Origin of the sequence: Nocardioides sp. NPDC101246 (assembly GCF_044767415.1) — a bacterium.
GTDB lineage: Bacteria > Actinomycetota > Actinomycetes > Propionibacteriales > Nocardioidaceae > Nocardioides.
The window spans coordinates 76,566-119,399 of record NZ_JBIWNX010000019.1 but is presented as its reverse complement, the minus strand read 5'-3'; the positions used below and the strand labels follow the sequence as shown (position 1 = coordinate 119,399).

The following is a 42,834-nucleotide window of genomic DNA, read 5'->3' as shown; positions in this document are numbered from 1 at the left end:
GCCCGCGCGCGCCCCCCCCCCCCCCCCCCGCGGGGGGGGCGCCCCCCCCCCCGCCCCCCCCCCCCCGCCCCGGCGGGCCCCCGCCCCCCCCCCCCCCCCCCCCCCCCCCCACAACTGCATTCTCGGCCCGCCGTTTCTGCCGACTCGGCGGGGCTTGTCAGGCCCGGCAGAGGCAGAAGGTGTGGCCGGCGGGGTCGAGGAAGACGCGGAAGGACTCGCCGGGCTGGACCTCGTGCTTGGTGGCGCCGATCGCGAGGACCTCGGCCTCGGCCTTGTCGAGGTCGTCGACGGTGACGTCGAGATGCGTCTGCTGAGGTACGTCCTGGCCGGGCCACTTCGGAGCCTGGTAGTTGTCGACGCGCTGGAAGTCCAGCGATCCGCCGTCGCCCCAGGCGCTGGCCCAGCCGCCGTCGTCGTCGACCTTGGACTCCCATCCGAGGAGCTGTGCGTAGAAGGTGGCCAGGGCTGCCGTGTCGGGACAGTCGATGACCCACTGAGGAGTGCGTGCGATAGCCATGGGACCGACGTTACGAGCGGTTCCGGACGTTCCGCTTCCGCCTGTCGCGGCGTCGTCTCAGAAATATACAGTCAGGGTTGACTGTTTGTTTCTGGCGCGGCAGAGTGCGTGCCTGTGAGCCAGGCCACCCGCGTTCCTCAGGAGCAGCGCACCCGCGCGATGCGGGCCCGCCTCCTCGACGCCACCGTCGAGCTGCTGGCCGAGCGTGGCTTCGCCGGCACCTCGACCACGCTCGTCTCCCAGCGTGCCGGGGTCTCCCGCGGAGCGCAGCTGCACCACTTCCCGGCCAAGAACGACCTGGTCGTGGCGGCGGTCGAGCACATCACCGAGGCCCGCGGCGAGGCGCTGAAGGAGGCTGCCGGGGCGCTTCCCGGGGGCGGGCAGCGTACGCGCCACGTGCTCGCCATGCTCGCCGAGCAGGTCACCTCCCCGGTCTTCGCCGCTGCCCTGGAGCTGTGGGTGGCGGCCCGCACCGACGAGCAGCTGGCCGCGGCGGTGGGTCCGCTCGAGCAGCGCATCGGCCGCGAGCTCCACCGGGCCACGGTCGAGCTGCTCGACGTGGACGAGTCGAAGCCTGGGGTGCGCGAGCTCGTGCAGGCCACGCTCGATCTCGTCCGCGGACTGGCTCTGGCTGACACGATTACCGACGACGCTGCCCGACGAGAGCGGATCCTCGATCACTGGGCCGAGGTCATGGAAAGAGAGCTGCGATGAGCCTGCTGGACGACCTGTTGAAGGACCTCTCCGCGGAGGGGTTCGAGCTACGCCAGGTGGTGGCGGGCCTGAGCGAGTCGGGCTGGCGGGAGGCGACGCCGGCCGCGGGCTGGGACGTCGCCGCCCAGATCGCCCATCTGGCCTGGACCGACGAGGCCGCGCTCGCCGCGACCGAGTGGGTGGCGGGTGACGCGACCGCGTGGGACGAGCTGGTCACCGAGGCGCTCAAGAATCCCGAGGGCTACGTCGACGAGGCCGCGCTGGCGCTGGCCACGATGCCGGCGACGGACCTGTTGGAGCACTGGGACGGCGTACGCGGTGAGCTCGCCGGAGCGCTGGCGAACGTCCCGGCCGGGCAGAAGCTGCCCTGGTTCGGGCCGCCGATGTCGCCGGCCTCGATGGCGACCGCGCGGTTCATGGAGACCTGGGCCCACGGGCTGGACGTGCGCGAAGCGCTCGGTCTGACCTACGAGCCCAGCGACCGCATCAAGCACGTCTGCCACCTCGGCACCCGCACCCGTGACTTCTCCTACGGGGTGCACGGCCTGACCCCGCCGAGCGACCTCTTCCGGGTGTCGCTCACCGCACCGTCCGGTGAGGTCTGGGAGTGGGGGCCCGAGGATGCGGCGCAGAGCGTCCGTGGCCCGGCGTACGACTTCGCACGCCTCGTCACCCAGCGCATCCACCGCGACGACACCGCGCTCGAGACCACCGGCGACGACGCCGAGAAGTGGCTGACGATCGCCCAGGCGTTCGCCGGTCCCACCGGGGACGGGAGGCCCAAGAAGTGATCAACATCGGCAACTGCTCCGGTTTCTACGGCGACCGGTTCTCGGCGATGCGGGACATGCTCGAGGGCGGCCGGCTCGACGTGCTCACCGGCGACTATCTCGCCGAGCTGACCATGCTCATCCTCGGCAAGGACGCCCTCAAGGACCCGACGACGGGCTACGCCAAGACGTTCCTGCGCCAGGTCGCGGACAGCATCGACCTGGCCCTGCAGCGCGAGGTCAAGATCGTCTCCAACGCCGGCGGTCTCAACCCCGCCGGGCTCGCCGCCGCCATCGAGGCGCTCGGGACCCGCGCCAAGGTGGCGTACGTCGACGGCGACGACCTCCGCGGTCGGCTCGACTCCCACCCCGACGCCCTGACCGCCAACGCCTACCTCGGGGCCTTCGGGATCGCGCACGCGCTCGAGGCCGGCGCCGACATCGTCGTCACCGGTCGCGTCACCGACGCGAGCGTCGTCGTCGGGCCGGCGATCGCCCACCACGGCTGGAAGCGCGACTCCTACGACGAGCTCGCCGGTGCCGTGGTCGCCGGCCACGTGATCGAGTGCGGCACCCAGGCCACCGGCGGCAACTTCTCCGGGTTCCTGACCATGTCGCCCCAGGCCCGGGCGCGTCCGCTGGGCTTCCCGGTCGCCGAGATCGCCGTCGACGGCTCCTCGATCATCACCAAGCAGGACGAGACCGGCGGTACGGTCACGGTCGACACGGTCACCGCGCAGCTCCTCTACGAGATCCAGGGTCCGCTCTACCTCGGTCCCGACGTCACCACCGACCTGACCTCGATCCGGCTCGAGGAGGTCGGGATCGACCGGGTGGCGATCACAGGCGTGACGGGCACCCCGCCGCCGGCGACGCTCAAGGTCGCCGTCAACTCGCTCGGGGGCTACCGCAACTCCGCCGAGTTCGTACTCACCGGCCCCGACATCGACGCCAAGGCCACCTGGCTGCGCGACCAGCTCGACGCCGAGCTCCCGATCGGGCCCGACTACACCTGGTCGACCTACCGCATCCCCGCGCCCGACTCCCCGACCGAGGAAGGGGCCGCCTGCATCCTGCGGCTCTCCGCACGCGCCGCGGACGCCGACGCCGTTGGGCGCGCGCTGACCGCCCCGGCCATCGAGCTGGCGCTCGCCTCCTACCCGGGCTTCCACGTCACCGCGCCTCCGGGACGGCCGTCTCCGTTCGGGATATACAAGGCTGCGTACGTCCGGCGCGACCGCGCCACCGAGACCGTCCACCTCCCTGACGGTTCGACCTACGAGGTCCCGTCCCCCCTCGCCTACGCCGAGGCGTCACGTACGTCGGCCGAAGCGTCACGCGCGTCGGCCGAAGCGTCACCCCCGGCGGACGAGGTGACCACTCGGCCGACCGGAGCGACGTCTCGGCGAGCGCTGGGGGATGTGGTCTATGCCCGGTCCGGGGACAAGGGCGGCGACGCCAACCTCGGGCTCTGGGTGCCGCAGGGGCGGCCGGAGGCGGCCGTCGAGTGGTTGCTGGACACCGTCACCCCGGAGTGGGTACGGGAGCTGCTGCCCGAGTCCGAGGACCTGGCCATCGACATCACGCCGCTGCCGCACCTGCGGGGCGTGAACATCGTCATCCATGACCTGCTCGGGGACGGCGTGGCCGCCTCGACGCGGTTCGACCCGCAGGCGAAGGGGCTGGGCGAGTGGGCCCGGAGCCGCTACGTAGACATTCCGGAGGGGCTTCTGTGAGCAACGACCTTTTCGAGCTCGGCGCCGAGTTCGCCCGCCGCGAGGTCTTCCCCGACCTGCAGGAGTGGGAGGACAACCAGGAGATCCCGCGCGAGCTCCACCAGGCCGCCGCCAAGCAGGGTCTGCTCGGGATCGGTTTCCCCGAGGAGGCCGGCGGTGAGGGCGGTGGGCTCGCCGACACCGTCGCGGTGACCGAGGGGCTGATGTCCGAGGGCGCCTCCTCGGGTCTGCTCGCGGGCCTGTTCACCCACGGGATCGCGCTGCCGCACATCGCCAAGCACGGCTCGCCCCACCTCATCGACACCTACGTGAGGCCGACCCTGGCCGGCGAGAAGATCGGCAGCCTCGCGATCACCGAGCCCGACGGCGGCTCCGACGTCTCCCACCTCCGCACGACGGCAACACGCGACGGCGACGAGTTCGTCGTCAACGGCGCCAAGACGTTCATCACCAGCGGCGTCCGCGCCGACTTCGTCACCACCGCCGTCCGCACGGGCGGGAAGGGCGCCGGCGGCATCAGCCTGCTGGTGATCGACAAGGACACCCCCGGCTTCACGGTCACCCGCAAGCTCGCCAAGATGGGCTGGCACTGCTCCGACACCGCCGAGCTCGCCTTCGAGGACGTACGCGTCCCCGCGGCCAACCTCGTCGGCGACGAGAACGCCGGGTTCATCTACATCGCCGAGGCGTTCGTGACCGAGCGGATCGCGCTGGCCGTGCAGGGCTACGGCACCGCCGCCCGCTGCCTGGCGCTCACCATCGACTACTGCCGCCAACGCGAGACCTTCGGCGAGCCCCTGATCAAGCGTCAGGTCGTACGCCACAAGCTCGTCGAGATGCACCGGCAGGTCGAGGTGGCCAAGGCCTACACCCACGCCGTGGTCGCGAGATACGACCGCGAGGGGTCGACCCAGGCCACGATCGCCGAGGCGGCGCTGGCCAAGCAGACAGCGGTCGAGGCCTGCACCTGGGTCGTCGACCAGGCCGTCCAGCTCCACGGCGGGACGGGATACATGCACGGGACCGAGGTCGAGCGGCACTACCGCGACGCCCGGATCCTGCCGATCGGAGGAGGAGCCACCGAAGTGATGACGGACCTGGCCGCCAAGCTGTTGGGACTGGACCGATGAGCGGACACAGAGAGGCGCTCCTCGAGAAGATCGACGCCCTGGACGCCGAGCACGCCAAGGCAGCGGCAGGCGGCGGCGAGAAGTACGTCGCCCGCCACAAGGCCCGCGGCAAGCTCCTCGCCCGCGAGCGGATCGAGCTGCTCCTGGACGAGGGCAGCCCGTTCCTGGAGACCCAGCCGCTGATCGGCTGGGGCAGCGACTTCCCGGTCGGTGGCTCGATCATCACCGGCATCGGTGTGGTCGAGGGTATCGAGTGCATGATCGTCGCCAACGACCCGACGGTGAAGGGCGGGGCGCTCAACCCCTACTCCCTCAAGCGCTCCTTCCGGGCCGCCGAGATCGCCGAGAAGAACGGTCTTCCGACGATCAACCTGACCGAGTCCGGCGGCGCCGACCTGCCCACCCAGAAGGACATCTTCATCCCGGGCGGCAAGGGGTTCCGCGACCTGACCCGGGCCTCCGCCCGCAAGCAGCCGACCATCTCGGTGGTCTTCGGCAACTCCACGGCCGGAGGTGCGTACGTCCCCGGCATGAGCGACTACGTGATCATGGTCAAGGAGGGGGCGAAGGTCTTCCTGGCCGGCCCGCCGCTGGTGAAGATGGCCACCGGCGAGGACACCGACGACGAGTCGCTGGGCGGCGCCGAGATGCACTCGCGCATCTCCGGCTCCTCCGACTTCCTCGCCGTCGACGAGCACGACGCGATCCGGCAGGCGAGGCGCGTCGTGGCCCGGCTCAACTGGCGCAAGCGCGGTCCCGAGCCGAAGGCGAGCTACGAGCCCGAGCTCGACCCCGACGGCCTGCTCGACCTGATCCCGACCGACCTCAAGGAGCCCTTCGACCCGCGCGAGGCGATCCTGCGGATCGTCGACGGGACCGGGCCCGACAACGAGGTGCCCTTCGACGAGTTCAAGCCGCTCTACGGCTCGAGCCTCTGCGTCGGCTGGGCGCGGCTGCACGGCTACGAGATCGGCATCCTCGCCAACGCCCGCGGCGTGCTGATGAGCGAGGAGGCCCAGAAGGCGGCGCAGTTCATCCAGCTCGCCAACCAGAAGGACACCCCGCTGCTCTTCCTGCACAACACCACCGGCTACATGGTCGGCACGGAGTACGAGCAGGGCGGCATCATCAAGCACGGTGCCCTGATGATCAACGCGGTCTCCAACTCCACCGTCCCGCACCTGACCGTGATCATGGGCGCGTCCTACGGCGCGGGGAACTACGGCATGAACGGCCGTGCGTACGACCCCCGCTTCCTCTTCACCTGGCCCTCCGCGAAGTCCGCGGTGATGGGGCCGGCCCAGCTCGCCGGCGTGATGGAGATCGTCGCCCGCGAGTCGGCCGAGAAGAAGGGCGAGGTCTTCGACGCCGAGGGTTTCAAGGGCGTCAAGGAGATGGTCGAGGGGATGGTCGAGGAGCAGTCGCTGCCGATGTTCCTCTCCGGCCTCGGCTACGACGACGGGGTCATCGACCCGCGCGACACCCGCACCGTCCTCGGCCTCTGCCTCTCCGCCATCGCCACCCGACCGATCGAGGGCGCCATGAACTTCGGCGTCTTCAGGATGTGATTGCCGTGCCCATCGAAAACAGCATCTCTCGTCTGCTCGTCGCCAACCGCGCCGAGATCGCCTCGCGCGTCTTCCGTACCGCCCGCAAGCTCGGGATCGAGACCGTCGCGGTGCACTCCGACGCCGACGCGGCCCTGCCGTTCGTGGCGGAGGCGGACCATGCCGTACGTCTCCCTGGCAACGCCCCCGCCGAGACCTATCTCCGCGCCGACCTCATCATCGAGGCGGCGAAGGTGGCCGGTGCCGACGCGATCCACCCGGGCTACGGGTTCCTGTCGGAGAACGCCGACTTCGCCCGTGCCGTCGAGGCAGCCGGCCTGGTCTGGATCGGACCCGCGCCCGAGTCGATCGAGCAGATGGGCTCCAAGATCGAGGCCAAGAAGATCATGGCCGCTGCCGGGGTCCCGGTCCTGGAGGCACCGGCTTCGCCCGTCGAGTCCGACCTTCCGCTGCTGGTCAAGGCCTCCGCGGGCGGCGGCGGGCGCGGGATGCGGATCGTCCGCTCGCTCGACGCTCTCGGCACCGAGATCGCCAAGGCCGAGGCCGAGGCCGCGTCCGCCTTCGGGGACGGAACTGTCTTCGTCGAGCCGTACGTCGAGGCCGGCCGCCACGTCGAGGTCCAGGTCGTCGGCGACGGTGCCGGGAACGTCGCCGTCTTCGGCGAGCGTGACTGCTCGGTGCAGCGTCGCCACCAGAAGGTCGTCGAGGAGTCCCCGGCCCCGCTGCTGCCGGACGCTGTCCGGTCGGCGCTGCACGAGGCCGCCCGGAACGCTGCCGCGGCGATCGACTACCGCGGTGCCGGGACCGTCGAGTTCCTCTACGACGCCGCCTCGGAGCGGTTCTGGTTCCTGGAGATGAACACCCGCCTGCAGGTCGAGCACCCGGTGACCGAGCTGGTGCACGGGGTCGATCTGGTGGAGCTGCAGATCGCGGTGGCCGAAGGTGGAGGTGTTGGTTTCGACACGCCTTCGCCTAGCGGCTCCGGCGGCTCAACCAGCGGGGTCGTCGGGCATGCGGTGGAGGTGCGGCTCTATGCCGAGGACCCGACCGCCGACTATCAGCCGCAGTCGGGCGTCCTGACGAAGCTGGAGTTCGCCGGCGACGCCAGGGTGGATGCCGGCTACACCTCGGGCTCCGAGGTCAGCACCTTCTACGACGCGATGCTGGCGAAGGTGATCGTGCACGCGCCCACGCGGGACGCGGCGATCCGCCGACTGGTCTCGGTGCTGCGTACGGCCAAGATCCACGGGCTGGTGACCAACCGGGAGCAGCTGGTCGGGATCCTCGGGTCGGAGGCCTTCCGGTCCGGTGAGGTCAGCACGGCTCTTCTCGCGGAAGAAAAATTCCTTCCGCACACGGAGGACCCCGGCGCTCCGGTCGCCGCGGCGGTCGCGCTGGCGGAGGCGACCAGGCGGCCGGGTATCCCGGTGGCTTGGCGCAACGTCACCAACCAGCCGCAGCGGACGGTCTTCGAGGACGGCACTGAGGACGGCCTCGTCGTCGAGTGGTACGGCACCCGCGACGGCTATCGCATCGACGGCTTCGAGGTCATCGACGCAGGTCAGACCCGGGTTGTGCTCGAGAAGGACGGCCTGCGCGCGACGTACGAGATCTCGGTCGACGGTGACCGTATCGACGTCGACGCGCCGTTCGGTCACACCGCACTGCGGAAGCGCTCGCGGTTCACCGACCCGGCCACCCAGACCCAGCCGGGAAGCCTGCTGGCGCCGATGCCGGGATCGGTCGTCAGCGTGCTCGCCGAGGCCGGCAGCAGCGTCGCCGAGGGCCAGCCGCTGCTGGTCCTGGAGGCGATGAAGATGCAGCACACGGTGACCGCGCCCACCGACGGCGTACTCGCTCAGATCAACGTCAAACCAGGAAGCCAGGTCGCCGCCGGCGAGGTGCTGGCCGTCGTAGAGGAGGCAGAATGACCACCGCGTTCACAGAGCCCGAGGAGCGGACCGCGCTGCGCGAGGCGGTGGCGAAGCTGGCCGGGAAGTACGGTCACGACTTCGTCGCCAAGCAGGCCCGTGAGGGCGGCAAGATGACCGAGATGTGGCTCGAGATGGGCCGCCACGGGTTCCTCGGCGTCAACATCGCCGAGGAGTACGGCGGCGGTGGCGGTGGCATGAGCGACCTGGCCGCCGTGCTCGAGGAGGCCGCGACCGCCGGCGCCCCGCTGCTGATGATGGTCGTCAGCCCCGCGATCTGCGGCTCGATCATCGGTCGCTGCGGCACCGAGGAGCAGAAGAAGCGCTGGCTTCCCGCCATCGCCGACGGGAGCCTGCTGATGGCCTTCGGGATCACCGAGGCCGACGCCGGCTCCAACTCCCACAAGATCACCACCACGGCCAAGCGTGACGGCGACAGCTGGGTGCTGAACGGCCAGAAGACCTTCATCTCCGGCGTCGACGAGGCCGACTCGGTCCTCATCGTCGCCCGGACCGAGGATGCCAAGACGGGCAAGCTCAAGCCGGCCCTCTTCGTGGTCCCGACCGACTCCGAGGGCTTCACCAAGCAGGTCATCCCGATGGCCTGGGAGGCGCCGGAGAAGCAGTTCACGCTCTTCATCGACGACGTACGCCTCCCCGCCGACGCCCTCGTCGGCGACGAGGACGGCGGCATCTGGCAGCTCTTCGCCGGCCTCAACCCCGAGCGGATCATGGGCGCCGCCCTCTCCTGCGGGATGGCGCGCTACGCACTGGGGAAGGCAGTGGCGTACGCGGCGGACCGCTCGGTCTGGAAGGACGCCCCGATCGGCTCCCACCAGGGCATCGCGCACCCGCTCGCGAAGGTCAAGATCGAGCTGGAGCAGGCTCGCCTGCTGTGGCAGAAGGCCGCCGCGCTCTACGACGCCGGTGACGACGCCGGCGCCGGGGAGTACGCCAACATGGCCAAGTACGCCGCCGGCGAGGTCGCCTGCAACGCCACCGATGCCGCGGTCCACACCCACGGCGGCAACGGCCTCACGGTCGAGTACGGCCTGGCCAACCAGCTCGTCGCCGCCCGCCTCGGCCGGATCGCCCCGGTCAGCCGGGAGATGATCCTCAACTACATCGCCATGCACACCCTGGGGCTCCCGAAGTCCTACTAGACGTCGGTCGAGCCGCGAGCGCCAGCGAGCGTGTCGAGACCAACACGGTCGCCTATCGCGCACGATGGGACTGTGTTGGTCTCGACACGCCTCCGCCTAGCGGCTCCGGCGGCTCGACCGACGGGTGTTACTTCTTCGGCTCGATGATCACGATCGTGCTGAGGATCTTGTCGGCGAAGGTCTGGCGCTTGTCGTCCCACAGCGGCCACAGGTAGCCGATGTAGCAGGCGAGCTGGTCGAGGTAGTGGACGAAGAAGCGCCCGATCGAGAACCAGGTGCCGAGGACCTGGCCGTCGGCCTCCTTGACGACCTTGATGCCGAGGACGCCCTTGCCGATCGAGTAGCCCGTCTTGCCCTGCTTCAGGCCGTAGTTCCAGAACAGGAAGGCGAGACTCACCAGGAAGCCGATGAACATGAGGAGCCCGCCGATGGCCATGAGGGCCCCGTTGGGCTCGCCGGCCGGCGTGTACATGCCGGTGTTCGGGTCATACTCCGAGGAGCCACCCGCGGCGGCTCCGCCGATGAGCAGGCCGTAGCCGATCCAGAACGGGATCATGGCCACCGCGCCGACGAGTCCGTCGATGATGAAGGCACCCGCGCGTGCACCCCAGGAGGCGTACGGCGGGGTCGGGGCGCCATAGCCGTAGCCGGCCGGGGCGGCGCCGTAGCCGGTCGGAGCGGCGGGAGCGGCGCCGTAACCCGGCACGGGCGGAGGCGGCGGAGCGCTGGGCTGACCGTAGGCCGGCGCCGGCGGCGGAGTCGGCGGCAGGGGCTGGCCGGAGGGGTCCTGCGGGGCGCCAGGAGGCGGGCCGTAGTTAGACATGGGGCCGAGTATGGCCACATCGGAACCCAAATGTCAGCGCACACGCCTGGGCCACCTGCCGTTAGGAACGCGGCTCCCCGACGACCAGCGTCCCGACGAGCTTGTCGGCGAGCGTCTGCCTCCGCCTGTCCCACAGGGGCCACAGGTAGTTGACGAGGCAGACGACGGAGCCGAAGAACAGGAAGGCGAAGCCTCCGTAGTACGTGAGGAAGATCAGCACCCAGCCGATCGCGTTCAGAGCCTGCCGGAACAGCGTCAGCGGAACGCCGGCTGCCGACCCGGGGTCCTTCCCGACGAGCTTGATGCGCAGCAGGCGCTTGCCGATCGTGTGCCCGGTGCGGCCCTGCCGGATCACCTGGTTCCAGATCGCGAAGGCGAGAAAGCCGAACCATCCGGCCACGATGGCCAGGACTCCGAGCCCGGTGACGATGAAGCCGGACTCACGAGCCAGGCCGCCGCCCACGCTGGCGACGAGATAGAACGGCACCAGCAGCACGGCGTCCGCGAGACCACTGGCCATGCGCTGAAACCAGGCCGCCAGCGGCGGGCCGGAGGGGACGTACGCCTGCTGTGCCCAGGGCGGGGCCTGCGGCTGCGGTCCACGAGCGGGGTCCTGCGGTGCGCCTGGCGGCGGCCCCGGCGGCGGGCCGAAGTTGGACATCTGGTGGGTCATCTCCTCGAGTGTGCTGGCCTGCTGACCTGACCGAGGTTCAATCTATCGGGTTGCACAGGGGTTAGCCTGACCCTTATGGCTGGAGCGGCGACGGCAATGGATCGGGCTCAGCGCCGGTTCCCGCCGGTCGCGTTCCCGCTGGCTGTGCTGTACAAGTTCTGGGACGACCAGGGCAACAACCTCGCCGCGATCATCACCTACTACGCGTTCGTTGCCGTCTTCCCGATCCTGCTGCTCGCCTCCTCGATCCTCGGTTTCGTGCTGGAGGGCAACCCGGACCTACAGGAGGCGGTCCTCGACACCGCGCTGGCGCAGTTCCCGATCATCGGCGACCAGCTCGGCCGCAAGGAGCTCACCGGATCGACCGGCGCGATCATCATCGGTGGCATCACGGCCCTCTACGGTGCGCTCGGCCTCGGCCTCTCGTTGCAGAACGCGGTCAACACAGCCTGGTCCGTGCCGCGCAACAGCCGTCCCAACCCGATCCTGCTGAGGGTCCGGTCGCTGCTCATGCTCGCCGCAGGCGGTCTGGCCATCATCTCGGTGACCGCGCTGTCACTGGTGCTGAGCCGCACCGACTTCCTCGGGTTCAAGGCGGTCGACGTCGGCTACTGGCTGGTGATCCTCGGCACCGTCGTGATCGTCACCGGCATGCTCTGCGTCGTCTTCCGGATGGCCACCACGCGCGACCATGCCCTCGGCCACGCCCTTCCGGGGGCGCTCACGTTCGCGCTGCTGTGGCAGGTACTGCAGTACTTCGGTGCGGAGTTCGTCCAGCACGTTCTCGCCGCCACCCGTGGCATGAACCAGACCTTCGCGCTGGTCCTCGGTCTGGTCGCCTTCCTCTACATCGCGGCGCTGATGGTGGTGATCTCGATCGAGGTCAACGTCGTCTACTCCCGTCACCTGTGGCCGCGCGCGCTGCTGACCCTCTTCACCGACGACGTCGAGCTGACCGAGGCCGACCGCCGCGCCTACGCGAGCTATGCCCTCATGCAGCGCCACAAGGGTTTCGAGACCGTCGCGGTCACCTTCGACGGGCCCGACGGCAACAGCCACGAGATCGTCATGGACCCCTCCTGGCTCCGCAAGACCGCTCGGCAGATCCGTCGCCGCGACGAGTTCAGCCAACCCCTGCCGCCGACCAAGCCGCCGCCCCCGGTGCCGCCGGGCCAGCTCCGCGCGCTGCCGCATCCCGACGATGGCGAGCCGGAGCGGCGTACGCCTTAGAGGTGCCTGCGCAGCGGCACGAAGCGATACCAGCCGTGGCCGCTGAGCCGCGCCGTGCCGGTCTCGTTGCGTTCGACCAGCATCATCAGGCCGGCGACCGGGACCACCATCCGACCGGGCGCGGCCAGCTGGTCCATCAGCTCGTTCGGCAGCGCGTCGGCCTCGGCGGAGACGAGGATGCGGTCGTACGCAGCCTGCCGGGGCCACCCGAGGACCCCGGGCTTCGCCTTCTCGATGCGGGCCCACGGCTGGGCGGTCGCGGCCAGGTTCCGGCGGCCGAACCTGACCAGGGACGGCTCCAGCTCGACCCCGATGACGCTGCCCTGGGGGGTGGTCAGGTAGGCGAGCAGGGCGGTGGTCCAGCCCGACCCGGAGCCGACGTCGAGCACCTTGTCGCCCGGTTCCACCTGGAGGAGTCGCAGCATGTCGGCCACGGTTCGCGGCTGCGAGTTGGTCTGCCCGTGGCCGATCGGAAGCGGCTCGTCGAAGCCCGCGAAGCCACGCTCCTCGGGTGGGAGGAAGCCCTCCCGGGGGATGGCGGCGAACGCATCGAGGACCGGGTCCACAGGTCCAGTCAATCACCGTAAGGTCTGCCCCATGACTGAGTCGCCAGAAACCAACGCAGAGCTCGTCCACCTCGAGGTCGTCGACGGTGTCGCCACCATCACCCTCGACTCGCCGGCCAACCGCAACGCGCTCTCCCGCCAGCTCGTCACCGAGCTGTTCGAGGCGCTGCACGCGTCCGACAAGGACACCTCGGTCAAGGCGGTCGTGCTCCAGGCAACCGGCACCGTCTTCTGCTCGGGCGCCGACCTCTCCGAGGCCGCGACGGTGCCGATGGAGGAAGGAACCCGCGGGATCGTACGTCTCCAGCGCACCATCGTCGCCCTGACCAAGCCGGTCGTGGCGAAGGTCCAGGGCCCCGTGCGCGCCGGCGGCCTCGGGCTCGTGGCCGCCGCCGACATCGCGATCGCCGCCGACACCGTCTCGTTCGCGCTCACCGAGGTCCGGCTGGGGCTGGCCCCCGCCGCGATCTCCCTCTCGATCCTGCCCCGGATCGACGCCCGCGCCGCCTCCCGCTACTTCCTCACCGGCGACAAGTTCGACGCCGCCGAGGCCGCCCGCATCGGCATCCTGACCGCCGCCGTCCCGGCCGAGTCGCTCGACGACGAGGTCTCCGCCATCACCTCCTCGCTCCTCGAAGGCTCCCCCCAGGGCCTACGCGAGACCAAGCGCCTCATGGTCCGCGGCCTGGTCGAGCACATCGACGCCGGCGGCGAGGAGATGGCCGCCCTCTCCGCCCGCCTCTTCGGCTCCGACGAGGCCCGCGAGGCGATGACCGCGTTCCTGTCTCGTAAGCGGTAGCCGATTGGCGGCACCCGTGCCCGCATAACACCACGTCGGGGGTAGAGTTACCTCCTTGCCGTGCGCCATGGGGGGCGCACGGCGGGTGTGGATCTTTGTGACGGGGGAACATCCAGTTGAACGACAAGCTGGCTGAGCGCGAGATCGCTCAGGAGCAGGGGTTCGTAGATCGTGTCTACCTCCAGCTGGGGGAGTCGGCGCGCGCTGCGCAGGAGCTGGCCGCAGAGGGCCGCGACCGTGGACGCCTGGGGCATGAGGGCGGACTGGTCGAGCGCGACGCGTTCGCCTTCCAGGCGGCGCGACGCATCGCGCAGCTCGATGCTGCTCACGAGGGGCTGGTCTTCGGCCGCCTCGACCTCGATCCGTCGGTCGACCCGGAGCCGCGCTACGTCGGCCGCATCGGTCTGCGCGACGCCGAGCGTGACTCGCTGCTGATCGACTGGCGGGCGCCGGCGGCAGCGGTGTTCTACCAGGCCACCGCGGTCGAGCCGAGGTCGGTGATCCGGCGGCGGGTGCTCCGCTCCGAGGGAAAGAGCGTGATCGGTGTCGAGGACGAGCTGCTCGACGCCGAGGCGCTGGAGAGCTCCGGCGCCGACCTGCCGATCGTCGGCGAGGGCGCGCTGATCGCCCAGCTCAGCCGCGCCCGGGACCGCACGATGCACTCCATCGTCGCGACCATCCAGGCCGAGCAGGACAAGGCCATCCGCGCGCCCGGCAAGGGCGTCACGACCATCTCCGGCGGTCCTGGCGTGGGCAAGACCGTGGTGGCTCTCCACCGGGCCGCCTACCTGCTCTACACCGAACGTCGCCGCTACGAGTCCGGTGGCGTGCTCATCGTCGGCCCGTCGGGCGTCTTCATGCGCTACATCGAACGCGTCCTGCCGAGCCTCGGTGAGACCGCGGTGGCGCTGCGTTCGCTGGGTGAGGTCGTGGACGGCGTGCGCGCGACCTGGCACAACGACCCCGCCGTCGCCGACGTGAAGGGCTCGGCCCGGATGGCCGAGGTGCTGCGACGTGCCTCGCGCCAGCAGGCGCCGGGCTCCCCGCGCGAGTTCAAGGTCTTCTACCGCGACGACTCGCTGCGACTGGACGGCAAGCGCCTCGGTGACCTGCGGCGCCAGCTGATGGGGCAGGGTCGGCGCAACCAGCAGCTGCGCCGCGTACCTCAGCTGCTTCTCGACATCCTCTGGCGTCAGGTACGCGGCGAGCGCGGCCGCGAGCGAGGCCGCGAGGTCTTCAACGACGAGATGCTCGACAACCCCGCCTTCCTGGAGTTCGCCGCCACCTGGTGGCCGGCGCTGGAGGCGCGCGAGGTGCTCGGCTGGCTCCGTGACCCGGAGCTCCTCGCTCGCGTCTCCGAGGGAGTCCTGACCCACGACGAGCAGCAGCTGCTCCTCAAGTCGTGGGCCGGCCGGGGGCTGAGTGACGCCGACTTGGCCATCGAGGACATTCCGCTGCTCGACGAGCTCCGCTACGCGATCGGCGACATCCCCGAGCAGGTCGCCGACGAGCGGGACGCCGACCAGAGCGGCATCGACATCGCCGAGCTGATGACCGCCTCCGACCGCGAGTTCTCCTCGGGCCGGGGCTGGCGCCCGCCGACGTACCGGATCGACGACGACCCGTTCGCCCACATCCTCATCGACGAGGCCCAGGACCTCACCCCGATGCAGTGGCGGATGGTCGGCCGGCGGGGACGTACGGCCTCATGGACCATCGTCGGCGACCCCGCCCAGTCCTCGTGGCCGGTGGCGGCGGAGGCCGAGGCCGCCCGGGCCAAGGCGCTCGAGGGCAAGCCGGTGCACGCGTTCCACCTGTCCACGAACTACCGCAACTCTGCCGAGATCTACGGCTTCGCCGCCGCCTACGCCGAGCGGGTCGGGCTCGACGCCGACCTGCCCACCGCGGTCCGCTCCACCGGCGTCGAGCCGCGGGTCATCGAGCATGCGGTCGACCTGGAGCAGGCCACCCGGGAGGCGGTCGGCGAGATCGCGTCGCAGGTCGGCGGCACCGTCGGCATCGTCGTCCCGGTCGCGCGCCGCTCGGAGGTCAACTCGTGGCTAGCGTCCTGGTCCGAGTTCGCTGAGGACGCGTCCAGCGCCGCGGCGTCCGCGGCCGACCCGACCTCGGTGCCGTCCGGCGAGGACCGCATCGTCGTCCTCACCGGCCTGGACACCAAGGGCCTCGAGTTCGACGGCATCGTCGTGGTCAGCCCCGACGAGATCGAACGCGAGTCGGCCACCGGCCGCGCCACGCTCTACGTCGTCCTCACCCGTGCGACCCAGCTGCTGACCACCGTCTCCTAGAGGGCGGCGATCCAGGGGTGGTCCGGAAGGGTCTGCTCGAGCGCGCGCCGCAGCCAGCGGCGCCGGCGGTCCTCGAGCAGCGGCACCGCGTTGTCGAAGTCGAGCTGGTCCTTCGAGCGGAGCCCCGGGGCCTTGTAGAGGAGCTGGATCTCGGGTTGGAGATAACGGATCCCGGCGCGCTCCCAGACCGCCTCGGACATCGGCATCCGGATCGACTCCTCACGCCGATAGACCCACTCGTCGGCGGTGCCGGGGTTGAGCAGCAGGTCGTACTCCCACGGGTCCTGGGCGCTCCGCCGCGTCCAGACCTGACCCTCGGTCTCCCACAGAACATCGTCCGCGGCGCCGTCGGGATCGTCGTCCGGGAGTAACGGACGCAGCGCCGCGGTGCCGGCGGCCCATACGTCGAAGCGCCCCGCCAGATGCTTGCGCAGCACGGCGAACTCGCTGCGGAGCACACAGGTGTCGGTGTCCTCGTGGTCGCGCCCGATGCCGGTGAACGCCTCGATCGCCCAGCCACCGGCGATCCACCAGGTGCCGGGATAGCCCTCGAAGAGAGCAGCCACATCGGCCGGCGTACGTGAGGCCCAGGGGCCGTAGAGGCGCTCGAACTCGTCGTTGCTCAGATCGTTGACGACCACCCGCGGAGCCTAGCTGCGCGGGTGGTACGTCGCGACTACATCAGTCGACGGCACCTTGTGAATCATTCACAAGGTGCCGTCGACTGATGTAGCGGGCCGCAGCAGACGTCAGCCGACCGAGGGCTTGGCGTCCGCGGTGACCTCGAGGCCCTCGGCGAACTCGACGAGCTGTTCGTCGGTGAGGTGGATGGTGTTCCACATCTGGATGACGACGGTGAAGTCGCGGTAGGCGTACTTGAGCATCGTGGCGCCGTCGGGGGTGGTGACGAGCGTGGCGGGCCGGCCACCGACGGTGGTGTCGGTCGAGTCCTCGGCCTCGGACGTGGTCGACTCCAGGGTCACCACGATCTTGTCCTGGAAGTCGCTGATGGAGGACTTGTCGTCGGGGCGGGCGACGGCGAGGACGTACTGGTCGGATCCTTGCAGCACGAACCCCTCGGGCACCTTCGCCACGGTGTAGCCGGGCACCTGGGTCCCGTCGTAGTCGACGAGGCGCACGTTGTCGGCGGCCTGGACCGTCGGCGTGCCCCCGTTGTCGGAGGTCAGCGCGATCCCGCCGAACGCGCCGCCGACGGCGAGGGTCAGGGCGGCGGCACCGAGCGCGCCGCGCTTGATCCGGCGCCGGGAGAGCGCCTGATGGCCGCGGCGGAGGTCGGCGGCGGCATCCTCGGTCGGGGCGGCCGGGGACGGGGTCAGGCGGGCGAGGCGGTCGATCACGTCGTTCATCGGGAGTCTCCTGTCAGTTGGGTGGGGGTGAGCAGCGCCCGGAGCTTGTCCAGGCCGCGAGCGGTCTGGGACTTCACGGTTCCGGTCGAGCAGTTGAGCGCGTCGGCGACCTCGTCGACCGAGAGGTCGTGGACGTGCCGGAGCACGACGGCCGCGCGCTGCCGCGGGGGGAGCTCGGCCAGCGCGGCGACCAGCTCGGGATCGACCATCGCCGGGTCCTCGACCGGGGCCTCGGGCAGCGAGACCGCGCCCTGCTCCCGCCGGAAGAACGGGCGCCTGCGGTGGTCGGTCAGGCAGTTGACCAGGGTGCGGCGAGCGTACGCAGCGGGCTGCTGCGACGCTCGTCCCCAGGCCAGATAGACCTTGACCAGCGTCGTCTGGACCAGGTCTTCGGCCAGGTGGGCGTCGCCGGCGGTCAGCAGCCGGGCAGTGCCGACGAGCGGCGCGCGGTGGCGGCGTACGAAGGCCTCGAATTCGGCGTCTTGGGAACGTCTCACGCACTGTCAACGGATCGGGGGCGTTGCGGGGTTGCACGGGAACCCGCTTTCACCATCCGAATCGAATGGGTCCGGCGTCAGCGCGCGGATTAGGCTCATCCCATGACGACCCAGACGCCTGCCAAGACCGCGATCGAGGAGATCACGGGGCACGAGGCGTGGGCGATCATCCGCCGCTCCTCGCGGGCGGGTGACCGGGACACGGTCGGCATGCTGGCAGGCACCCGGTCCGTGGTCGAGTCGCTGCTCGACGTACCTCTCGAGGAGGGCGCCCCGGAGCCGGGGAAGGTGGCCGACCGGCTGCTCGCGGTGCCGTTCCGGCAGGTGAGCGAGCGGGGCTTCGAGGCCCACGACGACGGCACGCCGCTGGTGGTCGTCGACGTGGAGCGCGAGTGGGAGTTCTCCGTCGCCGAGGCGGTCGAGGCGCTTCCCGACGTCCCCGTGGAGTTCGTGGACCGCGGTGGGTTCGACGTGGACGACGACACCTATGCCGACCTGGTCAAGACCGTCATCGAGGACGAGATCGGCCAGGGCGAGGGCGCCAACTTCGTGATCGGCCGCCACTACCGGGCCCAGCTCGACGACTGGAACCACGACCGCGCGCTCACCGTGCTGCGTCGTCTTCTGGAGCGCGAGCGCGGGGCGTACTGGACCTACTGCTTCTTCACCGGCGACCGCTACCTCATCGGCGCCTCGCCGGAGCGGCACGTGAGCGTCCACGGCGGCGACGTCCGGATGAACCCGATCTCCGGCACGTTCCGGCTGCCGCGCGATCTCGAGGGAACGCCGGAGAAGATCGCCCACGACCTCAAGGGGCAGCTGACCGACTTCCTGACGGATCAGAAGGAGGTCTACGAGCTCTTCATGGTGGTCGACGAGGAGCTCAAGATGATGTGCGACATCTGCGACCAGGGCGGCCAGGTGCTCGGGCCGTTCCTGAAGCCGATGTCGCGGCTGATCCACACCGAGTACCTGCTGGCGGGTCGCTCGGCACGGGACCCGCGCGAGATCCTGCGCGACACGATGTACGCCGCCACCGTCACCGGCTCGCCGGTGGAGAACGCCTGCCGGCTGATCAAGAAGTACGAGCCGGAGGGCCGTGGCTACTACGGCGCCGCCCTCGCGCTGCTCGGCCGTGACGAGTCCGGTGCACCGACCGTCGACAGCCCGATCGTGATCCGCACCGCGGACGTCTCTGTCGACGGCCAGCTCAAGGTGAGCGCCGGAGCGACGCTGGTGCGCGACTCCGACCCGAACTACGAGGTCGCCGAGACGCACGCCAAGGCCGGCGGGATCCTGTCCGCCTTCGGGCTGGTGCCGGCCGCGCCCACGCTCGCCCAGGACGTCTCCGAGCTGGTCAACGACGAGGACCTGCTGCTGACCCTGGCCGCCCGCAACCGCCGGCTGTCGTCGTTCTGGCTCACCGACCAGGCCGACGAGGAGCCCTCGGCCCACCTCGCCGGCAAGCACGCGGTGATCCTGGACGGCGAGGACGATTTCGTACGCATGCTGCGCCACGTCCTCCGGGTGCTCGGGATGACCTCGTCGGTCGTCCGGCACGAGGACTACGAGGACGGTGCCTTCGCGGGAGCAGACCTCGTCATCGTCGGGCCCGGACCGGGCGACCCGCGCGACGGTTCCGACCCGAAGATGGCCAAGCTGCGCGCTGCGGTCGCCTCGCTGCTCGAGACCGAGCAGCCGTTCCTGGCGGTCTGCCTCGGCCACCAGGCGCTGTGCCACCAGCTCGGGATCGGGCTGCACTACAAGGACATCGTCTTCCAGGGCACCCAGACCCGCGTCGGACTCGGGTTCGGCGGACGGCCGCGTCGCGAGCGGGTCGGCTTCTACAACACCTTCGTCGGACGGGTGGGATCCACCGAGCTGCCCGCGGGGGTGTCGGTCGATGCCGATCCCGAGTCGGGCGACATCCACGCCATCTCCGGGCCCCACTACGCCGGCATCCAGTTCCACGCGGAGTCGGTCCTCACCGAGCGCGGCTACGACCTCATCCACGACGTCGTCAGCGACCTGCTCGCACAATGAGCGCGCGGGTGGTGGTGGTCGATCACCACGACTCCTACGTGTGGAGCCTCGTCCACATGATCGCGCAGGTCAGCGGTGAGATGCCGGACGTCGTCGAGCACGACGAGGTGAAGCTCGGGGACCTGGCCGGCTACACCCATGTGGTGCTCTCGCCCGGGCCCGGCCATCCGGCCGAGCCGGCGGACTTCGCGGTCGGGCGGGACGTACTCCTGGACGCGGGGCGGCCCGTCCTCGGGGTCTGCCTGGGCATGCAGGGCCTGGTGACCGCCTACGGCGGCGTCGTCGGCCGGATCGAGCCCGCCCACGGCGAGGTGGCTCGGGTGACGCACGACGGGCGGGGGGCCTTCGCGGGGATCCCGTCGCCGCTCGAGGCGGTCCGTTACCACTCCCTGGCGGCCGTCTCGATCCCCGACGTCCTGGAGGTGACGGCCCGTTCCGAGGACGGGGTCGTGATGGGCGTACGTCATCGCGAGCTGCCGCTCGAGGGCGTCCAGTTCCACCCCGAGTCGGTGCTCTCCCAGCACGGGGCGGCGATGGTCGCCAACTTCTTGGGTCGACCGGAGCCACGATGAGCGTCGAGGACCTCTTCGCCGAGGTCGCCGCCGCCCACCCCCGCTGCGTCTGGCTCGACGGCGGCGGCGCCCGCGAGTGGTCGGGCACCCGGTCCCTGATCGGCTGGCTGGAGGACGACGACGTCTCGCTGACGTACTCCGCCTCGCGCCGCGAGGTGCTGCGCCACGCCGGCGGTCGGTTCGAGGTGGTCGGCGACGACATCTGGCAGGTCCTGGAGAGCGAGGTCGGCCCGGGGGAGCAGTGGTTCGGCTACCTCGGCTACGCCTGCCGCGCGGACCTCCCGGCGACCCCGTCGACCGACGTACCCGACGCCGTCTGGATGCGCCCGTCGCACGTGCGGATGTTCGACCATGTCGGGGTAGTCCGGGAGCGAACTGCCCATATACCGGCGAGTAATAGGCAGTTCGCTACCGGACTACACCGAGATGCCGCCTACGCCGCCGCCTTCGACCAGGTCCAGGAGGCCCTCCGGGCCGGCGACACCTACGAGGCCAATCTGACCTACCGCACCACGGTCGACGTCGAGGCCGACCCGGTGGAGACCTATCTGCGGCTCCGGAGCATCAACCCCGCGCCGTACGCAGGGTTCCTTCAGCACGACCTCGCGAACCATCGAGCGTGGCTGCTGAGCTCTAGCCCCGAGCGGTACGCCGTCATCGACGCCGACCGCACGATCGAGACGAGGCCGATCAAGGGCACGACCCCGCGCGGCGCCACCGCACAGGAGGATGCCGCCAACGCGGAGCTGCTGCGGACCGATCCGAAGCTTCGCAGCGAGAACCTGATGATCACCGACCTGCTCCGCAACGACCTGGCGATGGTCTGCGAGCCGGGGACGGTGGAGGTGCCCGGGCTGATGCAGGTGGAGTCCTACGAGAGCGTGCACCAGCTCGTCACCACCGTGAGCGGTCGGCTCAGGGAGGAGATCACCACGATCGGGGCGCTGCGCAGGCTCTTCCCCGCCGGGTCGATGACCGGTGCGCCCAAGCTGCGCACGATGGAGGTCATCGAGCGCGCCGAGCGCGAGCTGGGCGGGCCGAGGGCGGCGTACGCCGGTGCCTTCGGCTGGATCTCCGGCGACGGGCCGGCCGATCTGGGCGTCGTCATCCGCACGCTGACGACCCACGACACCCACACCTGGCAGATCGGCACGGGCGGCGGGATCACGGTCAGATCCGACGTCGCCGAGGAGGCCGCCGAGGCGCGGTTGAAGGCCGATCGGGTGCGCGCTTCCCTCGGCAGATGATCAAACAGGTGAAAAGACGGCGACACGTTGAGACGGCGGCCGTTGTCTATTGGATCGTTCATAAAACGAGGACTACCGTGGACTCATCATGGCGACCATCGATGACAAAGCGCTGCCACATGTGATCGTGCTCTTCGGTGCGACGGGTGATCTGGCGCGCCGCAAACTCCTGCCTGGCCTGCTCAGACTCAACGAGGCCGGGCTGATGACGGATGCCCAGATCGTCGGCACATCGCTCGAGGATCTCTCCGACGAGCAGTTCATCGAGTTCGCTCGCGAGGCGTGCGAGGAGTTCGGCAAGGGCGACATCACCGACGAGCGCTGGGCGGCGTTCGGGGGGATGCTCTCCTACGTCTCGACCAAGGAGGGGCCGCACGCGCTCGCCGACGCGGTGAAGCTCGCCGAGAAGAAGCTCCAGGGGCTCGGCAGCGACGTGCGCCGCCTCCACTACCTCAGCGTCCCGCCGAAGGCGGCCCAGGACGTGATCCGTCAGCTCGAGGAGGCCGACCTCGTCGAGCGCGCCCGGATCATCATGGAGAAGCCCTTCGGCACCGACCTCGAGTCGGCCAAGGAGCTCAACGCCAAGATCCACGAGGTCTTCTCCGAGGATCAGATCTTCCGGATCGACCACTTTCTCGGCAAGGAGGCCGCGCAGAACATCCTGGCCTTCCGCTTCGCCAACGGTCTCTTCGAGCCGATCTGGAACCGCAACTTCATCGACCACGTCCAGATCGACATCCCCGAGACGCTGGGCCTGGAGGGACGCACCGCGTTCTACGAGAGCACCGGCGCCTACCGCGACATGGTCGTGACCCACCTGATGCAGGTGCTGGCGTTCATGGCGATGGAGCCGCCGACCTCGCTCGCTCCCGACCCGATCGGCGAGGAGAAGAACAAGGTCTTCCGGTCGATCCGGCCGCTGGACCCGCGCAACGTGGTGCGTGGTCAATACTCCGGCTACCGCGGCAAGAACGAGGTCGCCGACGACTCCGACACCGAGACCTTCATCGCGATGAAGGTGATCATCGACAACTGGCGCTGGGCGGGCGTGCCGTTCTTCCTGCGCACCGGGAAGAAGCTGGCCGAGGGCGCGCGGATCATCTCGATCGCGTTCAAGGAGCCGCCGCTGACGATGTTCCCGGCCAACTCCGGCGCCGGCACCCAGGGCCCCGACCATCTCACCTTCGACCTCGCCGACCAGTCGAAGATGTCGCTGTCGTTCTACGGCAAGCGCCCCGGGCCCGGCATGAAGCTGGAGAAGCTCTCCATGCAGTTCGCCACCCAGGAGACGAGCTCCTCGACCGGCGTACTCGAGGCGTACGAACGCCTCATCCACGACGCCATGCGTGGCGACCACACGCTGTTCACCACCGCCGAGGGCATCGAGACGCTCTGGGAGATCTCCCAGCCGCTCCTCGACAACCCTCCGCCCGTACGCCTCTACGCACCCGGCTCCTGGGGCCCCAACTCGATCCACCAGCTGATCGCCCCCCACGCCTGGCGCCTCCCCTTCGAGCGCTCCTGGCGCGAGACGAAGAAGCCCTAGCCGAGAGGGCGCGCAGGCTACGGGGCGTTGGCGCTCAGCTGCTCGAGGAGGGCCTGGGCGGCGCGATCCATGGCGTCGCCGTCGTACGGCTCCAGGTCGACGGAGTTGAAGCTCTGGATCAGGGTGCCGTTCTGGACGAAGCCGGTGACGGCGTACGAGTTGACGCCCTGCTGCTTGACCAGCCGGGCGTCCTCGGCGCCCTTGACCTCGGGCTCGCTGACCTCCTTGGACTTCACGTCCATGGTCTTCCACGCTTCCGCGAGGGTGCCGTCGAAGGGCAGGTAGTTCAGCTCGTACGCGGTCCCGCCCGACTCCTCGGGAAGCAAGGCGCAGCGGGGTGCCGCCGAGGTGCCCTTCTCGACGCGGAGCTGGGCGCCGAGGGCCTTCTCGACCGGGGTAATGTCGAGCCCGTCGCACGGGTTGAACGTCTCCTTGGAGGCATCCCCCGAGGCCGACGCGGAGGCGGCGGCGTCCGGATCGGAGGGCTCCTCGGCTCCACAGGCAGCGAGGGAGAGCAGCGCCAGCAGAGCGGGCGCGAGGACGGCGTACTTCAAGAGTTCAACCCTCAATCGTTCGACACAGTCGTGGGCGTTTCGGTCGGCCGAGGAGAGGCCGAGCCGGGCAGTCGCATGGTCATCCGTGCGCCACCCTGCGGGGAACGGGCTGCTGAGACCGATCCGCCGGTGCGCTCGGCGACCTGCCGGACGATAGCGAGGCCGAGCCCGGAACCGGGCATCGAACGGGCCTCGGTCGAGCGGTAGAACCGGTCGAAGACGTAGGGGATGTCGTCCTCGGCGATGCCCGGTCCCTCGTCGTCGACGTTGAGCACCCCGGCGTGGAGGGAGACGTGCACCGTGCCCGACTCGGGCGACCACTTGGCGGCGTTGTCGAGCAGATTGGTGACCGCACGTTCCAGCGAGCTGGCATCGCCCATGACCCACCAGGGCGCCATCTCCTCGGTGAAGGTCACCGACGGTGCGCGCAGTCGTACCCGGGAGATCGCCCGGTCCACGACCTCGGAGAGGTCCAGTGTCTCCAGCGTCGGCTCGGCCGGTGCGTCGCGGGCCAGCTCGACGAGATCTCCGATCAGGTTGGTGAGCTCCTCGATCTGGGCCCGGATGTCGCCCAGCAGGTCGGCCCGCTGCTCACCCGAGATCGAGGCGTCTGCCTGGGTGAGGAGCTCGACGTTGGTGCGGAGCGAGGTCAGCGGCGTACGCAGCTCGTGCGAGGCGTCCGCCACCAGCTGTCGCTGCCGGTCCCGCGAGGCGGAGACGGCGGACAGCATCCGGTTGAACGACGTGGCCAGCCGGGCGATCTCGTCGTCCCCCTCGACCGGGAGCGGGGTGAGGTCCTCGGTCGTCGCGATCCGGTCTACCGAGGCGGTCAGCCGCCTCACCGGCCGCAGTCCGCCCGCTGCCACGAGCCAGCCCGCGAACGCTGCGGCGACGACACCTGCGGCGCCGAAGAAGAGCACGACGAGCCCTAGCCGCTTGTACATCTCCTGCTGCGGCCCCAGCGACTGGGCCAGCATCAGCGCGGAGTTGCTGTCGGGGATCGGGACGGTGACGACCCGGAAGACGCCTACCTTGGTGGAGACCGTACGGACCGACTGCTTGGCCTCGCGCTTGGCCACCGCCTCCTCCGGCACGCCGGGTCGAGGGAACGTGCCCAGCGTCGGCGACCAGTAGTTGTGGGAGTCGTCGACTTCGGCGACCTGGATGTCGCCGGCGTTGAGTACCCAGGTCGGGAAGGCCGCGCCTGTTCGTGCGTCCTGGATCGACGCGGTGTTGGCCGCGGCGGAGGTGGCCCGCGTGAGCAGCGACTCATCCATGTTGGCCTGCAGCTGGATGCGTACGACGAAGTAGAGCCCGACCGCGATCAGGGCGATCGACCCGGCGACCGCGAGGGTCGTCAGCAGAGTGACCCGGCCCGCCAGAGAGCCGCGGTAGCGCGAGCTGGTTGCCGGCATGGTCACGGCGCTGCTCACGGCTCCTTCAGGACGTAGCCGATGCCGCGTACGGTGTGGATCAGCCGGGTCTCACCCTCGGCCTCGGTCTTGCGGCGCAGGTAGCCGACGTAGACCTCGAGCGAGTTGGCGGTCGTCGGGAAGTCGTAGCCCCAGACCTCTTCGAGGATGAACGACCGATCGAGTACGCGGCGGGGCCGGCGCAGGAACATCTCCAGGAGCGTGAACTCGGTGCGGGTGAGCTCGATGGCGCGTTCGCCCCGGGTCACCTCACGGGTGGTGGTGTTCATGGACAGGTCGGCGAAGTGCAGCGTCTCCTCGTCGTCCTCCCCGACCGGGGCCGCCCGGCGCAGCAGCGCGCGCAGCCGGGCCAGGAGCTCCTCGAGCGCGAACGGCTTGGTGAGGTAGTCGTCGGCCCCCGCGTCCAGTCCGTCGACCCGGTCGCCGACGGCGTCACGGGCGGTCAGCACCAGGATCGGTACGTCGTTGCCGGCGGCTCGGAGCGCCTTGGTGGCCTCGATGCCGTCGAGGCGGGGCATCATCACGTCCATCACGACCACGTCGGGGTCGTGGTTGGCGATGCCGGCGAGCGCCTCGGCGCCGTCGCCGGCCAGGGCGACCACGTAGCCGTTGAACTCCAACGACCGGCGCAACGACTCACGCACGGCCTTGTCGTCGTCGACGACCAGCACGTGCGGCTTGTCGCCGGTGCTGTCGCTGGACCCATCACGGGGGGTGGCAGGGCTGTTCACACTCCTACCTTGCCACCCCTCGCTGAGTCACCGCTGAGAGGCGGCCGGTGTTTCAGCTGAGATCTGCCGGGTTGTCGGATCCCCGGACGGCCGGACTCTACGAACTTTCGGGCCTGCGCTTCCCGGGCATCGCGACACCCGAGAAGTGCAGGAGAGACCCGAGAGGTCAGGCGTTCTCCTTGCGGAAGGTGGAGATGCCCCACCAGACCGCGAGACCGAACAGGGCGACGGTCCAGCCCAGGCCCCAGCCGATGTCGCCCACCCCGAGATCACCGAAGAACGAGGCGCGCACCGCGTCGACGATGTGCTTGGTCGGGATGACGTCGGCCAGCGCCTCGAGCCACCCGGCGCCGAAGCTCATCGGGAGGAAGATGCCCGACAGCAGCAGGATCGGCATCAGCAGCATGTTGGTCACCGGCGCCATGACGTCCTCGCTCTTGACGAGCAGCGCGAACGCGTTGGAGGCGGCGGCTCCGGCACCACCGATCATCACGGTGATCGCGATCCCGACGAGGATCCCCACCGGCTTGAAGTCCATGCCCATCACCAGGCCGAGGGCGACCAGGATGATCGCCTGCACCAGGATCTGCAGCAGGTCGCGGTAGAGACGCCCGAACAGCAGCGCGCCGCGCGAGGCCGGGGTGACACGTTCCGCCTCGATGACGCCCTCGCGCCACTCGCCGATCAGCGAGAAGCCGGCGAACATCGCGCCGAAGATGCCGAGCTGGACGAGCATGCCGGGGACGAACCAGTTGTAGGCGTTGCCGCCGAGCTCCTCGATGAGCGGCTCGAGCAGCGGGCCGAAGAGCAGCAGGTAGAGGATCGGCTGCATCACCCCGATCAGCACCCAGGCCGGGTTGCGGAGGTTCATCCGCAGCTGACGGTTGAAGACGACCATCGACTCCCGGAAGAAGCCGGACTTGAGGACGGGCTGCTGGAACTCGGTCATGCCGCCACCTCCGTAGAGCAGTGCGAAGAATACGGACGCGGCGGCCTGACGCCCATTGTCGCTCGCTGGCGCTCGCTCATCACTTGGCCTCCTGATTCTGCTCGGTGGCCTCGTCGGCCTCGGGTGCGCCTGCGTCGGCATCGCGCAACGATCGTCCGGTCAACGTCAGGAAGACGTCGTCCAGGGTGGGCCGGGCGACCTCGATCGACTCCAGCGAGACGCCGTTGGCCTCCAGGTCGCGCAGCAGCCCGGGCACGGCCTTCCCGGCCCGCGGCACCCGGCCGCTGACCAGCCGCTCGTCGACCTCGATGGTCTCCGAGATCGAGCTGAGCTTGTCGCGCGCGATCGCGACCTGCTCGTCGGTGGCGACCTCCAGGGAGACCAGGTCGCCGGAGACGGCGGCCTTGAGGTTCTCCGGGGTGTCGTTGGCGACGATGCGGCCCTGGTCGATGACCATGACCCGGTCGGCGAGGGTGTCGGCCTCGTCGAGGTAGTGGGTGGTCAGGAAGACCGTCGCCCCGTGGTCGGTACGCAGCGAGGCGATGTGATCCCACAGGTTGGCCCGCGCCTGCGGGTCGAGGCCGGTGGTCGGCTCGTCGAGGAAGACCAGCTTGGGGGCGTGGATCAACGCCATCGCGATGTCGAGGCGGCGCTTCTGCCCGCCGGACATGTTGCGGGGCTTGCGGCGCCACAGCCCCTCGAGCTGAAGCCTCTCGAAGAGCGCCTGTCCGTGGGCGACCGCGTCCTTCTTGGACATCCCGTAGAGCATTCCGTGGTCGACGACCTCGTCGCCGGCGTAGGCGCCCGAGAAGGTCGATCCGACCTGGGAGCAGTAGCCGATGCTTCGCCTGACGTCGATGGACTGCCTGGCCACGTCGAAGCCCGCCACGGTGGCGGTGCCTGCCGTGGGCTTGAGGAGGGTGGTGAGGATGCGCAGGGTGGTGGTCTTTCCGGCGCCGTTCGGGCCCAGGAAGCCGACCACCTCGCCCTCTTCGACATCGAGGTCGACCCCGTCGACCGCGACGACTTCTTTCTTCTGCTTGCCATGGCCGGAGGCGAAGGTGTGCCTCAAGCCGCGTGCGTGAATCATGTGTCACTCCCTTGTGCGTGCATGTCCCAGACAAGCACGGACCACCGACAACAATCACCCGGTTTTACCCGGCTGTTCAAACTTGAATACCGTGAGTGTTCAATTTTGATCCCGGGTTGTCAAACCAATTCGAGCGCGACCCGCGACGGCTCAGCCGCGCAGCATCTCCCGGTAGCGCTTCCGGTCGGCGTCCATCTGCCATCCCGGGTCGTCCGCGGCCGGTGCCCAGTCGGGAGCGTCGCCGGCGAAGAAGAGCTTGCCGCTGCGTACGTCGTCCAGGACCTCCACCAGCCAGGTCCGCTCGGAGCGGAGCTTGTCGAGCTGGAGGTGGAGCGCGGCGACGGTGTGGGGCGGCACCATGCGGGCGTTCACGCGGACCGCGGCGTCGAGCTCCTTGATCGTGCGTTCCAGGTTCTTCAGCCGGACGCTCAGGTGCTGGATCACGGCCCGCCGCTCCAGCAGCGGCACCAGCGAGAACGCGGCGTAGAAGGGGACGCCGTTGTAGACGTCCACGGCCTGCAGTGAGCGGGTGACGAGGCGCTCCAGCTCTGCCCGGCCGCTGGTGCTGATCTCGTAGACCGCGACCGTTCGCCCGTTGTCGACCAGATCGTGCCTGGTCAGATGGCCCTTCTCGGTCAGCGAGGTCAGCGCGTGGTAGATCGAGCCGGGGTTGATGTTGGCCCACTGGTCGACCTGCCACGACATCAGCTCGCGCCGGATCTGGTAGCCGTTGACGGGCTCGAACAGCGCCACTGCTCCCAGCAGCAGCATCCGTGTGTCGTCTCCGGCCATAGGGAGATTCTAGGGGCGGCACGACCGGGCCTCAGTGGGACGTCAGCTGCCAGAGATGGCCGTCGGGGTCCGCGACGAGCGCGCGGTATTCACCCCACGGCGCCGACTCCGGCTCGAGTACGCCGCGGCCGAGCGCCGTCGCGGCCGCGTAGCGGGCCTCGACATCGCCGCGCGAGCCGAGCTCGATCGTGACCAGGCACTGCCTCGGACCCTCCGGCAGGGTCGCTGCGTCCATCGGCTCGTCCCCGAGCTGTCCGGTGACCCACTTGAACCCGCCGGTCGGGATCATCATCACCTCGCAGGAGTCCGACAGGGTCGCGCGAAGCGGCTCGGGGACACCGTCGTCGGCGAGCTCTCCGGGAGTCTCGAGGCCGAGGCCGTCGCGGAGGAAGACGTGGGACCGGGCGCGGTCCCGGGTGGGCAGGGCGATCGTCGTACGCATCCGGAGCTCCTCAGTGACAGCAGTGGTCGGCCGTGGGGGCGGTGTCGGATCCGAGGTCGTCGTCGCGTCCGGCGGCGAGCCGCGACCACTGCGCCGTCGGGCGACCGCTCACGCCGGCTCGATGGTTGGTCGTCGACGCCTGCTCGCTGCGGAACTGGCTGCCGTCGATGCCCGTGAGCCGCGGCCAGCCCTGCGGTGAGTCCTCCCAGGTCTCCTGCCGCCCGTAGACGGTCATGTCCAGGATCCCGTACGACGCCGACATCGGCTCCACGCCGCGTCCGGTCGTGCGATAGGTCTCGAAGACCCGGTCGCCGTCGCGCAGGTAGCAGACCTTGCCCCCGAAGAACCCGCGGGCGTCGAGGACGTCCCACGACTCCTCGGGCACGGAGTACCACGGCATCTCCCACCCCATGAAGTCCCGGTAGCGGGAGCTCTCCGGATAGGGCCCCTGGCAGAAGACGGCGTACGTCACTCCTCGCGAGTGCAGGTAGCCGAGCTCGCTCACGCCGCCGCTGAAGAACGTGCACCCCTCGCACTGGTCGGCGGCGGCATGGCCGGTGTGCCACATGTGGTAGCTCGCGAAGAGCTGGTCGCGCCCCTCGAAGGCGTCCAGCAGGCTCATCCGTCCGTCGGCGCCGACGAGCGGTGCGGCCGCGTCGACCTCGGTCATCGGGAGCCTTCGCCGGGCCGCGGCGAGGACGTCGCCGGCGCGGGTGTGGGCCTTTTCGCGGTCGAGGAGCGCTTCGCGCTCGTGCAGATAGGTCGTCCGGTCGACGACCGGTGGCAGCGGGATGGTCGGCTTCATAAAAACTACGTTAAACATAGTTGATACTCTTGTGAAGAGAGTTTGGAGGATCGATGCCGAAGAAGCAGACGTACGCCGACCTGGGTGATGCCTGCGCGACCGCGCACGCCATGGACGTCATCGGGGACCGCTGGAGCATGGTGATCGCGCGCGAGCTGTTGCTCGGTCCGCGCCGGTTCGCGGACCTGGCCTCGGCCGTCGTCGGGATCACGCCCGCCGTGCTGACCTCCAGACTGCGGGCGCTGCGGGACGCCGGCGTCGTCGAGCAGGCCCAGCTCGACGACCTCGGACAGACCCGCGTCTACCGGCTCACCGAGTGGGGACAGGGCCTGGAGGACGTGATGCGGTCGCTCGGTCGCTGGGCGCAGGGCTCGCCCGGCTTCCCGGTGCCGGAGGGGAGCATGACCCCCGACGGGGTGATCGTGGCGATGCGCACCATGGCCCCCTACGCCACGATGGCCGCATGGGATGACGGCCCCGTCCGGATCGTGATCGAGCTGCACGACGAGCGGCGTCCCGCCGCGGGCGTACGCCGCTACCGGCTGCACTGGGACGAGGACCATTTCGAGCTGACCGTGGGTGCGGACGACGCGCCCGCGGCGACCGTCTCCGGCGACTCGTCGGCATGGGCGGACGTCGTCTTCGCCGGGAGCCCGGTCGACTCGATGGCCGTCGAGGGAGACCGGCGGGCGGTGGAGCGGGTGGCTGCTGCGTACGGCGCCATCGCGTAGCGCCCTCGCATCGGGTTCAGCATTTTCACCGGCACGGCGGGACCTCTGGCACTGATGACCCGTAGTTCGGGCTCACTACTCTCGATGGGTTCGAATGACTCGGAGAGGATCGACGTGACCCTGAACCTGACGTACGGGGACCTGGGAGACGCGTGCGCTGCCGCGCACGCACTGGACCTGATCGGTGACCGGTGGAGCCTGATCGTGGTGCGCGAGCTGATGTTCGGGCCGCGTACGGCACGTGACCTGCAATCCTCCGTGATCGGGGTCAGCACCGACGAGCTCAAGGACCGGCTGCAGTTCCTCGAGCACGCCGGTGTCGTGGTCGAGACCGAGCTCGGCTACATCACCAAGACGACGGCCTACGCCCTCACCCCGTGGGGACGCGAGCTCGAGACGATCCTCGGAGCACTCGGCCGCTGGGCCCACGGCTCGACCCGCTTCCCGATCATGTCCGCGGGGATGACGCCCAGCGGCGTGATGGTGGCGATGCGCACGATGGTGCCGGCCGGCAGCGCGACGACCGCCGAACCGATCAGCGTCACCTGGGAGCTGACCGACGCACGTCGGCCGGACGCCGACCCGCAGCAGTTCCGGCTGGTGTGGAGCGGCAACCAGTTCGACCTCGCCGAGGGCACGCTCGAGGACGCCGACGTGACCATCGCGGGCGACTCGACCACCTGGACCGGTGTCGTGTTCATGGGCTTCCCCGTGGATGCCGCGATCGCCGAGGCCGGGTTCAAGGTCGAGGGTGACCGTGCCGCGCTGGATCGCGTGCTCGGGCTGTTCGCGGACACGCTCGCCGAGGCCAGCTGACGTTCTTCCGCCCGGCGGTCGGGACAACAGCGTCGCCGTCGGGTGTGACGTGGTTCACTGGACTCGACGGATCCGGCTGCTCGGAGAGGACCGACGTGACCCTGAACCTGTCCTACGGGGACCTGGGAGACGCGTGCGCGGCCGCGCACGCACTGGACCTGATCGGTGACCGGTGGAGCCTGATCGTGGTGCGCGAGCTGATGTTCGGGCCGCGTACGGCTCCTGATCTGAGGTCGTCCCTGATCGGGGCCAGCACCGAGGAGCTCAACGACCGGCTGCAGTTCCTGGAGCGCGCGGGCGTCGTGGTGGAGACCGAGCTCGGCTACCTCACCAAGACCACCGCGTACGCCCTGACCGACTGGGGCCGGGAGCTGGAGAAGGTCCTCAGCGTCCTGTCGTTGTGGGCCCTGGAAGGCTCGGCGCACTTCCCGGTCCCGTCGACGGGGATGACGCCCAGCGGGGTGATGGTCGCGATGCGCACGATGGTCCCGCCCCAGAGCCTGCCCACCCAGACTCCGCTCCGGGCCACCTGGAGGCTGACCGACGCTCGCTGCCCCGACGTGGAGCCTCTGCAGTTCCGGCTGGACTGGAACGAGTACGGCTTCGATCTCGACGTCGGTGAGCTCGCCCGGGCGGACATCAGCGTCACCGGCGACTCAACAGCCTGGGCGGGAGTTGCCCTCCTCGGTCAGCCCCTGGCCGACGCCCTGGAGAAGGGCGATCTGCGGGTCGAGGGCGACCGGGCGGCGCTGGGCCGCGTGCTCCTCGTCTTCTCCGACGCGATGGCGGCGGTCGGCGCCTAGGGCGTGTCTCCCAAAGACACGGCGGGCGTGGATTTGGGAGACACGCCCTAGGGGGCGGGGTCGGCGCAGAAGGCGATCAGCTCGCCGCGCGCCTTGCCCTGCTCGATCAGCTGGCCGACGTCGAGCGGGACGTGCTTCAGCTCGCCGAGCGGGGAGCGGATGATGGCGCTCTGCCGGCGCCAGGGCGCGATCGTCGGAGGAGCCACGCAGTGGTGCTGCTCGAGCATGGCGGCGAGCTCGGGCTGCTCCCGCTTAGCCAGCGACCGCGGCTCGGACGGCGTGGTCACGGCCACCAGACAGAAGGCCGCCAGCGCGGTCAGCGCGCAGACCTTCATGGCGGCGACGACCAGCGTCAGAGGTCGCGGGGTGTCCGAGTGCACGCTTGAGACAACGACGGATCGGCCCGACGGTGACGGCTGCGTTCGGGCACTATGACGAAGGTCCCATCCGGACACCGGGGGCAGACCAGGTGCAGAGTCGCTAGTGTCGCGTCATGCCTTCGCGTACGTCTTCCTGGTTCTCCTCGCCCGCCGAGGCCGTCACCCGTCTCGGAGACGTCGGCTATCTCGCGGACGACTCGACCGCGTTGACGAGCTACCTCGCGGGGGCGCTGGAGAAGCCGGTGCTCATCGAAGGACCGGCCGGCGTGGGCAAGACCGAGCTGGCCAAGGCGATCACCCGCGCGACCGGGGCCGAGCTGGTCAGGCTGCAGTGCTACGAGGGTCTGGACGAGGCCCGGGCGCTGTACGAGTGGAACTACAAGAAGCAGCTCCTCCGCATCCAGGCGGCCAACGACGGCCAGGCATGGGAGGAGACCCACGACGACATCTTCTCCGAAGAGTTCCTGCTGACCCGGCCGCTGCTCACCGCGATCCGCCGCGAGGAGCCGACGGTGCTGCTCATCGACGAGGTCGACAAGACCGACGTCGAGGTCGAGGGGCTGCTGCTCGAGGTGCTCTCCGACTTCCAGGTGACCATCCCCGAGCTCGGCACGATGACCTCGACCCGCCGTCCGCTGGTCGTGCTCACCTCCAACGCCACCCGCGAGCTCTCCGAGGCGCTCAAGCGACGCTGCCTCTACCTCCACCTCGACTACCCCGACGCCGACCGGGAGCGCGAGATCGTGCTCTCCCAGGTGCCCGGGCTCGACGACAAGGTCGCCCGCCAGCTCGTCTCCGTCGTCGGCCGGCTGCGCGAGCTGGAGCTCAAGAAGGCCCCGAGCATCGCCGAGTCGGTCGACTGGGCGCGCACCCTGATCGCGCTGGAGATCACCGACCTCTCCGACAAGGCCGTCGCCGACACCCTCGGCGTCGTCCTCAAGCACTCCTCCGACGTCGACCGCGCCGTCCGAGAGCTGCGGTTGAAGAGGTGACTCTCCTCGACCGGCACATCGAGTTCCTCGAAGCACTGCGGGGAGCGGGGCTGCCGGTGTCGCTCTCCGAGGGCCTCGACGCGGTCACCGCTCTCGGCCTGATCGGCTGGACCGACCGTCAGCAGGTCAAGGAGGCGTACGCCGCGACCCTGGTCAAGCGCGCCAACCAGCGGGCCACCTTCGACGGGCTCTTCGAGCTCTACTTCCCACGGATGGTCGGCTCGGGGATGGACGCTGAGGCGGCGGCCGCAGGGGTGACCAAGGACGGTCCGGAAGCGCTCGAGGAGTTCTCCTCACGGCTGGCCGAGGCGCTGGAGGCCGACGACGTCGAGATGCTCCGCCAGCTTGCCGCCGAGGCGGTGGCCCGCTTCGGCGCGATGCCCGGCCGCGGGCCCGGGCTCAGCTCCTGGTCGTCCTACACCGCGCTGCGCCGGCTCTCGACCGACGAGCTGACCGCCCGGCTCATCGAGGGTCTCCAGCAGGGTGGCTGGACCGAGGAGGAGGCGGCGCGCGTCGGCACCCGACGGATGGACCGCTTCGCCGGCCTGGTCGAGGCCGACGCCCGCCGCCGGATCGCGGAGGAGAAGGGCCCCGAGCAGATCGCCAAGATCGCCGTACGCCCCACCATCGAGAAGCTCGACTTCCTGCATGCGCGGCGGGCCGACCTGGAGGCGCTGCGGCGCGAGATCTACCCGCTGGCGCGCCGGCTGGCGACGCGGCTCACCCAGGAGCACCACGCGCGCCGGCGAGGAGCGGTCGACCTGCGGCGTACGCTCCGGTCCTCGATGTCCACCGGCGGGGTTCCCGTCGACCTGCGCTTCAGGCCGAAGCGGCCGCACCGCACCGAGCTGGTGATCCTGTGCGACGTGTCCGGCTCGGTGTCCAACTTCGCGACGTTCACGCTGATGCTCGTCTTCGCGCTGCGCGAGCAGTTCGGCAAGGTGCGCGCGTTCACCTTCGTCGACGAGATCCACGAGGTCACGTCCTACTTCAAGCCCGGCGCCGACCTGGTCGACACGATGACCGAGCTGACCAAGGCGACCGAGCACGCGGCCCGGATGGGGCGCACCAACTACGGCCGCGCCTTCTCCCTCTTCCAGGAGCGGCACGCCGACGCCCTCGGCCCCAAGTCGTCACTGCTGATCCTCGGCGACGCCCGGTCCAACTACTCCGACCTCGCCGTCGACTCGCTGCGCGCGATGGCCGACGCGGCACGGCACTCCCACTGGCTCAACCCCGAGGTCCGTACGCAGTGGGACACCGGCGACTCCGAGGCGACGCGCTACGGATCGATCATCGAGATGCGGGAGTGCCGCAACCTGACCCAGCTGAGCGAGTTCGTCCACGACCTGGCCTGATGCCGGGTCGTGGCGGCCTCACTGCAGCTTCAGGTCGAGCCCGTAGACGATCCGGTCGGCGACCCCGACCGAGTCGGTGACGCACACGATCCGGTCCTCGGCGAGGAACCGGCGCCGGTCGGAGAGGACCGGGGTGCCGTCGGGGATCTGCAGGTCGTAGGTCTCCTGCGGCGTCGGCATCCGCGACTCGATGTCCATCGCGACCGTGGTCACCTTCACGCCGACGGTGGCGAGCAGATCCTTGATCGGCGGCTGCGGCCAGTCGTCGGTCGGGGTGGCGAGCGGGGTGTCGATGACCAGCGGATAGGGGATGTAGGCCGTGGTGCGGTACTCGGCGGTGTCGTCGCCGCTGATGTAGAAGGTGTAGGTGGTGCTGAGGAGCTCGCTCCGCGGATCGATCTCGAAGGCCGCTCCCAGCTTCTCGCCGGCCGCGATCACCTCGTAGGAGTGCTCGATCGAGAGGCCGTCGTCCGGACCGCGTGGGGGCTGGTTGTAGGCCGCGTCCGGCTTCGCCGGGTGGCTCCGGTCGGTGATCAGCATGCTCATCAGGTCGTAGCGGGTCTTGGTGGCGTCGCGTACGAAGACACCACGGCCCTGCTCGCTGGTGATCAGGCCTTCGTTGCGCAGCACCGCCAGACCACGCCGGATCGTGGCGCGGTCGTAGGGGAAGGTGTCCATCAGCTCGGGTTCGGTCGGTAGACGCTCGCCGGGCTGGTAGGTGCCGTCGTCGATCTGGGCCCGCAGATAGTCGGCCACGTGGAGGTATTTCGGCAGGCCGCGCGGACGGGGGTTGCTCATGGGAGAACACGTTACTGAGGCGTACAGATCCCGAATAGCCGCATAGCCCCACCCTTTCCGCCTTGACCCGTTGCAATGAGTGGACTTAGGGTCGAACAAGCCTCGGGGCGTTGGGCACCTGGCCCCCGCTGGAGACCGGCGTCTCGAGGCACTCAACGACGAGAGCCATCGACATTCCTTGGGGGGAATTCGTGTTCGTAGACGACAGACTCAGCATGCGATCCAGCGTGAGGCCGCCGGTCCTGGCCAAGGACCCACTGGTCTACCGCACCGACCGAGGCAGCTTCTGGCACCTTCGCTCGGTCAAGAGGAGCAACGGGTACGTGATGACCATGTGCGGCCGCCGGCTGGGCACGTGGCACGTGCTGCCGCCGCGAAGGCTCAGCAAGGTCGCGCCCAACCAGGTCTGCGTCGGGTGCCTGCGCAAGACACCGATCGGTGAGGTGAAACGCCCCAGCGGGTCAGGCAACCTCGAGAAGGCTGAGGTCGGTGAGCCACTCGACCGGCGCGACGTCATCGGTGTAGACCGTCCCGCCCCGGACGCCCGGCTCGAGCCGGGCGGCGGAGTCGGTCAGGGTGCCGGCGAGATCGGCGGGCTGCTCCTCGGCGGTGGCGGTCAGGCTCGCGGCGGGGTCGGCTTCCGGATCGACGGTCGCGATCAGGTGGGTGTTGGTCGGGCCGGAGTCCGAGCGCCACACGGCCTCGCCGAACGAGGTCCGCAGGGTTGCGGTGAGGACCTTCTCCAGCGCTGTCGAGCCCTCCGGGTGGGCTGAGTTCACGACGAGCACGCCACCCGGGTTCAGGTGGTCCTTCGCCAGTGCGAAGAACTCCTTCGTGGTCAGGTAGAACGGGATGTAGGGCTGGTGGTAGGCGTCGACCATGATCGCGTCGTACTTCCGGGTCTGCTTCTGCAGCCACGGGCGGGCGTCGGCGGTGTGGAGGTGGAGGTTCGGCTGGTCCTTGAGATCGAAGAGCTTCTGGCCGACCTCGGTGACGTCCTCGTCGATCTCGACGGCGTCCACCCGTGTCTCGGGGGCGAAGTGTCCGAACTGTCGCGCGGTCGTCCCGGCGGCCGAGCCCAGGATCGCCACCGACTTCGGCGCCTCCGCGCCGGCGTACGACAACGAGAGCATCTCGTCCCAGTAGGCGCCGGTGAGCCATTCACCCTCGTTGTAGACAGAGTGCACGGCGTGGCCCTCGTTGAGCTCGAGGTAGCGGCTGCCGTCGTCGTACTCGACCACGCGGGCGTACTGGTACTCCGTCTCCTTCTCCCAGATCACCTTGCCGCCGTTGCTGGTCAGCGTCTTGATCGACCCGGTCGGAAGCACGATCAGGGCGAGGATCACGGCCGGTACGGCCGCGGCCGGCAGCCGCCGCTTGACCAGGTGCGGGATCGCGCAGATCGCCATGAGCAGAGCGAAGATCAGGAACGTACGCCGCGTCCCGACGACCGGGATGAGGAACAGCGAGGCGGCGAAGGTGCCGACCAGGGAGCCGACCGTCGAGATCGCGTAGAGGCGCCCGGCCGCGTGGCCGGCATCCTCGACGGCTTCAACGCTCAGCCTGACGGCGTAGGGGCTGACGATGCCGAGCAGGAAGAGCGGGATCGCGAGCAGCACGCCGACGCCGACGAGCGAGCCGGCGAAGGTCGCGATGCTGAGCTGGTCGACCGCCCTGACCGCGAGCGGGAGGAACGGGTCGGCGACGAACGGCACCGCGGCGAGGAGGGCGGCGGCGGCGAGCACGATCTTGGCGAGGCCGGAGGGATGCGGGTTCCGGTCGGCGATCCTGCCGCCGACGGAGTAGCCGATCGCAAGTGCCACCAGCACCGTCGCGATCGTGTTGGCCCACACGATCGTCGAGTCGCCGAACCACGGCGCGAGCAGCCGAGCCGCGGCCATCTCTGAGCCCAAGGTGCCGGCACCGACGGTGAAGACGAGAAGCTCAAGCGCACGCGCACGCAGTTTCATGGAGGTGAACCTATCCGGCGGCTCCAACGTCGGCACACGAGACCGGTTCTGGCCGCCGCCCGGCCTTGATCCGGTCGAGCACCGCGGGCTGTCCGAGGAGTACGCCACCGAGCACCAACGCCATCCCGAGCCCGCTGGCCGGGGTGAGATGTTCACCTGCGAAGGCGAGGCCGATGAGGATCCCGGCGACCGGGTTGAGCAGGCCGACCAGGGACACCGCGGCGGCGGGAAGCCGCCGGGCGCCGCGGAACCAGACCGCGTACGCGACGACCGTGCCGACGATGCCGATGTAGGCGTAGCCCCCGATGGCCGGCAGGTCGAGCGCGGGCGGTGGGCCTTCGACGAGGAGGGCCACCGGGGCGAGGGCGAGGCCGCCGAGGACGAGCTGCCAGGCGGTGAAGGTGAGCAGGCCGACCGGCGGCTGCCAGACCTTGACGAGGATGAAGCCGGTGGAGAAGACGGCGACCGAGGCGAAGGCGGCCAGGACCCCGATCAGGTCGAGGCTCGCGCCGCCGCGGAGCACCAGCAGGGCCACGCCGATGGCACCGACGACGCCGGCCGCGAGCGATCCGACCCGCGGCCGCTCGCCGGCGAAGGCCCAGGCCAGCAGCATCACCACGATCGGAGAGACCGCGGTCAGGGTGGCGGCGAGGCCGCCGGGGAGCCGGTAGGCGGCGACGAAGACGAGGGCGAAGAACGCCCCGAAGTTGAGCAGCCCGAGCGCTGCCGTGCGCCACCACCAGGAGCCGTGGAGCAGGCCTGGCCGGAGTGCCAGGAGCAGCAGGCCGAAGGGCAGCGCCCGGACCATGGCGCCGAACAGCGGCCGGTCCGGCGGTAGGAATGTGGCGGTGACGAAGTAGCCGGACCCCCAGGCCACCGGGGCGATCGCGGTCAGCGCGAGGGTCACGAATCTACTTTCCATGGAAGAGATAATATCTTCCTCGTCAGATATATTCCAGTGTCATGGCAGACCACGTCTCGACCGTGATGGCGCAGTGGGAGCGGGAGCGTCCCGACCTCGACATCACCCCGCAGGCCGTCATCGCCCGGCTGCACCGCCTCGGGCTGCGCCTCACCGATGAGCTCGTCGGCGTCTACGCCCAGCACGGACTGGGCGAGGGCGAGTTCGACGTGCTGGCGACGCTGCGACGGCAAGGCGCTCCGTACGCCCTGACTCCGAAGGAGCTCGGCGAGCAGACGATGGTCTCCTCGGGGGCGGTCACCAAGCGGGTCGACCGCTGCCTGGCTCAGGGGTGGGTCAGCCGGGACCGCCGAGACGAGGACGGTCGTGGGCGCCGGATCGCGCTGACCGAGCGCGGGCGCGAGCTGATCGACGCGGCCTTCACCGACCACATCGCCAACGAGCACCGCCTGCTCGCCGTCTTCACCGCGGCCGAGCGGCGCTCGCTCGCCCGGCTGCTCGAGAAGTGGGCCGAGCAGACCGGGGCTTGAGGTTGCCCCAAGGGGAAGCACCAATCTGCTTCCACCGGTGACCTTCACCGGGGAGGATGGTGAACATGAGCGGCCTGGAGGGGCTTGTCAACATCGGCGATTTCGCCCGGGAGACCGGGCTGACGCCGAAGGCGCTGAGGTTGTACGACGACCTCGGCCTGCTGCCTCCTGCCGAGGTGGACGCGGTCTCCGGCTATCGCCGCTATGCGCCTGACCAGGTGGAACGCGCACGCCTGGTGGCCGCGTTGCGCCTGGTCGGGATGCCCTTGGCCCGGATCCGGGAGGTCGTCGACATGCCCGCCGCACTCGCGGCGGTCGAGGTCGAGACCTACTGGCGCCAGGTCGAGGCCGACACGTCCACGCGTCGCACGATGGTCTCCGTCCTCGTCCACCGATTGAGGAGCGAGGCACAACAGATGACCACGTCAACCGAGACCCTGAACGTCGAGTTCGGTGTCAGCCACGAGACCGGTGCCCGGTCGAGCCAGCAGGACGCCGTCCTGGTCACCTCCGAGCTGATCGCGGTCGCCGACGGCTTCGGCGACCGCGACGATCTTGCCGCTGCGGCCCTGACGGCGTACGCCGCCGGCGGGCTGCGGTCGGCCATCCAGGAGGTGTTCGCGGAGGTGCCGAAGTCGGGCACCACGCTGACCGCAGTCGACCTGCACGGCTCGACCGCGCGGGTCACCCACATCGGCGACGCCAGGGTCTTCCTGGTGCGAGACGGAGCCGTACGCCAGGTCACCCACGACCACACGGTTGTCGCTGCGATGGTCGAGGCCGGCCAGCTGACCGCCGACGAGGCTCGTTCCCACGAGCACCGGGCGCTGCTCAACCGCGCCCTCGTCCCCGGAGTCGTCGCCGACGAGATGTCGCTCGACCTGCTGCCCGGCGACAGGCTGGTGCTGACCACCGACGGCGTCCACTCCCACGTCGACGACCTGGACGCCCTGATCACCGCCGAGGCCGGCCCGCAGGCGGTTGCCGACGCGGTGGCCGCCGCTGTCGTCGCCGCAGGAGAACCGGACAACCACACCATCGTGGTCGCCGACCTGACGTAGCCGAGTCGGCTTGTCCTGACCTGATTCCCCGTCGGGGGGGGGGGGGGGGGGGCGCGGCCCCCCCCCCGGCGCGCGGGGGGGGGGGGGGGCCCCCCCCGCGGGGGGGGTGGCGGGGGCCCCCCCCCCCCCCCCCGACGCGGGATCCGGTCAGTTTGCGCCGACTCGGCGTGGGGGTGGCTCAGTCGGTGCGGCGCAGGCGCTGCCACCAGTGCTGCCGGCCTGCTGGCGCTGCGTCCAGGTCGGCGGCAGCGGCGGCGAACGAGTCGCGCAGGGAGGGGTAGACGAGCTCGATCTCGGGGTGCTCGTGAAGCGTCTGGGCGATCCGGCGGGCGAGCCGCTTGCCGACGGTGGCGATGTGCCGTACGACCGCGTCGACCTCGTCGTCGGTGAGCTGTTGCGGGTGGAAGGGCTTCTGCGGCTTCCGGCGCAACAGCTCCCGCATGGGCTCGAGGGAGTCGATGTCATACCGCAGCGCCAACGCGTGCAGCTCGTCGTCGGCGATCTTGCGGAGCCGCTCGTGGTCGGCGGGAGGCATCAGGGTGTAGCTGGTCGGCCCGAGGGGGCAGGACTGGAGGTGGACGTCGAGGCGCTCCTGCAGCTGAGGCCCGAGCGGGAGGACGTTGAGCGCGCGCTTGATCTCGAGCGCGTGCAGCGAGTACGAGAGGTTGACCTGCCTCAAGGAGAGATCGCCGAGCTCGGTGGCGTCGATCCCGGTGGTGTGGAGCAGGTCGGTGAGCAGGTTGTCGCCGACGAAGAGCTCGGGGAGGTAGGGCCGGAGGACGAGCCGGGAGCGCACCGCCTCGGAGTCGAGCGCGTTGTAGAGGTGCTGGTGACCCAGCCATCCGCCGTACCCATCGGGGGACGCCTCGAACGGATCGACGTGCCCGAGCCGCTTGACCCGCTGGTTGTAGTCGGACTCCAGGAAGGCGAGGGGATCGCGGACGTACAGGACGAACCGGGCCTGCGGCGGCAGCAGCTCGGTGATCCCGGGCAGCTCTGGCAGGAACGCCTCGGAGGAGAGCAGCAGGGTGTGGCATCCGCTCGCCTCGAACTCCTCGAGCGTCCTGGTGACCTCGCGAGGCGAAGCCACGAAGAGGTGACCCGAGCGCTCCATCAGCGAGCCGGCGTTCCCGGCGCTGATGCCGTTCTTGTCGACGGTGTGCTGAGGGTAGAAGATGCCGGCTCCGGCGAGCTTCTCCGTGTTGGTGTGGAAGTACGCCTGGACCGCGGAGGTGCCCGTCTTGGGGAGGCCGGCGTGGACGACGATGGACTTCACAGGGACCGATCCGGGTAGGCGTCAGAGTGCGCGTCCTACACCGTATCGACTCACGCCTGTCGGGCAACTCTGCCGCTCGGGCGATGACCCCCCGACAGCCACGCGGCCGTGGTTGCCGGGGGTCATCCCGAGATCGCCGGGCATCGGGGGTCAGGAACTCTTGCCCCAATCTGGCGCGCACGTGACGGTAACGCCCGTGACGGTCGGTGCGGTCGCCGCCACCGTTCCTCGGGTGACCGTACTCCGGATCTGGAGCACCCCTCCGAGACTCTTGCGAGTCGTCCGCTCGCCGGTGTCGCTGTCGACGATCACGATGGAGGTCGCTCCGGCGCTCGTCACCTGAATGATCGACCCGTCCGCGCCGGGGCACGAGATCACCGCCTTGCGGGTGTCCGCCTGCGATGCAGCGGCGGTGCCGAAGAGCGTGATGCAAGCTATGCCCAGGACCGCGGCGAATCGCCGAGTGGAAGCTGGAAGTGTCATCTGACTTCTCCTGACTGCTGGCTCGGAGTCCTCACGATCAGCCTCGAAGATGTGTGCAGTAGGTGTCTGCGCCGCTCGGGACAAACGCCATCAGCGTCCCCGATGTCTTCTTGGCTCCGTTCTGGGTCCTGGTGACCTTGTAGAAGATCTGGGTGCCCATCGGGTACGCCTTCAGGACGGGCCGACTCGAAGTGATCGTTGCTTTGCAGCTGACGGCGACGGTTCTCGTCGTAGCGCTCGAGATGTTCAGGGCGCCCGCGACGGTTCCGCGACTCACACCAAGCGAAAGGCTGATCTCGCGGGTGGCCGAGAGGCTTCGCTCGATGATGCAGACGAATCCAGGGGTTCCGGAGCACTGAGCGAGCATGTTGTTCATGTTCACCATGCCCGCGGAGCGGCTGATCTCAGTCACCTTGTAGGTCGTGATGGCCGATGCAGGTGCCGCGGTCGCCACTGTGCCGAGCACGGATGCGATCGCTGAGACCATCCCGACAGCGATCATCGCGACAAGCGTGCGGCGGCTTCGCGTGTGTACGGGGGTTTGTAGGTTGGTGGTGACCATGTGATCAGGCTGCCGAGCTCGACAGGGCACAGCGGAAGCCCTTCGGGTCGTACGCCCGCTGCTTGGAGTTGGTCGTCGAGACCAGCTTTCCCGTGAAGTAGTCGTACTTCCTGGTGCGCACGGTGTAGGACCAGACATCCGACACGGTGTAAGCCACC

General features: G+C 69.7%; 44 protein-coding genes (1 of these 44 cut by a window edge). 21 read left to right on the top strand and 23 right to left on the bottom strand.

Features of this window, described 5'->3' with window-relative positions:
- Positions 1-157: 157 nt before the first annotated feature.
- Positions 158-517 (bottom strand): VOC family protein, encoded by a 360-nt coding sequence (locus ACIRON_RS27430; RefSeq protein WP_091043414.1) that lies wholly within the window; start codon positions 515-517, stop codon positions 158-160.
- A 114-nt stretch (positions 518-631) separates the two neighbouring features.
- Here ACIRON_RS27430 and ACIRON_RS27425 point away from each other — a divergent pair, with 114 nt between their 5' ends.
- From ACIRON_RS27425 to ACIRON_RS27395, 7 genes are read left to right on the top strand one after another with little or no spacing between them, the layout of a single operon-like run.
- Positions 632-1,231: a TetR/AcrR family transcriptional regulator gene (locus ACIRON_RS27425; RefSeq protein WP_402997532.1), complete on the top strand. Its 600-nt coding sequence runs from the start codon at positions 632-634 to the stop codon at positions 1,229-1,231.
- The gene (locus tag ACIRON_RS27420; protein WP_402997530.1) at positions 1,228-2,022 is read left to right on the top strand and encodes a TIGR03084 family metal-binding protein; all 795 of its coding nucleotides are present in this window, start codon (positions 1,228-1,230) and stop codon (positions 2,020-2,022) included. The genes ACIRON_RS27425 and ACIRON_RS27420 overlap by 4 nt, the downstream gene beginning before the upstream one ends.
- Positions 2,019-3,737: an acyclic terpene utilization AtuA family protein gene (locus ACIRON_RS27415; RefSeq protein ID WP_402997528.1), complete on the top strand. Its 1,719-nt coding sequence runs from the start codon at positions 2,019-2,021 to the stop codon at positions 3,735-3,737. The genes ACIRON_RS27420 and ACIRON_RS27415 overlap by 4 nt, the downstream gene beginning before the upstream one ends.
- Positions 3,734-4,867, top strand: coding sequence for an acyl-CoA dehydrogenase family protein (locus tag ACIRON_RS27410; protein ID WP_402997525.1), 1,134 nt, complete (start codon positions 3,734-3,736; stop codon positions 4,865-4,867). Before ACIRON_RS27415 ends, ACIRON_RS27410 begins: the two co-directional genes overlap by 4 nt.
- The gene (locus tag ACIRON_RS27405) at positions 4,864-6,435 is read left to right on the top strand and encodes an acyl-CoA carboxylase subunit beta (RefSeq protein WP_402997522.1); all 1,572 of its coding nucleotides are present in this window, start codon (positions 4,864-4,866) and stop codon (positions 6,433-6,435) included. Before ACIRON_RS27410 ends, ACIRON_RS27405 begins: the two co-directional genes overlap by 4 nt.
- Positions 6,436-6,440: 5 nt before the next feature.
- A complete protein-coding gene (locus ACIRON_RS27400; protein ID WP_402997519.1) occupies positions 6,441-8,366 on the top strand; it encodes a biotin carboxylase N-terminal domain-containing protein in 1,926 nt (641 codons plus the stop codon).
- The gene (locus ACIRON_RS27395) at positions 8,363-9,529 is read left to right on the top strand and encodes an acyl-CoA dehydrogenase family protein (RefSeq protein ID WP_402997517.1); all 1,167 of its coding nucleotides are present in this window, start codon (positions 8,363-8,365) and stop codon (positions 9,527-9,529) included. Before ACIRON_RS27400 ends, ACIRON_RS27395 begins: the two co-directional genes overlap by 4 nt.
- A 127-nt stretch (positions 9,530-9,656) precedes the next feature.
- On the opposite strand, the gene ACIRON_RS27390 is transcribed toward ACIRON_RS27395, so the two are convergent.
- A complete protein-coding gene (locus tag ACIRON_RS27390) occupies positions 9,657-10,352 on the bottom strand; it encodes an RDD family protein (RefSeq protein ID WP_402997515.1) in 696 nt (231 codons plus the stop codon).
- 61 nt (positions 10,353-10,413) lie between these two features.
- Positions 10,414-11,025: an RDD family protein gene (locus ACIRON_RS27385; protein WP_402997512.1), complete on the bottom strand. Its 612-nt coding sequence runs from the start codon at positions 11,023-11,025 to the stop codon at positions 10,414-10,416.
- Positions 11,026-11,121: 96 nt separating this feature from the next.
- On the opposite strand from ACIRON_RS27385, the gene ACIRON_RS27380 reads away from it, so the two are divergent.
- A complete protein-coding gene (locus ACIRON_RS27380; protein WP_402997509.1) occupies positions 11,122-12,255 on the top strand; it encodes a YihY/virulence factor BrkB family protein in 1,134 nt (377 codons plus the stop codon).
- Here the strand turns inward: ACIRON_RS27380 and ACIRON_RS27375 are convergent.
- Complete coding sequence (locus ACIRON_RS27375) at positions 12,252-12,833, bottom strand: protein-L-isoaspartate O-methyltransferase (protein ID WP_402997506.1); 582 nt, start codon at positions 12,831-12,833, stop codon at positions 12,252-12,254. The two genes, ACIRON_RS27380 and ACIRON_RS27375, sit on opposite strands and share 4 nt — an antisense overlap.
- Positions 12,834-12,852: 19 nt before the next feature.
- On the opposite strand from ACIRON_RS27375, the gene ACIRON_RS27370 reads away from it, so the two are divergent.
- The gene (locus ACIRON_RS27370) at positions 12,853-13,620 is read left to right on the top strand and encodes an enoyl-CoA hydratase family protein (RefSeq protein WP_402997503.1); all 768 of its coding nucleotides are present in this window, start codon (positions 12,853-12,855) and stop codon (positions 13,618-13,620) included.
- A 116-nt stretch (positions 13,621-13,736) separates the two neighbouring features.
- On the top strand, positions 13,737-15,926 hold the full coding sequence (locus tag ACIRON_RS27365) for a HelD family protein (protein ID WP_402997500.1): 2,190 nt from the start codon (positions 13,737-13,739) through the stop codon (positions 15,924-15,926).
- Here ACIRON_RS27365 and ACIRON_RS27360 read toward each other — a convergent pair.
- The 3 genes from ACIRON_RS27360 to ACIRON_RS27350 all read right to left on the bottom strand — a co-directional run bounded on the left by ACIRON_RS27360 (position 15,923) and on the right by ACIRON_RS27350 (position 17,790).
- Entirely contained in the window at positions 15,923-16,567 is a 645-nt protein-coding gene (locus tag ACIRON_RS27360; RefSeq protein WP_402997497.1) for a hypothetical protein, read from the bottom strand. The genes ACIRON_RS27365 and ACIRON_RS27360 overlap by 4 nt on opposite strands.
- A gap of 108 nt (positions 16,568-16,675) precedes the next feature.
- Positions 16,676-17,293: a hypothetical protein gene (locus tag ACIRON_RS27355; RefSeq protein WP_402997495.1), complete on the bottom strand. Its 618-nt coding sequence runs from the start codon at positions 17,291-17,293 to the stop codon at positions 16,676-16,678.
- On the bottom strand, positions 17,290-17,790 hold the full coding sequence (locus ACIRON_RS27350) for a SigE family RNA polymerase sigma factor (protein ID WP_402997492.1): 501 nt from the start codon (positions 17,788-17,790) through the stop codon (positions 17,290-17,292). The genes ACIRON_RS27355 and ACIRON_RS27350 overlap by 4 nt, the downstream gene beginning before the upstream one ends.
- Positions 17,791-17,892: 102 nt before the next feature.
- Here ACIRON_RS27350 and ACIRON_RS27345 point away from each other — a divergent pair, with 102 nt between their 5' ends.
- From ACIRON_RS27345 to zwf, 4 genes are all read left to right on the top strand, one after another.
- The gene (locus ACIRON_RS27345) at positions 17,893-19,833 is read left to right on the top strand and encodes an anthranilate synthase family protein (protein WP_402997489.1); all 1,941 of its coding nucleotides are present in this window, start codon (positions 17,893-17,895) and stop codon (positions 19,831-19,833) included.
- Entirely contained in the window at positions 19,830-20,405 is a 576-nt protein-coding gene (locus ACIRON_RS27340) for an anthranilate synthase component II (RefSeq protein ID WP_402997486.1), read from the top strand. Before ACIRON_RS27345 ends, ACIRON_RS27340 begins: the two co-directional genes overlap by 4 nt.
- Positions 20,402-21,652: an anthranilate synthase component I family protein gene (locus ACIRON_RS27335; protein ID WP_402997484.1), complete on the top strand. Its 1,251-nt coding sequence runs from the start codon at positions 20,402-20,404 to the stop codon at positions 21,650-21,652. Before ACIRON_RS27340 ends, ACIRON_RS27335 begins: the two co-directional genes overlap by 4 nt.
- A gap of 88 nt (positions 21,653-21,740) precedes the next feature.
- Positions 21,741-23,198, top strand: coding sequence for a glucose-6-phosphate dehydrogenase (zwf, locus tag ACIRON_RS27330; RefSeq protein WP_091043369.1), 1,458 nt, complete (start codon positions 21,741-21,743; stop codon positions 23,196-23,198).
- 17 nt (positions 23,199-23,215) lie between these two features.
- On the opposite strand, the gene ACIRON_RS27325 is transcribed toward zwf, so the two are convergent.
- From ACIRON_RS27325 to ACIRON_RS27290, 8 genes are all read right to left on the bottom strand, one after another.
- Positions 23,216-23,752, bottom strand: coding sequence for a hypothetical protein (locus ACIRON_RS27325; RefSeq protein ID WP_402997480.1), 537 nt, complete (start codon positions 23,750-23,752; stop codon positions 23,216-23,218).
- Between the two features lie 11 nt (positions 23,753-23,763).
- A complete protein-coding gene (locus tag ACIRON_RS27320; RefSeq protein WP_402997477.1) occupies positions 23,764-25,185 on the bottom strand; it encodes an ATP-binding protein in 1,422 nt (473 codons plus the stop codon).
- Positions 25,182-25,856: a response regulator transcription factor gene (locus ACIRON_RS27315; protein ID WP_091044290.1), complete on the bottom strand. Its 675-nt coding sequence runs from the start codon at positions 25,854-25,856 to the stop codon at positions 25,182-25,184. The genes ACIRON_RS27320 and ACIRON_RS27315 overlap by 4 nt, the downstream gene beginning before the upstream one ends.
- Before the next feature lie 226 nt (positions 25,857-26,082).
- The gene (locus tag ACIRON_RS27310; protein ID WP_402997474.1) at positions 26,083-26,865 is read right to left on the bottom strand and encodes an ABC transporter permease; all 783 of its coding nucleotides are present in this window, start codon (positions 26,863-26,865) and stop codon (positions 26,083-26,085) included.
- A 79-nt stretch (positions 26,866-26,944) separates the two neighbouring features.
- The gene (locus tag ACIRON_RS27305; protein WP_402997472.1) at positions 26,945-27,955 is read right to left on the bottom strand and encodes an ATP-binding cassette domain-containing protein; all 1,011 of its coding nucleotides are present in this window, start codon (positions 27,953-27,955) and stop codon (positions 26,945-26,947) included.
- A gap of 150 nt (positions 27,956-28,105) precedes the next feature.
- Positions 28,106-28,747 (bottom strand): PadR family transcriptional regulator, encoded by a 642-nt coding sequence (locus ACIRON_RS27300; protein ID WP_402997470.1) that lies wholly within the window; start codon positions 28,745-28,747, stop codon positions 28,106-28,108.
- Positions 28,748-28,778: 31 nt separating this feature from the next.
- Positions 28,779-29,189: a VOC family protein gene (locus tag ACIRON_RS27295; protein ID WP_402997467.1), complete on the bottom strand. Its 411-nt coding sequence runs from the start codon at positions 29,187-29,189 to the stop codon at positions 28,779-28,781.
- 10 nt (positions 29,190-29,199) lie between these two features.
- Positions 29,200-29,994 (bottom strand): DUF899 family protein, encoded by a 795-nt coding sequence (locus ACIRON_RS27290; protein ID WP_402997464.1) that lies wholly within the window; start codon positions 29,992-29,994, stop codon positions 29,200-29,202.
- Between the two features lie 53 nt (positions 29,995-30,047).
- On the opposite strand from ACIRON_RS27290, the gene ACIRON_RS27285 reads away from it, so the two are divergent.
- The 3 genes from ACIRON_RS27285 (at position 30,048) to ACIRON_RS27275 (ending at position 32,344) form a co-directional block, all read left to right on the top strand.
- Positions 30,048-30,725 carry a winged helix-turn-helix transcriptional regulator gene (locus ACIRON_RS27285; protein ID WP_402997462.1) on the top strand — a complete coding sequence of 226 codons (678 nt, stop codon included), beginning with the start codon at positions 30,048-30,050 and terminating at the stop codon, positions 30,723-30,725.
- 114 nt (positions 30,726-30,839) lie between these two features.
- Complete coding sequence (locus ACIRON_RS27280; protein ID WP_402997459.1) at positions 30,840-31,541, top strand: winged helix-turn-helix transcriptional regulator; 702 nt, start codon at positions 30,840-30,842, stop codon at positions 31,539-31,541.
- 95 nt (positions 31,542-31,636) lie between these two features.
- The gene (locus tag ACIRON_RS27275; RefSeq protein WP_402997457.1) at positions 31,637-32,344 is read left to right on the top strand and encodes a winged helix-turn-helix transcriptional regulator; all 708 of its coding nucleotides are present in this window, start codon (positions 31,637-31,639) and stop codon (positions 32,342-32,344) included.
- A 47-nt stretch (positions 32,345-32,391) separates the two neighbouring features.
- Here ACIRON_RS27275 and ACIRON_RS27270 read toward each other — a convergent pair whose 3' ends face one another.
- A complete protein-coding gene (locus ACIRON_RS27270) occupies positions 32,392-32,724 on the bottom strand; it encodes a hypothetical protein (RefSeq protein WP_402997454.1) in 333 nt (110 codons plus the stop codon).
- A 113-nt stretch (positions 32,725-32,837) separates the two neighbouring features.
- Here ACIRON_RS27270 and ACIRON_RS27265 point away from each other — a divergent pair, with 113 nt between their 5' ends.
- Together ACIRON_RS27265 and ACIRON_RS27260 are read left to right on the top strand one after the other, a co-directional pair.
- Positions 32,838-33,716: a MoxR family ATPase gene (locus ACIRON_RS27265; RefSeq protein ID WP_091043344.1), complete on the top strand. Its 879-nt coding sequence runs from the start codon at positions 32,838-32,840 to the stop codon at positions 33,714-33,716.
- Entirely contained in the window at positions 33,713-35,074 is a 1,362-nt protein-coding gene (locus tag ACIRON_RS27260) for a VWA domain-containing protein (RefSeq protein ID WP_402997450.1), read from the top strand. Before ACIRON_RS27265 ends, ACIRON_RS27260 begins: the two co-directional genes overlap by 4 nt.
- An 18-nt stretch (positions 35,075-35,092) precedes the next feature.
- On the opposite strand, the gene ACIRON_RS27255 is transcribed toward ACIRON_RS27260, so the two are convergent.
- From ACIRON_RS27255 to ACIRON_RS27245, 3 genes are all read right to left on the bottom strand, one after another.
- Positions 35,093-35,872 (bottom strand): GntR family transcriptional regulator, encoded by a 780-nt coding sequence (locus ACIRON_RS27255; protein WP_402997447.1) that lies wholly within the window; start codon positions 35,870-35,872, stop codon positions 35,093-35,095.
- 461 nt (positions 35,873-36,333) lie between these two features.
- Positions 36,334-37,842: a spermidine synthase gene (locus ACIRON_RS27250; protein ID WP_402997444.1), complete on the bottom strand. Its 1,509-nt coding sequence runs from the start codon at positions 37,840-37,842 to the stop codon at positions 36,334-36,336.
- 10 nt (positions 37,843-37,852) lie between these two features.
- Entirely contained in the window at positions 37,853-38,764 is a 912-nt protein-coding gene (locus ACIRON_RS27245) for a DMT family transporter (RefSeq protein ID WP_402997441.1), read from the bottom strand.
- A 41-nt stretch (positions 38,765-38,805) separates the two neighbouring features.
- Between ACIRON_RS27245 and ACIRON_RS27240 the strand changes: the two genes are divergently transcribed.
- Entirely contained in the window at positions 38,806-39,294 is a 489-nt protein-coding gene (locus tag ACIRON_RS27240; RefSeq protein WP_402997438.1) for a MarR family winged helix-turn-helix transcriptional regulator, read from the top strand.
- Between the two features lie 65 nt (positions 39,295-39,359).
- On the top strand, positions 39,360-40,355 hold the full coding sequence (locus ACIRON_RS27235) for a MerR family transcriptional regulator (RefSeq protein ID WP_402997435.1): 996 nt from the start codon (positions 39,360-39,362) through the stop codon (positions 40,353-40,355).
- Between the two features lie 178 nt (positions 40,356-40,533).
- Here ACIRON_RS27235 and ACIRON_RS27230 read toward each other — a convergent pair whose 3' ends face one another.
- From ACIRON_RS27230 to ACIRON_RS27215, 4 genes are all read right to left on the bottom strand, one after another.
- Positions 40,534-41,631: a hypothetical protein gene (locus tag ACIRON_RS27230; protein WP_402997433.1), complete on the bottom strand. Its 1,098-nt coding sequence runs from the start codon at positions 41,629-41,631 to the stop codon at positions 40,534-40,536.
- A gap of 150 nt (positions 41,632-41,781) precedes the next feature.
- Entirely contained in the window at positions 41,782-42,114 is a 333-nt protein-coding gene (locus tag ACIRON_RS27225; protein ID WP_402997430.1) for a hypothetical protein, read from the bottom strand.
- 37 nt (positions 42,115-42,151) lie between these two features.
- On the bottom strand, positions 42,152-42,676 hold the full coding sequence (locus ACIRON_RS27220) for a hypothetical protein (protein WP_402997428.1): 525 nt from the start codon (positions 42,674-42,676) through the stop codon (positions 42,152-42,154).
- A 4-nt stretch (positions 42,677-42,680) separates the two neighbouring features.
- Positions 42,681-42,834 carry the 3' portion of a hypothetical protein gene (locus ACIRON_RS27215; protein ID WP_402997425.1) on the bottom strand. It continues 380 nt past the right edge of the window, so only the last 154 of its 534 coding nucleotides appear in the window; its start codon lies beyond the right edge, outside the window; the stop codon is at positions 42,681-42,683.

Bases quoted from the DNA above. Each gene is read 5' to 3' on its own strand.
- ACIRON_RS27285 (WP_402997462.1), top strand. From the start codon at position 30,048: ATGCCGAAGAAGCAGACGTACGCCGACCTGGGTGATGCCTGCGCGACC.
- ACIRON_RS27240 (WP_402997438.1), top strand. From the start codon at position 38,806: ATGGCAGACCACGTCTCGACCGTGATGGCGCAGTGGGAGCGGGAGCGT.
- ACIRON_RS27295 (WP_402997467.1), bottom strand. From the start codon at position 29,189: ATGCGTACGACGATCGCCCTGCCCACCCGGGACCGCGCCCGGTCCCAC.
- ACIRON_RS27235 (WP_402997435.1), top strand. From the start codon at position 39,360: ATGAGCGGCCTGGAGGGGCTTGTCAACATCGGCGATTTCGCCCGGGAG.
- ACIRON_RS27220 (WP_402997428.1), bottom strand. From the start codon at position 42,676: ATGGTCACCACCAACCTACAAACCCCCGTACACACGCGAAGCCGCCGC.
- ACIRON_RS27405 (WP_402997522.1), top strand. From the start codon at position 4,864: ATGAGCGGACACAGAGAGGCGCTCCTCGAGAAGATCGACGCCCTGGAC.
- ACIRON_RS27305 (WP_402997472.1), bottom strand. From the start codon at position 27,955: ATGATTCACGCACGCGGCTTGAGGCACACCTTCGCCTCCGGCCATGGC.
- ACIRON_RS27340 (WP_402997486.1), top strand. From the start codon at position 19,830: ATGAGCGCGCGGGTGGTGGTGGTCGATCACCACGACTCCTACGTGTGG.
- ACIRON_RS27355 (WP_402997495.1), bottom strand. From the start codon at position 17,293: ATGAACGACGTGATCGACCGCCTCGCCCGCCTGACCCCGTCCCCGGCC.
- ACIRON_RS27265 (WP_091043344.1), top strand. From the start codon at position 32,838: ATGCCTTCGCGTACGTCTTCCTGGTTCTCCTCGCCCGCCGAGGCCGTC.
- ACIRON_RS27335 (WP_402997484.1), top strand. From the start codon at position 20,402: ATGAGCGTCGAGGACCTCTTCGCCGAGGTCGCCGCCGCCCACCCCCGC.
- ACIRON_RS27430 (WP_091043414.1), bottom strand. From the start codon at position 517: ATGGCTATCGCACGCACTCCTCAGTGGGTCATCGACTGTCCCGACACG.
- ACIRON_RS27225 (WP_402997430.1), bottom strand. From the start codon at position 42,114: ATGACACTTCCAGCTTCCACTCGGCGATTCGCCGCGGTCCTGGGCATA.
- ACIRON_RS27385 (WP_402997512.1), bottom strand. From the start codon at position 11,025: ATGACCCACCAGATGTCCAACTTCGGCCCGCCGCCGGGGCCGCCGCCA.
- zwf (WP_091043369.1), top strand. From the start codon at position 21,741: ATGGCGACCATCGATGACAAAGCGCTGCCACATGTGATCGTGCTCTTC.
- ACIRON_RS27380 (WP_402997509.1), top strand. From the start codon at position 11,122: ATGGATCGGGCTCAGCGCCGGTTCCCGCCGGTCGCGTTCCCGCTGGCT.
- ACIRON_RS27300 (WP_402997470.1), bottom strand. From the start codon at position 28,747: ATGGCCGGAGACGACACACGGATGCTGCTGCTGGGAGCAGTGGCGCTG.
- ACIRON_RS27390 (WP_402997515.1), bottom strand. From the start codon at position 10,352: ATGTCTAACTACGGCCCGCCTCCTGGCGCCCCGCAGGACCCCTCCGGC.
- ACIRON_RS27290 (WP_402997464.1), bottom strand. From the start codon at position 29,994: ATGAAGCCGACCATCCCGCTGCCACCGGTCGTCGACCGGACGACCTAT.
- ACIRON_RS27420 (WP_402997530.1), top strand. From the start codon at position 1,228: ATGAGCCTGCTGGACGACCTGTTGAAGGACCTCTCCGCGGAGGGGTTC.
- ACIRON_RS27255 (WP_402997447.1), bottom strand. From the start codon at position 35,872: ATGAGCAACCCCCGTCCGCGCGGCCTGCCGAAATACCTCCACGTGGCC.
- ACIRON_RS27250 (WP_402997444.1), bottom strand. From the start codon at position 37,842: ATGAAACTGCGTGCGCGTGCGCTTGAGCTTCTCGTCTTCACCGTCGGT.
- ACIRON_RS27345 (WP_402997489.1), top strand. From the start codon at position 17,893: ATGACGACCCAGACGCCTGCCAAGACCGCGATCGAGGAGATCACGGGG.
- ACIRON_RS27395 (WP_402997517.1), top strand. From the start codon at position 8,363: ATGACCACCGCGTTCACAGAGCCCGAGGAGCGGACCGCGCTGCGCGAG.
- ACIRON_RS27310 (WP_402997474.1), bottom strand. From the start codon at position 26,865: ATGACCGAGTTCCAGCAGCCCGTCCTCAAGTCCGGCTTCTTCCGGGAG.
- ACIRON_RS27370 (WP_402997503.1), top strand. From the start codon at position 12,853: ATGACTGAGTCGCCAGAAACCAACGCAGAGCTCGTCCACCTCGAGGTC.
- ACIRON_RS27245 (WP_402997441.1), bottom strand. From the start codon at position 38,764: ATGGAAAGTAGATTCGTGACCCTCGCGCTGACCGCGATCGCCCCGGTG.